Origin of the sequence: Moorena sp. SIO1G6 (assembly GCF_010672795.1) — a bacterium.
Lineage (GTDB): Bacteria > Cyanobacteriota > Cyanobacteriia > Cyanobacteriales > Coleofasciculaceae > Moorena > Moorena producens.
In genome coordinates, this window is the sequence record NZ_JAAHFZ010000051.1 from 1 (window position 1) to 43,059 (window position 43,059).

Annotated in this window: 24 protein-coding genes; 18 read left to right on the top strand and 6 right to left on the bottom strand. The window is 44.5% G+C overall.

Translation table 11 applies throughout. The features are described 5' to 3' along the window. Positions 1-1,064 precede the first annotated feature (1,064 nt). The 7 genes from F6K63_RS29055 to F6K63_RS29085 all read left to right on the top strand — a co-directional run bounded on the left by F6K63_RS29055 (position 1,065) and on the right by F6K63_RS29085 (position 17,042). Positions 1,065-10,565, top strand: a complete 9,501-nt coding sequence (locus tag F6K63_RS29055; RefSeq protein WP_287313867.1) for a non-ribosomal peptide synthetase/type I polyketide synthase — start codon at positions 1,065-1,067, stop codon at positions 10,563-10,565. 103 nt (positions 10,566-10,668) lie between these two features. Next, positions 10,669-11,436, top strand: coding sequence for a CmcI family methyltransferase (locus F6K63_RS29060; protein WP_287313868.1), 768 nt, complete (start codon positions 10,669-10,671; stop codon positions 11,434-11,436). Between the two features lie 257 nt (positions 11,437-11,693). Beyond that, a complete protein-coding gene (locus F6K63_RS29065) occupies positions 11,694-12,320 on the top strand; it encodes a class I SAM-dependent DNA methyltransferase (protein ID WP_287257426.1) in 627 nt (208 codons plus the stop codon). A 35-nt stretch (positions 12,321-12,355) separates the two neighbouring features. Beyond that, the gene (locus F6K63_RS29070) at positions 12,356-13,477 is read left to right on the top strand and encodes a TauD/TfdA family dioxygenase (RefSeq protein WP_071107672.1); all 1,122 of its coding nucleotides are present in this window, start codon (positions 12,356-12,358) and stop codon (positions 13,475-13,477) included. 58 nt (positions 13,478-13,535) lie between these two features. Beyond that, positions 13,536-14,282, top strand: coding sequence for a CmcI family methyltransferase (locus tag F6K63_RS29075; RefSeq protein WP_287313869.1), 747 nt, complete (start codon positions 13,536-13,538; stop codon positions 14,280-14,282). Positions 14,283-14,595: 313 nt separating this feature from the next. After that, complete coding sequence (gene hemB / locus F6K63_RS29080) at positions 14,596-15,618, top strand: porphobilinogen synthase (protein ID WP_287266181.1); 1,023 nt, start codon at positions 14,596-14,598, stop codon at positions 15,616-15,618. Between the two features lie 371 nt (positions 15,619-15,989). Next, positions 15,990-17,042 carry a pentapeptide repeat-containing protein gene (locus tag F6K63_RS29085; protein WP_287313870.1) on the top strand — a complete coding sequence of 351 codons (1,053 nt, stop codon included), beginning with the start codon at positions 15,990-15,992 and terminating at the stop codon, positions 17,040-17,042. A gap of 58 nt (positions 17,043-17,100) precedes the next feature. Here the strand turns inward: F6K63_RS29085 and F6K63_RS29090 are convergent, their stop codons facing one another. Continuing rightward, positions 17,101-17,343: a hypothetical protein gene (locus F6K63_RS29090; RefSeq protein ID WP_044492433.1), complete on the bottom strand. Its 243-nt coding sequence runs from the start codon at positions 17,341-17,343 to the stop codon at positions 17,101-17,103. Between the two features lie 402 nt (positions 17,344-17,745). Between F6K63_RS29090 and F6K63_RS29095 the strand changes: the two genes are divergently transcribed. The 4 genes from F6K63_RS29095 to F6K63_RS29110 all read left to right on the top strand — a co-directional run bounded on the left by F6K63_RS29095 (position 17,746) and on the right by F6K63_RS29110 (position 25,123). Next, the gene (locus F6K63_RS29095; protein WP_008180706.1) at positions 17,746-20,871 is read left to right on the top strand and encodes a DUF1574 family protein; all 3,126 of its coding nucleotides are present in this window, start codon (positions 17,746-17,748) and stop codon (positions 20,869-20,871) included. 290 nt (positions 20,872-21,161) lie between these two features. Then, on the top strand, positions 21,162-22,700 hold the full coding sequence (locus F6K63_RS29100; protein WP_287313871.1) for an MBOAT family O-acyltransferase: 1,539 nt from the start codon (positions 21,162-21,164) through the stop codon (positions 22,698-22,700). 140 nt (positions 22,701-22,840) lie between these two features. Then, a complete protein-coding gene (gene ccsB, locus F6K63_RS29105) occupies positions 22,841-23,935 on the top strand; it encodes a c-type cytochrome biogenesis protein CcsB (RefSeq protein WP_287313873.1) in 1,095 nt (364 codons plus the stop codon). Between the two features lie 201 nt (positions 23,936-24,136). After that, complete coding sequence (locus tag F6K63_RS29110; protein ID WP_287313875.1) at positions 24,137-25,123, top strand: KGK domain-containing protein; 987 nt, start codon at positions 24,137-24,139, stop codon at positions 25,121-25,123. 238 nt (positions 25,124-25,361) lie between these two features. Here F6K63_RS29110 and F6K63_RS29115 read toward each other — a convergent pair whose 3' ends face one another. Beyond that, positions 25,362-25,772, bottom strand: coding sequence for an RNA-guided endonuclease InsQ/TnpB family protein (locus tag F6K63_RS29115; RefSeq protein WP_502708375.1), 411 nt, complete (start codon positions 25,770-25,772; stop codon positions 25,362-25,364). After that, on the bottom strand, positions 25,738-26,598 hold the full coding sequence (locus F6K63_RS29120; protein WP_287313877.1) for an RNA-guided endonuclease InsQ/TnpB family protein: 861 nt from the start codon (positions 26,596-26,598) through the stop codon (positions 25,738-25,740). The genes F6K63_RS29115 and F6K63_RS29120 overlap by 35 nt, the downstream gene beginning before the upstream one ends. Positions 26,599-26,713: 115 nt before the next feature. On the opposite strand from F6K63_RS29120, the gene tilS reads away from it, so the two are divergent. Further along, positions 26,714-27,727: a tRNA lysidine(34) synthetase TilS gene (gene tilS, locus F6K63_RS29125; protein WP_287313878.1), complete on the top strand. Its 1,014-nt coding sequence runs from the start codon at positions 26,714-26,716 to the stop codon at positions 27,725-27,727. A 160-nt stretch (positions 27,728-27,887) separates the two neighbouring features. Here the strand turns inward: tilS and hmpF are convergent, their stop codons facing one another. Further along, entirely contained in the window at positions 27,888-29,651 is a 1,764-nt protein-coding gene (gene hmpF / locus F6K63_RS29130; protein ID WP_287313880.1) for a pilus motility taxis protein HmpF, read from the bottom strand. A gap of 1,219 nt (positions 29,652-30,870) precedes the next feature. On the opposite strand from hmpF, the gene F6K63_RS29135 reads away from it, so the two are divergent. The 6 genes from F6K63_RS29135 (at position 30,871) to F6K63_RS29160 (ending at position 40,108) form a co-directional block, all read left to right on the top strand. Then, positions 30,871-32,079, top strand: a complete 1,209-nt coding sequence (locus tag F6K63_RS29135; RefSeq protein ID WP_008180687.1) for a response regulator — start codon at positions 30,871-30,873, stop codon at positions 32,077-32,079. A 298-nt stretch (positions 32,080-32,377) separates the two neighbouring features. Further along, positions 32,378-32,743, top strand: a complete 366-nt coding sequence (locus F6K63_RS29140) for a response regulator transcription factor (protein ID WP_008180685.1) — start codon at positions 32,378-32,380, stop codon at positions 32,741-32,743. Positions 32,744-32,764: 21 nt separating this feature from the next. Beyond that, complete coding sequence (locus tag F6K63_RS29145) at positions 32,765-33,295, top strand: chemotaxis protein CheW (RefSeq protein WP_008180683.1); 531 nt, start codon at positions 32,765-32,767, stop codon at positions 33,293-33,295. Positions 33,296-33,380: 85 nt separating this feature from the next. After that, positions 33,381-36,440 (top strand): methyl-accepting chemotaxis protein, encoded by a 3,060-nt coding sequence (locus F6K63_RS29150; protein ID WP_287313881.1) that lies wholly within the window; start codon positions 33,381-33,383, stop codon positions 36,438-36,440. Positions 36,441-36,447: 7 nt separating this feature from the next. Beyond that, positions 36,448-37,230, top strand: a complete 783-nt coding sequence (locus F6K63_RS29155; RefSeq protein ID WP_044492430.1) for an MlaE family lipid ABC transporter permease subunit — start codon at positions 36,448-36,450, stop codon at positions 37,228-37,230. A 259-nt stretch (positions 37,231-37,489) separates the two neighbouring features. Continuing rightward, positions 37,490-40,108 (top strand): M1 family metallopeptidase, encoded by a 2,619-nt coding sequence (locus F6K63_RS29160; RefSeq protein WP_008180678.1) that lies wholly within the window; start codon positions 37,490-37,492, stop codon positions 40,106-40,108. Positions 40,109-40,260: 152 nt separating this feature from the next. On the opposite strand, the gene F6K63_RS29165 is transcribed toward F6K63_RS29160, so the two are convergent. Continuing rightward, positions 40,261-41,334, bottom strand: a complete 1,074-nt coding sequence (locus F6K63_RS29165; RefSeq protein ID WP_287313883.1) for an ATP-binding response regulator — start codon at positions 41,332-41,334, stop codon at positions 40,261-40,263. Between the two features lie 169 nt (positions 41,335-41,503). Further along, entirely contained in the window at positions 41,504-42,967 is a 1,464-nt protein-coding gene (locus F6K63_RS29170; protein ID WP_287313885.1) for a response regulator, read from the bottom strand. Positions 42,968-43,059: the final 92 nt, after the last annotated feature.

A 43,059-nucleotide genomic window follows, 5' to 3' on the forward strand; every position in this document is an offset into this window, starting at 1 on the left:
TTGTACAAAGATGGCCTTCCTTTGATGAAACGACTAATTCAAGCTCGTTGCTCTATTACTGCTCCTCCTACTCTTCCGATACCTCTCTAAACCTGACCAAACGTCTTTCCAAAAGAGCCACACCCAAAGGATTTTGTGGTTCGTAAGTTGTTTCTTCTCAAGCAAATACTCTTGAGTCCACATTCCGCAGCATAAAACAGCAAAAGATAGGAAGAAGAACCAGTAACAGAGGTATGAGCTGCAAGATGCTTATGAAAAGCTTGTTTTAATTCACTTACACCAGCATGTATCATACTCGGATTTTATCTAATAGCTTACGGTAGAACAGGAACTTTAATAGTTTAACTCGTCTAGTAAGTTCGAAACAAGGGAATTGATTGACTGTGGGATAATCCTTGGCAGGGTTGATGGCAATAAGCCCTCTCTCCCTTATTACTGGGGTAAAGTTTAAGGTGAGCTAAGGCGCACAGGCTTGCGCGAAGGTCAAAATTATCGGTCGGTATAGCGCTACGCGCAAGGCAAGAGGCAACAGGCAAGAGGCAAAAGTTGACGTGCATTAGCTTAGGTGCGCTTTCCGCATTAAGAATTTAATTCGCCACGGGTCGCACTTTGTCAGCTTTGATCAATGTCAAACACCTTAATGCGTAGTGCTATACTATCCGAGCAGCACTGTTTTACCCCTCTTAGAAACGATTAGGACAGATTTATTGACCAGAAATTAGCCTTCGCTTCGCAGCTCCTACAGAGCATCCCAAAATTCCTGTTCACCGTTGATAACAGGGTCAAAGGGAAAAAGTAAAAGTTTTTAATTATAACTAATTATCGACCAAACAGCCAGCTAAACTAGAAACTATTCCCGGTTTGGCTTCAACCTAATGAGTAATATCATGTCCCGATAATTCCCCTTAATAACAATCGCCCCATCTCCCCATCTATCTTGGACGAGCAATGTCACAGCCCTACTATCAGTTAAGGAGTTGAGAGTAGTTTTCAGCAGCTCACCCTTGATTTATCTCTGATTATCGTTTAAGGTATCTAGTGTTTGAAAAACTTGGGATTGTGTAATGGTTACAGGGACAACGATTGAACCAAAAATCAATCTAACCGAACAAAGAACCTACTGGCAGCAAAGGCTCTCAGGGGATTTACCAGTGTTAGAAATCCCAATAGATTATCCACGTTTATCGGTGTCATCGGTAAAGGTAGCAACAGAAGTCACCAAGCTGGATAGAGAGTTTTACCAAGACCTAAAAACCCTAAGCGATCGCTTCAAGGTCAGCCCATTTACCGTCCTCCTGACCGCCTTGAAAATTATGTTGCTCCGTTATACGGGCATCGAAGATATCATCATCGGGTCTGTGGCAACTAGTGTAAAAGAAACCAGGGGATTGAAGAGCTCCCAGTCAGGGGAACACAAGAGTGGAGTTAGGATTAATCCGATTGCCTTGCGGACAGATCTAAGCAGTGATGAAAGCAGTGATATCAGTGGGAAAGAAGTTTTAAAGCGGGTTAGCCAAACCGTTGAAGAAGCGGCCTTATATCGAGATTACCCATTTGAGGAAGTCCTCAAGGGGATTAACAGCAATCAAGAATTAGCAGAAGAATTAGCAAAAGCCCCGATTTTTCAAGTGATGTTGGTGTGGTGCGATCAACCATTCCCTCTGTCACAGACAGGAATTAGTGAAGCAGAACTCAAAGAAATCTCAGCCTACACCAGCCAGTGCGATTTAGTGGTGGTAGCTAAAGAAACAGAAGGAAAATTAAGATTAAGCTGGGAATACAACACAGAGTTATTTAAATCCGACTCAATTAGGCGAATGTTGGGGCATTGGCTTTCCTTGCTAGAGGGAATGATTGCCAATCCGGAGCAGTCAATTTCTACCTTGCCCCTATTAACTGAAGCCGAACGGCAGCAACTGCTGGTGGAGTGGAACGATACCTCAGCAGACTATCCCCAGGACAAGTGTATCCATCAGTTGTTTGAAGAGCAAGCTGAACGCACCCCAGATGCAGTAGCTGTAGTATTTGAACAAGAACAACTAAGTTACCGAGAACTTAACCAACGAGCCAATCAACTGGCCCACTATTTGCAAGAACTGGGTGTAGGGCCAGAAGTATTAGTGGGTATTTGTGTAGAGCGAAGCTCCTTCAGAGCCGCTTCGCGAACGCATTTAATGCTGGTGGGACTATTGGCAATCCTTAAAGCAGGTGGGGCTTATGTGCCCTTAGATCCAGCCTATCCCCAAGAGCGCTTGGCCTATATGTTAGAAGATGCCCAAGCACCAGTATTATTGACTCATTCGTCCTTAGTTACCAATCAAGAGTCATTAGTTGCCGACAAAGAAAAATTAACAATAGTTTGCTTAGATACTGATTGGGAACTAATTTCTCAACAAAGCCAGGGAAACACCGATAGTGGCGTAAAGCCGGAAAACTTAGCTTATACGATCTACACCTCTGGTTCCACAGGCAAACCTAAGGGAGTGCAAATTCCTCATCAATCCGTAGTCAACTTTTTAACTTCGATGGCCCAACGGCCTGGATTAAGGTCACGGGATACTCTGGTAGCAGTTACCACCATATCCTTTGATATTGCCGGACTAGAACTTTACCTGCCCCTTAGTGTTGGAGCCAAGATCGTTTTGGTCAGCCGTGAAGTAGCTTCTTCCGGGCAGTTGTTGGGGAAACTGATCAAAGATTGTGACGCTACGGTGATGCAAGCCACTCCAGCCACCTGGTATTTGCTTTTAGCATCCGGTTGGGAAGGTATCCCAGGGTTAAAAATCCTTTGTGGTGGCGAAGCGTTACCCTCAGAACTGGCGGATCAGCTCCTCTCGAGGAAAGCTTCCCTGTGGAATATGTACGGTCCGACAGAAGCCACTATCTGGTCAACTGTCCATGAAGTAGCTAAAGGCAGGCAATCCCAACCAGGATTAGATGCTCCAGAATCAATCGGCCAACCCATTGCCAATACGCAAATCTATATCCTCGATGCCCATCTTATGCCAGTTCCGGTTGGAGTCGCTGGCGAACTACACATTGGTGGAGCCGGGCTGGCTAGAGGTTATCGTAATCGTCCAGATTTAACCAAAGAAAAATTTATTACCAATCCCTTTGATCAATCAAAATCAGAACGCCTCTACAAAACTGGAGATTTAGCCCGTTACTTGCCCGATGGCAAGATCGAGTTTCTCGGTCGTATCGATCATCAAGTAAAAGTTCGCGGCTTCCGCATTGAACTTGGAGAAATCGAATCAGTGCTGAACCGACATGCTGGGGTAAATCAAAGTGTCGTTGTTGCCCAGGAAAACCAAGGCAATGGTGTTTCAGGAGGGGATAAACGCCTGGTAGCTTATATTGTTCCCAATCCCAACTACCAAGGTAGTGAAGATACAGACGAAAGCGAAGCCCAAGCTATCCAAGAGCAATGGCAAGAGTTGTGGAACCTGGCTTATAGCCAAGAAGCAACTGAAGCCGATCCCACCTTCAACATCAGTGGTTGGAACGACAGCTATACCGGTGCGCCTATCCCAGCCGCCCACATGCGCGAATGGGTAGAGGGGACAGTTGAGAGGATTCTCTCCTGTAAACCCAACCGCGTACTAGAAATTGGTTGCGGTACTGGGATGTTGTTATTTCGTGTTGCTCCCCACTGTTCCTCTTACTGCGGTGTAGATATTGCTCCCCAAGCCCTGCGCTATATCCAGGAACAGATGGATAAATTGGAGGGCAGTTGGTCTCATGTAGAGCTGCGCCAGGGTTATGCTGACAAAGCGTTTGAGGAAATTGAGGTCGGAGAATTTGACACCTTAATCATTAACTCAGTGGTGCAACTTTTCCCCGGTATTGATTACTTAGTAGACGTGATTGAAACCGCAGCGAAGTTGCTAAAACCTGGGGGAAGCATTTTCATCGGAGATGTACGTAGTTTGCCCTTGTTAGAAGCTTTCCACGCCTCTGTGCAACTGCAGCAAGCTCCCACCTCCTTGACCAAAAAGCAATTGCTGCAGCGAGTGCGCAAAGCCATAGTCCAAGAGGGGCAAATGGCCATCGACCCGGGCTTTTTCACCGCCTTGGGGGCACATCTTCCCCAAATTAGTGACGTCCAAATACAGCTCAGGCGGGGGCGTTACCAGAATGAAATGAGCAAATTCCGCTATGATGCGATTCTTCATGTCGGTAAAGATATTTCTCCTACAGCAGAGCCAAGCTGGTTAAACTGGGAAGAGGCGAAAGCTAATGGTAATGATAACCAATTGAGTGGTATCCAGGAACTACTGGTGGCAGAAGAGCCAGAGGTCCTAGGTGTATTGGGAGTACCTAATGGCCGTTTGTCTGAAGAAATTCAGCTTCTGGAACTGCTGCACAATGGAGAAACTGCCACAGTAGGTCAACTAAGGGAAAACCTCCAACAGTTAAAGCTTGATGCCATAGAACCAGAAGATTGGTGGGAATTGAGCGATCAACTGCCTTATACCATTGCTATTAACTGGTCTGACTCCCAAACTAAGGGTTGCTATGATGTTTTATTTCAAAAAGGCACATTTGCACCCAAGTTCCCCATGAAGTCATCTGGTCATCTGCCCTGGACAGCCTATGCTAATAATCCCTTACAAGGACAAGTAGCCAGCCAATTGGAACCAGAATTACGCCGTTATTTGCACAAAAATCTACCGGACTACATGGTTCCGGCTGGCTTTGTGACCCTAGAGGAAATGCCTCTGACCCCCAATGGCAAGGTAAATCGCCGGGCACTGCCTGCCCCAGACCGGTCTCGTCCCGATTTGGCAACAGCTCTAGTGAGACCCCAGTCAGAAACAGAGCAAGTTATCGCTAAGGTATGGCAGGAAGTTCTGCAGTTAGAGGTAGTGGGGATTAAGGATAATTTCTTTGAACTAGGTGGTAATTCTTTACTTCTGACCCAGGTTTATAACAAATTAACAGGAACTTTTGGCTCCCAACTATCCATTGTCAAGCTGTTTCAATACCCAACCATACAGAGTTTGGCTCAAAATTTAAGTAAGGTACAAAAAGAAGAACTAGCTCTGAGTGACCGTAAACCAAAGAAAAGGCGTACCATTACTGGAACGGAAATAGCCATCATTGGCATGTCTGGTCGTTTCCCAGGTGCTAATAATATTGATGAATTTTGGCAAAATCTGCGAAATGGGATTGAATCCATTTCCTTTTTTGGTGAGCAGGAATTGGAATTAGAGGACACCACCTTATTCAACGATCCTAACTACGTCAAGGCGGGAGCCGTTTTACCTGGTGTTGAGGAGTTTGATGCTTCTTTCTTTGGCTACAGCGCCAAGGAAGCAGAAATTATGGATCCCCAACAGCGAATTTTCTTAGAATGCGCTTGGGAAGCTCTAGAAACGTCTGGCTACAATCCTCAAACCTATTCCGGATCAGTAGGGGTTTATGCTGGTTCTGGCATGAATACTTACTTAATCAACAATGTTCATCCTAACCGTAGTTTTTCCCCCCAACGCACCTTTTTAGGTTCAGCCTTCGATCTTCAGGTAAGGTTAGCTAATGGTAAGGATTTTCTGCCCACAAGGGTTTCTTACAAGTTGAATTTAACTGGGCCGAGCGTTAACGTACAAACCGCTTGTTCTACTTCCCTAGTGGCAGTACATATGGCTTGCCAAAGTCTGCAAAGCGGCGAATGTGACATAGCTCTGGCAGGAGGTGTTGCGGTGACAGTTCCCCAGAAGACGGGCTATCTCTATCAAGAGGATATGATTTTTTCTGACGATGGTCACTGCCGAGCTTTTGATGCTGAAGCGAAGGGAACTGTGTTTGGGAATGGAGTTGGCATTGTTATCCTCAAATTACTCAGCAAAGCCATTGAAGATGGGGATAATATCCAAGCAGTGATTAAAGGTTCTGCAGTTAATAATGATGGAGCCTTGAAGGTGGGCTATACAGCTCCCAGCGTGGAAGGTCAACTAGAGGTAATTTCATCGGCTATGGCAGAAGCTGAGGTCGATGCTAGTACGGTAACTTATGTAGAAACCCACGGCACAGGAACAGCTTTGGGAGACCCGATTGAAATAGGAGCCCTAAGCCAAGCATTTGCCAAGAGTAGTGATAAAAAAGGCGGTCTTGCCGAGCGTTCCCTTGCGCCTTTCGGCGGCGCGGGGTCTCGGCGCTTTTGTGCCATTGGCTCAGTAAAAACTAACATTGGACATTTGATTGAAGCAGCAGGAATTGCTGGACTGATTAAGACAGTCTTGGCCTTAAAAAACAAGCAAATACCGCCAACGCTCCACTTTAAACAATCTAATCCCAACATTGATTTTGAAAATAGCCCTTTCTACGTTAATACAAAACTTTCTGAATGGGAAAGAAATGGAACTCCCCGCCGTGCTGGGGTAAGTTCTTTTGGTATGGGAGGTACCAATGCCCATATTATTTTGGAAGAAGCACCGGAACAATTCAAAATTAAAAATGCAAAATTAAAAAATGAGCGTTCTTGGCATGTTTTAACACTATCGGCGAAAACAGATCAGGCTTTACGAGAGTTGGCAGAGCGTTATGTCAATTATCTTGATGGTGATCAAGATGCAGAGTTGGCAAATATTTGTTTTACGGCTAATACAGGACGCAAAGACTTTAACCATCGTTTAGCCGTTGTAGCTGAATCTAAACAGCAGCTACAGGAACAATTGGCAGCTTTTCAGCCACCGATGGTTGGTGTAGTAAATACTCAGCAAAAACCAAAAGCGATCGCTTTTCTGTTTACTGGGCAAGGTTCCCAGTATGTGGGCATGGGTCGTCAACTCTACGAAACCCAACCTACTTTCCGAGAAGCCCTAGATCGCTGCGACGAAATCCTGCGCTCTTATCTAGACCAATCTTTACTAGAAGTACTTTATCCCGACTCTGACCAGTCACTAGCCACTGATAACTGGTCACTGAATCAGACGGCTTATACCCAACCGGCTTTATTTGCCATCGAATATGCCCTGTTCCAGTTGTGGAAATCTTGGGGCATAGAACCCGATGTAGTTATGGGTCATAGTGTTGGGGAATATGTCGCTGCTTGTGTGGCTGGAGTGTTTAGTCTAGAAGATGGCCTGAAACTGATTGCCGAACGGGGAAGGCTTATGCAGGCTTTACCTCAAGATGGGGAGATGGTATCTTTATTGGCTTCATTAGAAGATGCGATCGCAGTCATTAAACCCTATGAAAAAGATGTTTCTATTGCTGCTATTAATGGGCCTGAAAGTATAGTCATTTCTGGAAAACGCGAAGCCATTAATGCAGTTATTACCACTTTGGAAGCTAAGGGAATCAAAACTAAGAAATTAACCGTATCCCATGCTTTCCACTCGCCATTGATGGAGCCAATGCTGGAAGAGTTTGAGCAAGTGGCTCGACAAATCAGCTTTTCTTCACCACAGATTAAGTTGATTTCCAATGTTACTGGTAAAGTAGCAACGGAAGAGATAGCAACCCCAGGTTATTGGTGTCGTCATATTCTCCAGCCAGTCCAATTTGCTGCTAGTATAAACAGTTTAGAACAGCAGGGTGTGGAAGTATTGCTAGAGATTGGTCCGAAACCAATCCTCTTGGGAATGGGTCGCGACTGTTTACCGGAACATCAGGGATTGTGGCTGCCTAGTTTGCGTCCTCAACAAGATGATTGGCAACAGCTCCTGACCAGTTTGGGTCAACTCTATGTCCAGGGAATATCGGTAGATTGGTTTGGTTTTGATATTGACTATGGGCGCTGTCGGGAACAACTACCCACTTATCCCTTCCAGCGACAGCACTATTGGATAGAAGCTCCGGATTGGTATCGCCAGGGAGTACTTACTCACCCGAATAGTAATGGTAATGGTAATGGTAACGGTAACGGTAAAACAAGCCACCACGAAGCATTGACCAAAACCCCCGAGAAGTCTCTAGAGAATTGCCTTTATCAGGTAGAGTGGCGTATCAAAGAGCGTCAGAGTTCTGCACTACTCAAGCCGAAGAACTGGCTGATATTTACTGATGCTCAAGGAGTTGGCCAGCAGTTAGTTGCCCTACTCCAGTCCCAAGACCAGGGATGTACAGTTGTCTTCCCTGGTAAGGAGTACGAACAGATAGCTGAGCACAAGTTCAGGATAGACCCTGCTAACCCTCAACACTATCAGCAGCTCTGGGAGAAAATCTCCAACATTGATGGGGTAGTACATCTATGGAGCTTAGATTCCTCCCTTGACCTAGAGTTAGCCTCAAGGATTAGCTGTGGCAGTACTTTATATCTAATCCAAACTCTCCTGAAGCAAGATGGTAAACCTCCTCGTTTGTGGTTTGCTACCCGAGGAGCGCAAGCAGTGGGAGCAAATCCTGCTGTACCTGGAGTAGCTCAATCTCCCTTATGGGGCATGGGAAAAGTTATTGGTTTAGAATACCCAGAATTCAACTCCGTCCTGGTGGATTTAGACCCCAACCCAGCAGTGGATGAGATACAAACCCTATGGGAAGAAATCCAGTCAGAGGATAAAGAAGACCAAGTAGCATTTCGCAAGCAAGCTCGTTATGTAGCTAGGCTAGTATCTCGATCCCCTGTTGTTGAAATAAACAAGCCTCTGGTGTTTGACAACGATCGCAGCTATCTAATTACTGGTGGCTTAGGAGATTTAGGTTTACTGGTAGCCCAGTGGATGGTAGCACAAGGGGCAAAAAACCTGGTGCTAGTAGGACGAAGTAGTCCTAAACCAGCGATCGACCATAAGTTAAGAAAGCTAGAAGACTTAGGTGCTCGGGTGGTAGTAGCCCAAGCAGATGTGTCTAATGCAGGGCAAGTTACCGAGTTACTAACTAAGATAGAGCAATCCTCGCTTCCTCTAGGGGGTATAGTTCACTGCGCTGGAGTTGTTGAGTTCAGCGGACTGTCGCAGCAAGATTGGCAGCGCTTTGCCCAAGTTCTGGCTGCCAAAGTGCAGGGAACGTGGAATCTACATGCTCTTACCCAAAACCAGCCTTTGGATTTCTTTGTCTGTTTCTCCTCCATTTCCTCCTTGTTAGGTTCTCACGGTCTAGGGAGCTATGGGGCAGCTAATGCCTTTCTCGATTCCATAGCAGCTCATCGTCAAGCCTTGGGATTACCTGCTTTAACCGTTAATTGGGGACCTTGGGGTGAGATAGGAATGGGGGCAAAACTGAGTACTGACCATCAGGGGCGCATAGCTGCTTGGGGGCTGGCAAACGTAGCTCCAAAGCAGGGATTGTTTGCACTGGAACAACTGCTTCAACAAGATCTAGCACAAGTAGGTGTAATGTCAGTGGATTGGGACAAGTGGCTACAGCAATTCCACAGTCTGCCACCTTTCTATGAAGATGTTGCGCCAAATATTACTGTAAATACTACTGTCAGGGAAACAAATCTTGATTTTAAGACAGAATTAGAGGCAGTTCCTGCTAACCAACGTCGGGATTTGTTAGTAGAGCGCGTTCGTACCCAAATTGCTAAAACCTTAGGATTAAGTTCTCCAGATCAAATAGAACTGGGGCAAAGGTTAATTGATTTGGGTCTAGATTCTCTGATGGCAGTGGAGTTGAGGAATCATCTCCAATCTAGCGTGGGCTGCTCTCTACGTTCAACTCTAGTATTTGACTATCCAACCATAGAGGCAATGGTTGATTATTTATCCCAAGAAGTTTTTGCTGATCTCGATTCGCCAAGCCTACCAAGCCAAAATAACTCCACTGGTAACGACTCCTTCATTTCTACCTTAGTGCCCATTCAGTCCCAGGGTTCCAAGCCTCCTTTATTCTTGGTTTCTGGAATTCTTGGCAATGTCTTTGAGTTCCAGCAGTTGGCACGTCATCTAGGTTCGGAACAACCGTTATATGGTTTGCGTACCCTCGGTCTTGAGGAGGACTTCCAACCTTATACTTGCATGGCAGATATAGCTGCCCACCATATTAAAGCTGTACAAACAGTTCAACCCAACGGACCCTATCTACTAGGTGGTCATTCTTTCGGGGGAAAAGTCGCATTTGAGATGGCTCAACAATTACGGAATCAAGGACAGGAAGTGTCAATGCTGGCCATTATGGATATTCAGGTAGAGGTTCCGGCTCCAGAAAAGGATGCAGCTCAATGGGATAATACCAAGTGCATAACCAACCTAGCCAGTATTTATGAAAGTATTTTGGGTCAAAACCTCAAGATTTCGCCAACAATACTTCAGTCTCTAGATGGGGATGAACAACTGAGCTATCTCCTGGAACAATTGCAAAAGTCTGGACAAATGTTGAGCCAAACTGAGTTGAAGCGAATTCTGGCAGTTTACAAGGCTAATACTCAAGCCAGTGCGAGCTATCTACCCCAGAAGATTGATTCAATTCCGATTAACTTCTTCCGAGCCAGTGAGGTTGGTGCTTTAGGGGATTATTTACCTAATCAGGAAATGACTCAAGAAGATCCAACTTGGGGCTGGGGTCAGCTTTCTACCCAACCCGTTAAATTGCATGTTTTTCTAGGTAACCATTTCACTATGATTATGGAGCCTCACGTTCGGATTTTAGCTGAACAGCTCAAAGCTGAGCGGGATAAGTAAACTAAGAACGGAAGTTCCCCCAAGCAGAATGAATATTATCCCAATGTAGCCGGAATTGATATAATTTGTGATCACGTTCGGTCAAAAAAACAGGAGAAAAAGAATGTCAAAAGCACAGGATATATTTGGCTATCAAAGCTTAAGCCAAGAAAAACCTCATAAAAAAGAGTTATCTAGGGTAGATCGGTTTGCGAGTATTGAGATTCGCCAAGAGCGCGGGGATATTCCCACACCAGTTTGGGAAACTCTCCTCAAAAGCAGCTACAAACAGCATTGGAAAGATTTACATATTCAGAAAAGCGCCATGGAAATGGTTATTTATCCGATGCTAATGTACGAACTACGACCAAAAACAATTATCGAAATTGGTGCATTTAACGGTGGAAGTGCAGTTTGGCTAGCAGACAATTTGCAGTTGTTTGGGATTGAAGGTCAGATCTACTCGGTTGATATAAATCTATCTTTTTTAGATGAAAAAGCAAAAAAAGACGAGCGCATTCATTTTTTAGAAGGAGATTCCTACAAAATTGATGAAGTATTTCCTGCCGAGATGCTTTCTGGACTTCCCCACCCTTGGTTGGTAATAGAAGATGCTCACTTCAATATAGTTGGAATCCTTGAATATTTTCACCAAAAAGGTTTACAGACAGGAGATTACTTGATCGTTGAGGATACTAACTTATACTGTTGGGAATATTGGAATGAAAGTTTTAATGATGAAGATAATGGAGAGGCAAAACAAGAAAAAAATAATTGTGTTAAATATTTTTTGCTAAAGTATACAAACGATTATCGAATTGATACTTACTATCAATATTTATTTGGTTACAATGGTTCAAAGTGTTGGAATTCAATTATGAAAAGAGTCTAAACAGCATGATAAAAAGCCAGAGCTATCCTGGTTTTATGAGGGGGGATAGTATAACTAATTCATGACTAAAAACCCAATTTGCTAGTTATATACCTAATCTTTTGAGATCCCCCGTTGGTCCCCCTATAGCCCTTCGGGCATAAGCCAAGGGCTTAGAACAAGGGGGGCTAGGGGTGTTCTTAACACTTAACATTTGTAACTAGCAACTTACGTTAAAACCTCTCTTAAGAATGTAGAAAATAGTGTTCATTAAAAGTATGAGCAAAAAAACAGATACGGTACATTGGGTATACAGTTCTCAAAACAATCAAGAATTAGCCGAAAGGTATGATGTATGGGCTAAGGAGTATGAGCAAGATTTGTTGCCTGAAAACTATACCGGACCCGAACCCGCCGTCGAGGTTTTGGTCAAGTATCTTTCTAAAGAAGCCAAGATATTAGATGCTGGGGCGGGAACTGGGCTAGTCGGGCAAGTTCTTCATCAGCGCGGATATGGCAATCTAGAGGCAATGGATATTTCAGCAGGGATGCTGGAAGAAGCGAGAAAAAAGAACGTTTACAGCGCACTTCACCAAGGAATATTGGGCGAACCTTTAGCGTTGGCAACGGACACCTTTGATGGGATTCTTAGCGTCGGAACGTTCACATTAGGCCATGCTCCCAGCAGTGGTTTTGATGAACTAATTCGTATTACTAAGCCAGGGGGATATATCATTTTTACTATTCGTCCCGATTATTACCAGAATAGTGATTTTAAAGACAAGCAAGCAGCCCTAGAAGCTTCTGGTAAGTGGAAGTTAGTTGAAAAAGGAGAGCCATTTGCCAACCTACCGGAAGCTGAACCAGATATTTATTTACAAGTCTGGGCATATAAAGTTTGCTAGTTCTTGGTATCAAACTAGAAGGAACATAAAAACAAATGTTGAAATTAGACTATAAAGAGTTAATTCAAAGCGATCGCTTCCTAACCCTTGGCGGGAAGCGGTTTCATTACATCTGGTTATATGACCATTGTTTGTGTCCTCGGTGTTATCATCCTAGTTCGTTTCAGAAAATTAACGATCTCAGCGATCGCCTAGAACTGCCAAAACCCAAATCCGTGCAGTTCCAAGATGAAAAACTCATCATTGACTGGGATGAAGACCCTCCCCACCGCAGTATTTTTCCCCGATCTTGGCTCCTGAGTCGTGCCTACGACCCCAAACCGGAACCCAGTTTATCTCCTAGGGAAAAGCAACTTTGGGACAAAGCTTGGTTAGATGCCAATCCACCAGAGTGGTGTGAATATGGTAATTGTTCTTTTGAATTCTGGATGAATCAACTTTCTACCCTAGGGTTTACCCTATTGCGAAAAATGCCTTGGGAGAAGTTAGAGACTTTCGTCTCTTCCATTGGACCAATTTACTATCTAGCTCAATACGGACGCTACTCCACAGTTAAGGCTATCCCAAATGGTCAAGACTTGTCTCTCTCAGCAGCGGGTAATGCCTTATCACCCCATACCGATATCACCTTCTTGCCTACCCCACCCATTGTCCAACTACTCTATTGTGTAGAAAATCAAGCTTCTGGAGGTGAATCAACCGTAGTAGACGGTTTTCGTGTGGCTCACGATTTTCGTCAAGATCATCCCCAGTACTTTGAAATTTTAACTCAAACCCCTGTCACGTTTTGGCAACTGTACCAGGACTGGGATTATTATGTTTCCCAGACAAAGCCAATTATCAAACTAAACGACAGTGAGGAAGTAACTAACATCTTCTTCAGCCACAAAAATTTGGGATTAGATTTACCATTCGAGCAGATGGAAAGCTTTTATGAAGCTTACTATGGATTCTTTCGCTACCTAAAAAAACCGGCTTACGAATACTGTTTTCGGATGCAAGCTGGAGACTGCTTGTTAGTGCATAATTTCCGAATTATGCACGGACGTAAAGCTTTTGACGCCAGTTCTGGCTCTAGACACCTGGAAACAGCATATATGGATTGGAACTACTTTGCAGGACGACAGGATTTTTACCAGGTTAAGGAAATGTTTTAAAAATCCAAAAGCCACCCAAATTAAATGAGAGACAAAAAACATCATTTTGTTAAGTAAAATGAACTACCAAACCATTATCCAACAAGCCCAGCACCAGCAAGAACCGTTAAAAGCTGATCGGTTTGTCAAAATTAGCGATCGCAAAGATGAATGCGATATTCCCACCGATGCTTGGAAACCTCTGTTAGAAAATAGCTATTTACAGACCTGGAAGGGAATCGTACTGCCCAAAGGGATAACGGAAATGGCACTTTATCCAATGCTGCTGTACGAACTGCAACCGAAAACAATTATCGAAATTGGTGCATTCAATGGTGGAGGGGCTATTTGGCTGGCCGATTGTTTGGATGTATTCGGGATAGAAGGTCGGGTTCACTCTGTGGATATAGATTTATCCCTGCTCGACGAAAAAGCTAAAGCTGACTCTCGGATTAATTTTATCCAGGGAGATTGTAACAATATTAGTGCAGCTTTTCCTTCGGAATTACTCTGTGCACTCCCTCATCCTTGGTTGATTATAGAAGATGCCCATATTAATCTAGCGGGAATTTTGGAATATTTTCACGCCTCAGGTCTCAGGAGCGGAGATTACCTGATTGTTGAAGATACCAACAAAGTCCACTGGGGATTATGGCAGGATAGTTGGGATGACCGCGACGAGATGGAGCAAGGAGCTAACAAAATGGATGACTTGAGGGATTGGTTGCAAAACCACGAAGACGAGTATCTGATAGATACCTACTATCAGGATATGTACGGCTACAACGGGTCAAAAAACTGGAATTCTATTCTCAAAAGAGTTTGAATTCAAAGGTGTCAGTCCAGTAGGGTGAATTAATAACATACCCTACTAGTTATAACGTTTCCAGTCCAGCTTGGCGGAAGTCCTGCCAGTAAATCTAGCAGCTGATCTGCCCCCAGAGCGATCACCCTATTATCCCTTACTCCCGTTAAGTAACCACTACCTTAATTGCTGATAAGCCACCGTCACTAGTCAAGTAAACCGGCAAAATCAAAGTTTTATTGCGCAGAATAATTTTTGAAACCAAAATGCTTGATAATGAACTTCACGAATTTAACAGACTTAACTCAAGTTCACATCTACTACCGGATTCACTATGTCCTTACCCAACTTGATCGACAAGTCAATAGCTTCTGACCAACTCCAATTAACCCATCGGCCTCGACGTCTGCGCCGTACAGCAGCCTTTCGTCGGATGGTCCAAGAGACTCAACTGACGGTTAATGACCTGATTTATCCAGTATTTGTGATGGAAGGTCAGGGTCTAAAACCAGAGGTTAAGTCCATGCCAGGGTGTTACCGCTATTCTCTGGACTTATTGCTCAAAGAAGTAACCGAGGCATTTGAACTGGGGATTAATGCGATCGCACTTTTCCCCCTCATTCCCCAGGACTTGAAAGATGCTACCGGTACTGAAAGCTACAACCCTGATGGATTAATCCAACGCACCATCAGAGCAATTAAGCAAGAAGTTCCAGAGCTGATGGTAATTACCGATGTTGCCCTTGATCCCTTTTCCAGTGATGGTCATGATGGCATTGTCACCGAAGATGGCACTATCCTAAATGACGCCACCGTGGAAGTGTTGATAAAAATGGCCCTATCTCAAGCTGCAGCTGGGGCAGATATGGTTGCACCTTCCGACATGATGGATGGACGCATTGGTGCAATTCGTAAAGCTCTAGATGGTGAGGGCTACACTGATGTCGGAATTCTGGCCTATTCCGCTAAATACGCCTCCGCTTATTATGGTCCATTCCGGGATGCCCTAGATTCAGCTCCTAAATTTGGTGACAAAAAGACTTACCAAATGGATCCCGCTAACGCCCTTGAAGCCCTCAAAGAAATTGACTTGGATATCTCAGAAGGGGCAGATATGGTCATGGTTAAGCCAGCGTTAGCCTATATGGATGTTATCCACCGGGTTAGACAGCATACTAATTTACCCGTTGCTGCATACAATGTTAGTGGTGAGTACGCCATGATTAAAGCAGCCGGTCAGAATGGTTGGATTGATGAGAAAAAAGTCATGATGGAAACCCTGACTAGCATGAAGCGGGCTGGTGCTGACTTAATTTTGACCTATTTTGCCAAAGAAGTAGCTACAATCCTGCAGTAAGGCATTGAACCGTAGTTAGCGGTCAGCGGTCAGTTATCAGCGGTCAGTTATCAGCGGTCAGTTATCAGCAGTCAGCAGTCAGCAGTCAGCGGTCAGCCGTTGGCCTTTGGTTGATAGCTGATAGCTGTTCGCACCTCAAGCAGCGTGGCCTTTGGCCAAGCGTGCGCGTAGCGCATTAGCTGATGGCTGATAGCTTGTAACTGAATGCTGATAGCTGAATGCTGATAGCTGAATGCTGATAGCTGAATGCTGATAGCTGAATGCTTACCTAGGCTGTAGTCTTTAGACTATAGGGAACAACACAAGCAAGCCTATAGTTGATAGTCTAGAGTCGAGAAAGGAAAAGTCGCTAGGTTACACATAATATGGTGGTGAAGCAAAATGAGCTAGAGCAATGCTATAGAGTTCTTGAACTGGAGCCTGGAGCATCACCGGAAGAAGTGAACCAGGCTTACAAGGATTTGGCATTTATTTGGCATCCCGATCGTGTGCCTGAGGATAATCCTCGCCTCAAGCAAAAAGCTGAAGAAAAACTTAAGTTACTCAATCAGGCACGAGAAAAATTGCGATCGCATCATAAATCACCCACTGCTTCACAAACACAAGCTAGGGGCAGAACACCGTATCGGAATTATCGTAATTCAAATCCCAGACCAAAACCACCACCATCAGCCCAGCCAAACCCACCAAACTATTACAAATACAAACAACCAGAACGATCTAGAGCCCAACCATCGACGACCGCTCAACCTCGGACTCCCAAGACCCCTACTAACGCTAGAGCCCAACCATACACTCCCGCCCAACCTCGGACTACTCAAGCCCAAGCTCGGACTGCCCAGCCCCCTGCTGACTCTAGAGCCCAACCATCGACGACCGCTCAACCTCGGACTACTCAAGCCCAAGCTCGGACTGCCCAGCCCCCTAGTAACTCTGGAGCCCAACCATCGACGACCGCTCAACCCCGGACTACTCAAGCCCAAGCTCGGACTGCCCAGCCCCCTGGTAACTCTAGAACCCAGCCATCCACGACCGCTCAATCTCGGGCTCCCAAAGCCCCTCCTGACTTGAGTGGTGCTGATTTTAGGGGAGCAGACCTCAAAGAAAGAGACTTCTCAAATCGGAATCTCCAATCCGCTAACTTAAGTCAAGCTAACCTAAAAGATGCCTTTCTCCATCGGGTTAATCTTGCCGGGGCTAACCTCGAAGGTGCTAATCTCTTTAGAGCCAATTTATTTCAAGCTAACCTCAGTAATGCTAACTTACGAGAGGCTAATCTGATTGGAGCTGACATGAGTGGAGCTGATTTGAGTGGAGCTGATTTGAGTGGAGCTAAAGTGGGTTCTAATGGTAAGCTTTTGGTGAAACTGACAGGGGCAAACCTAAGGGGGGCAGTTTTGCCCGATGGCAGTATCCACGACTAGGAGCAACTTTGTAGTACATCCATAGCAAAAACAACAGCAAATTTGAAGTCAATTTAAACTATTGATCATCTTGATCATCCCTTTCCAAATCTGGGAAAGGGAGAACAGGCAATCTCTGCCCTCGAAACACTTCCTCACTACTAATACCTGTAGCTTCTAACCATGAACCCATAGCTTGTATTGAGAGTATACCTAAAAGCATTGGAGCAGTCCCTAGACTTACGAAGAATTTTGTGGGCATTTCTAAATTAAACAGGTCTGCTGACCTGATTTCTGGTATTTCTGGTTGAGAAGAAGACATCTGGGTTATTTTTAGTACAAATGAACTAAACAAAGCCAAAAATTTCACATCGGGGCACAAGAGCCAGACTTCCACAGTAACTCGATTTTTATCTATTTGTAGGGTCTCCCTCCTGAGACTACTAGATAAGGGCGTTTCCCAGTTTGGCGTAAGTCCTGTTGACTCCAATATTACCTGGGATTTACCTACTGAGTCTCAAAGCTGCTTTTGTCAGCGTTCATTTGTGTAGCCCCCCTGTTTTAGAGTCTGGGCTGCTGAGGATTTCAACCTCTATTGTCAGCTAAATGAATTTTATTTGCCCAACAAATAAGTAGTCTTCAGAAAATTGTGCTTAAATCAAGGCGAGCATCTAAGATATGAAGAAATCATTCCTCCGTTACCAGTCCAGTTAATCAATTTGTGATGTTGGATGTCGATCAGAGTCTCCCAAAAGCTCCTCCGCCCTCCCTTGCCAAGTGGGCTTATTGTGCCATTAGGCAACCTGGGTTATCCATACGAATCCGTTTGCGAGGGAACAATTTGCACATTCTGTGTGAACACCCTCAGGGAGTAGAAGCCAATAAGTTAGTCAACCGCCTTATCAAAGCCCTGAAACTGCAACAGGGAGAAGTTCAGTTTCCCCTAGACTTAGCAAACCCGATCTATCAAATAATTGTTTATGGGCGTCGAGTGGGGCAGAAGCGTCCAGACTGGATTAAGCAAATCGCTATCAAACTACCGACCGATGATGCCACTAATGCTTCTAACCAATCTTCCCAGACGTCTTTCGACGCCATAACCACTGATACTGATGCGGACTTAACTGTCTCAAACGAAAGTCTTGCCCGTTCTGGTTCTCCAGATGCGATCGCTCGTTATCTCAGTGAATCCCTCAGTTACCTAGGTGTCAGTGTTAAAGTCCGGATCCAACACCAAGATTCCAAAGCTAGAAGATTTTCCGGGGCAAGTTCTAACCTTAAACAAACTAACCTTCACCCTTCACCCCCTAACCGACGGCTCTGGATAATTTGTAATTCTAACTACAGCCCCGATCCCTCCTTACTATCTGAGCCCATCATCGACCGGTTACATTCCTTGCAACTCAAAGGGTTTCGAGATGCCCTGATTTGCTTTCAGGTAAGTGGCGAAGCCACTCCTGATTGGAAGCTGCGAGTAGATTTGACCCCTCCAGAAGAAGTCCTCAAGGAATGGGCTCGTTGGGGAGATGTAGAAGCAATCCAGCGGTTATTAAATCAGGGGTTAGCAGCGGTAGGAATAACCGTTAGAGCCATTCTTAAAGAAACCACCCTACATGTATTTTCTAGCTTCATCCACCGCCGAAAAACTATTGCCCCAGAAAAAGAAACCTTAGTCAGTACCATTGCCTCAATACTCGATTTAATCGCTCCTCAAGGTATCCAGGGTGCCACTATTTATGGTGTAGAGTCAAGTCAGTTCCCTAGTCAAACCTTACTGTCTCAGGAAGCTGACTCTCTCCAACCCCCCTTGGGAAAGAATGGTCAAGCTGCCAACAATTCCTTACTGCCAGAAACCGAATCCCCAGCCTGGATTCACTGGCTCAACTTACCAGCAGCAGACCACCAGAGTTTAGGAGAATCCACCTATTCCTTAGCCCAAACAGGGCATCACGATGCCTTGACCTTTTTGTTGGAACGCTTACTTAATCCCGACATTGACCAACGATTGGTAACAGGTGGAGTAAGGGTTAAAATTCGCCGTAAACAAGACTTGTTGCACATCATGAGCGAGGCAACGGTCTGTCCTCGAAAATCTAAGGTCACTCGAAAAATTACCCGCTTCCTAGAGCAGCTGGCTATGTCGGAAATTACTGGGTTGCGGCTCTATGGACGTCGCGCTGGTGCTACCTCCCCCTCCTGGAACTATGGAGTTGATTTTGTTCATCGACAGCGTCTAGTCCCAGAAGCTACCCCAGAGTTTGCTGCCTCAGATGCCTACCTGAGTGATTTGGTTACTCCCAGTGGGGAACCAGTACTGCGTCGTGATCTAACCCACGACGATCTCAACCAGGGTTTCAAAGGAGCAGTTGATGGTTTAGTTTACATACTCCAGCGTTTGCTATGCTACTCTCAGCTATTTGTACCAACTGTAGAAAACCAAGACATGGCAGCCTTCTCAGACAAGAGACAGGCTAGGGGAAAATTGTCTATCCAAGGCGTAGCAGTAGGCATGGTATGGGGCGTAGCAGGATTACTACTAACACTGATCACAGATTGGCGCTTTAGTGAGCTGCTACAGTCTCAAGCCTCACCATCAGCAGAAGTAAAGGCAGTGACGAACTCATCACCCAAACCCATTGCTTTGCCCCAAATATCTTTGCAAAAAGGGGCGGGTCTCGGGACTGAAAACTTCAATACCTCTGGGTTTACTGCTCCTGGGGATACCATGGTGATTGTGAATGAAAACGGCAATGCTACCATGGCAGCCATGCTGGCCGCAGCGCGATCGCCCAATCCTTCATTCAATAACCAGATGTTAGATGAAAAGCTAGCTCTGTACCAACAACGCCTGCTTCAGAGTGGTATCCCTGATGTACTGATTATGGGCAGTTCCAGAGCCATGCGGGGAATCGATCCCATTGCCCTCCAAAATGCCTTGGAAGAACAGGGCTATCCTGGCATTGACGTGTTTAACTTTGGGGTTAATGGTGCCACAGCTCAGGTAGTAGACTTCATGGTTCGGCGCGTCTTAACTCCGGAGCAACTGCCTAAATTGATTATTTGGGCTGATGGGGTCAGAGCCTTTAACAATGGTCGAGTTGATGCTACCTACAACTCGATTATCGCATCACCAGGCTACCAAGCTCTAATGGCAGGAGTTTTTCCGAACCGCACTAAACAACCACTATTACCGACAGATGCCACAGACCAACCTCTAGAGGTTTTTAATGATAGTTATCAGTTAATCAGTGACTGGCTAAATCAGTCAATAGCCAAAATTTCCTTAACTTATCCTCACCGAAGCCAGCTCAAATCTCTGTTACGGGAAAAGTTGGTTGACCTAGAAAAGTTCCTCCAACTAGACACAACCGAGACTGCCAAAAAGCCTCAAAAGACATTATCCCCAACCTGGAAAATTGACTTTGATGGCTTCCTTCCCCTGTCAACTCGTTTTAACACCGCTACCTACTACCAGAAACATCCTAAAGTTCCCGGTATTTATGATGGTGATTACCGGTATTTTCAGCTAGGAGGTCAGCAAGACAAAGCCCTAAGAAATTTGCTGGAATTTGCCCAGAAGCATGACCTTAGTATCGTTATGGTCAACCTACCCCTGACTAAAGAATATTTAGATCCAGTGCGGAGCAAATATGATAAACAATTTCAGCGATACATGTACAACTTTGATCTAGAAGGGGGATTGATTTTCCGAGATTTCAATAAGATGTTGCTAACTAAACATGACTACTTTTCCGACCCCAGCCATCTCAACCGCTATGGTGCTTACCAAGTTTCTAAGCAGTTGGCTAAAGATCCAATGATGCCTTGGTCATTAGTCATTAGTGATTAATAATTAATTATTAATCAGTTTTAAATTAACGAACAACCAATAATTATATAGCGGTTTGCAACCCGCGCTAATTACAATAACAACAAGTAGTCAGTAGTCAGTAGTCAGTAGTCAGTAGTCAGTAGTCAGTAGTCAAGATTCGTAATTATACTTAACCTACACGCAAACCGCTATAACTATTCAAACGGAAACGATATGTAAGCATATGCGCTACGGGCATATGCTGATGGCTGATAGCTGAATGCTTACACACTATCAGGCAAACATCCTTCACCCTTGATCTTTAAAAAATGTCATTTATTTCGATTACCTACAGCTGTTTCTTGCTAGCAGTTTTGGGAATCTACTGGTTGGTGCAATCTTCTACAGCTGCCACAGGTTCTCCCAAACTAAAACTTTTGGTTTTATTAAGTAGCAGTCTAATATTTTATGCTTCACTACAAATCCAATACATTCCCCTGTTGGTGTTGATTACCCTAATTAATTTTTACTTTGGACAAGCACTTGGAACGAATACAGTTTCTGGTTCCCATGCTACGAATTATCATCTCTCCAATGAAGAATGGCTATTGGCTGATAGTTTTTGGAATAACCGACGGTCAAGACTACTGTGGCTAGGTATTTTCCTAAATGTTATCTTTTTGCTCGGCTTCAAGTATATTCCTTTTATCTTGTCAAATTTGGCAGTAATCATCAACTTTACCATTGCCCAAGATGGGGCGAATTGGATTAGGGATAACTTAATTGTTCCTCTAGGAATATCGTTTTTTATATTTGAGGGCATTGCTTATCTCATTGATGTCTATCGTGGGGCTCCAGCAACTCGTAATCTCCTCCAGTTTGCTGCTTATAAGTTGTTTTTTCCTAAACTTATTTCTGGTCCAATTACTCGTTATCATCCGTTTGCCCTTGAACTTAAAACCTTACAATTTCCAAGTCTTGATCGAGCAACAGAAGGACTTTGGTTGATTACATCTGGTGCGATTAAAAAGGCACTGTTAGCCGACCACATTGGGATTTTTGTTGATTTGTGTTTTGGCAATATAGAACGGGCTGGTAGTGGAGATTTATGGTTAGCTATCTTTGCCTACGGTTTACAACTCTATTTCGATTTCAGCGGCTATGTAGACATTGCCCGTGGTAGTGCAGTGTTACTGGGCATTAATCTTCCAGAAAACTTTGATTTTCCCTATTTCAGTATCAGCATTGCGGATTTCTGGCGTCGCTGGCACATCACTCTAGGGGATTGGATCCGTAACTATCTCTACTTTCCCTTGGGCGGTTCCCGTAAAGGGGTTGCTCGTACCTGCGTTAACCTATTCATCGTAATGGTCATTATTGGTATCTGGCATGGAGCAGCTTGGGGATTTGTAGCCTGGGGTGGCTTGCATGGTCTAGCCTTAGTCCTTCATCGCTTGACCGAAGCTTTCTGTGAAAATAGAGATGGGATAAAACGTTGGTGGCAAAGTTGGTCAGGGGTCTTGGTAAGCTGGTTTTTGACCCAATTTATGGTGTTTACTGCCTGGATTTTTTTCCGCATCCCCAATCTCAAACAAGCCAGTTTAGTCATCCAGAATCTCTGGGGTCACCCAGCTGACATCCAATTTGGTCAAAAAGTCTACTTAACCGCTATTGGTATGGAACGCTTCTGGGTGCTTCTCCTGTTAGTTAGCTTAGCAGCCTCAATGGCTGGGGTTTACAGTATCCGAAGGGGTCTGAAATTACAACTCAACTGGCCGGTGAAGTTGTTGTTGGTACCAGTAGGTCTCTACGTAGTTTGGTTGTTTGCTCCTCAGAGTGGTCTGCCTTACATTTATTTCGATTTTTGAACTTAAACTATTTCTGCCCTAAAGACGAACTCACACACTAACCCACTAGCACTCTATCAAAAGGGGCACATCGAACCGATAGGATAGTAGTAATGCTGCAATAATATAAGCTTTATACAAGACTTGAGAGAGAACGCTTTATGGATCTGGTTACACTCCAGAACAAATTAGATAATATTTCCTTTTTCGTCCTGTTTGTGACGATGTTAATTTACTGGGTAGGAGCCGCTTTTCCTAAAATTCCTTATTTGTCACCCTTAGGAATATCAGGGATGGCAACCGCCAACCTTTGCACTGCTACCTTACTCGGAGCAAGATGGCTAGAGGCAGGCTACTTCCCGATCAGTAATCTCTATGAATCCCTGTTTTTCCTGACCTGGGGAATTACCACAGTTCACCTAATTGCTGAAAACATGAGTCGCAGCCGATTGGTAGGGGTGGCTACTGCACCAGTCGCCATGGGAATTACCGCGTTTGCCGCTCTATCCCTACCACCAGACATGCAGGAAAGCGCTCCATTGGTACCTGCTCTGAAATCCAATTGGTTAATGATGCATGTTAGTATCATGATGCTTAGTTACGCTACCCTGATGGTAGGTGCCCTGGTAGCGATCGCATTTTTAGTGATTACCCGTGGTCAGAACGTGGAACTGCGAGGAAGTTCTGTCGGTACTGGTGGCTATCGCAGCAAGAATAACTTACCGAATAACTTACCAGGGAATTCCAATTTTCAACTACAGCGCAACGGTAATGATCCAATTTCTCAGGCTGTAGTTACCTCTGATACCTCATCCCCTTTAGCTGAACTGGGACAGAGTAATGCAGCTAGTACTACAGCAGTGCTCGATTTAGTAACTACCCCCGACTCACCCCTACCATCGGTATCCACAGCACCCACCCTCTCACCCCAGAGGCTTAGTATTGCCGACACTCTCGATAATATCAGCTATCGTATTATTGGGCTGGGGTTTCCTCTGCTCACCATTGGGATTATTGCCGGTGCCGTTTGGGCAAACGAGGCTTGGGGTTCATACTGGAGTTGGGACCCAAAAGAAACCTGGGCATTAATTACCTGGCTAGTGTTTGCTGCCTATCTCCATGCCCGCATTACCCGTGGCTGGCAAGGACGCCGACCAGCAATTTTGGCAGGGACAGGACTTCTAGTTGTTTGGGTTTGCTATCTGGGAGTCAATCTATTGGGTAAAGGCTTACATTCCTACGGCTGGTTCTTCTAAGAACTATATATTTCCGTGATTGAGTGCATGCCCTAAATTGCTTCTACTGAAAACCCGCTTTAATGCCTAGAGGCATCGGGGAATTAACCCTAGGAAACCGACCTTTGCCTCAAAGGAATAGTTAGTTCAATGGTTGGGCAATGAAACTCCTGCCCTCTAGGCATGGAAGCTTATCGAAAAGTTTGATCGGGGAAAATAGTCGTGGATAATCAGTTCAAGCCACTCGCTGTTGGTGAAGTACTATCAGTGGATGAATCTGCTCAAATCTTTATTGGTAACCGTACCTTTAGGGTCGGTGAATTCTTAGTTGCTATCAAAAAGAAATTGGTAGAAGTCTTAGGGGATGAATGGACTCCAGAACAGGAAAGTTGGTTTAGCGAATCGGGTATTCCTTGTGAAGTGTTGCAATTTGCTGCTAATGACTGGCAGCAAGGCAAGGTAAGACTTAATCTAGAATTTTGCCTTGTCGAGACTCAGGATAAAGTTGATGATATATCAGCTATTGGTGGTGAAACATTGCAAAGCACATCAACCCAGGTAGCAGAACAGCCAGACCTCCCAGAGCCACAAACTAGCAATGATTCTGGATTGGAGCTTGGAGTTGGAGCAGCCACAGCCGCTGTGACTGCTACTGGAATATCAGTAGCTGAAGCACTGGAGGAAGATGCCTCAACTGCTATCTCCGATGAGATGAAACTTCAACCAACACTTGATGCAGATGAAGACATTGCTATCGATCAAACCCCAACCAGTACTGAAGATGACTTTGATTTAGGAGACTTTTCCGATAGTCAGGAAGATATTGCTATCGATCAAACCCCAACCAGTACTGAAGATGACTTTGATTTAGGAGACTTTTCCGATAGTGAGTCGGAAAGTGAGGAAGATATTGGTTTTGAACAAACCCCAACTAGTCAAGAAGATGATTTTGATTTAGGAGACTTTTCCGATAGTGTTGACGAAGATATAGAGTTCGTAGAATCACCGACAGCAGCGGAAGAAGATTTGCTGGATTTGTCAGCAGTATCAACAGACAGTAGTAATGATTTTGATCTCGGTGAAATGTCTGATGATAGTGATGAAGATATGTTTCAACTGGACGATATTTCCTTTGATGAGGAATCAGAAAACGGTGATGATAATTCCCTAATGGATGATGTCTGGCAAGAAATGAATGAGCTTAAATAATAGTCTAGTTGACATGGGAGCATCGTAGTGAACAGACTGATTTCAAGGCTTTCAAAAACCTTGAGCGTTTAGAATTTATAGGATTCTAGGGTATCCATGACCTACAAAATTCAAAATTTGACACTCCCCGGCCTAGAAGGACGGGGATTCTTTGCTCAACGACCCGTCTTGCTCAACCAGACCGGAGTCAGGAAGAGTAGAGGACAGATCTCCCAAAGCGTATCGGCTTTCGCCGACGCTACGCGAACAGATCTAGGATCCGAGTTCCGGTGTGCCCCACCGTACTTAAGGCTCTCTTAAGAATGTTGATGGCTGCATTGTGGTCTCTGTCTAATTGACAACCACATTTGCAGGTATGAGTTCGAGTTGACAAAGATTTTTTGACAACTTCACCACACTGGGAACAATTCTGGCTGGTTAAAGCCGGATTAACTGCAACAGTTATCCGACCAAACTTAGTACCAAAATGTTCCAACCATTTTCTGAATTGATACCAACCTGCATCATTAATAGACTTGGCGAGACAGTGATTTTTAACCAAATTCCTAACTCTTAGATCTTCGTAGGCGACCAGGTCGTTAGACCTGATTACGCAACGTGCCGGAGACGAAACCTTAGAAGAGTGCAGCCTTACAACAAAACCTGCCACCTTTGATGCATAGCCTACCAACTATAAAGGCTGCACTCTTCTTGCGGTAACTTCTAACCAGTCTTTTGGCATGTTCTTCACGTTGTCTACTTATTCTAAGATGCTGCCTACCTAGTCTATCAATGGCTTTCTTTCGGTTAGCAGAGCCTTTCTTTTTACGAGAAACTCGGCGTTGATAAAATTTCAACCGTTTCTCGCCCTTACGATAAAATCTTGGATTTGGTTCTGTGTTTCCCTTTGAATCGGTGTAGAATTCTTTTAAACCCACATCAAGTCCCACATTGGTATGGGACGGATCTAGAGATTCTTTAATCTCAACTTTTACACAAAATTGAACATAATAGCCATCTGCGCGACGAACCAATCTAACTCGTTTAATCAAATTTTGGTCGTAACGCCATAACTCCCAGGTTCCCTTAAGCAATAGTAACCCGATACCTTTTTTGTCTAAGAATTTTAGAGACTTGGTATCAGCTGAAAGTTTCCAGCCTGATGTTTTATACTCAACTGACCGAGAAAACTTTTTAAACTTGGGATAACCCTTTTTGCCAGGGACTTGTTTTTTACACTTATCGTAAAACCTAGAAATTGAACTATAAGCTCTTTCCACCGAAGCTTGACAGGCATGAGAGTTTAAGTCTGTGACAAAAGGATATTCAGATCTCAGCCACGTGTTATAGCGATACAGGTCTTTTTGTCCTATCCCTTTGTTGTCCATCCAGTAACGGATGCACTTATTTCGTACAAACTGACCAGTGCGTATCGCCTCATCAATGGCAGCATATTGAGTTTTATTCCCTTTGACCTTAAATTCTAAGACGATCATTTTGACGTGGGATAACCCTACGTAATATTATAGCACAAAAGCCGTCGGACGAAGGACGGGGCTTGAGACCCAAATTTTTGGTCAAAGTTTTGGATAACTATTCATAACCACTCTAATGTCTGAGATACCGAGTTGGACACCTCTTCATGCACGGCTACATAGAACCCTGCGGCAAAAGAAGCTACTACCAAAGAATCAGCAGGTTTTAGTAGCCGTATCCGGTGGGCAAGATTCCCTTTGCCTAAGCAAACTACTGCTAGATTTACAGCCCAAGTGGAAATGGCAGCTAGGAATCGCCCACTGTGACCACCGTTGGACCTATGATGAGGGAATTTCCCTTCATGTACAGCAAATTGCTCAAAGTTGGGGGCTTCCATTTCATCTACGAATTGCCCCTGAAGTGAAAAAGAGCGAATCAGCAGCGCGGCAGTGGCGTTATCAAGCCCTGATTGACATTGCCCAAACTCAAGGTTACGCCACTGTTGTCACAGGTCACACAAAAAGCGATCGCGCTGAAACAGTCCTCTATAACCTGATCAGAGGTTCAGGGACTGATGGCTTGCAAGCTCTGACCTGGGAACGACCTCTCGCTCCTGGAGTAAGTCTGGTGCGTCCCCTACTTGACATATCCCGTAGCGAAACTCTCCAGTTTTGCGAGCAGCAGCAACTGTCCATTTGGGTAGATGCTTACAATCAAGACCTTAACTATGCCCGTAACCGCATCCGCCAAGAGCTAATACCCTATATAAAAACCCATTTCAACCCACAAGTTGAGACAGCCTTGTCCCAAATTGCTGAAATCTTGCGAGCAGACGTGGAATATCTGGAAAACACTGCTGAGCAAATCCAGAAGCAAGCCATGGCAGTACCTAGTTTAGAGGAAGATCCTGGTAGCAATAGCCCTCCACGATTAAATCGTCTGGTATTACAGCAAGCTCCCCTAGCTCTGCAACGTCGTGTGATTCGGAAGTTCCTTCAGGAAAACCAAACCAAAGCCCTCAGCTTTGAGCAAATCGAAGCCGTGACTGGTTTAATTGCTGCTCCCAACCGCTCTCGAACGTCATCCTTTCCTGGTGGAGTAACAGCCTTGGTAGAAGAGGAATGGATTATTCTTAATACTGAAGTATGAAGTATGAAGTATTAACTATAAAGATTAACTATAAAGTATGAACTATGAAACAGTTCTATCTCTTAGTTTCTGATAAATTTTTATTCTTCAACCTACCCTACAACGAATCGCCTTGGGGGAGCAACATTCAACCGTCAACATTCAATATTAAACCTTAAACCTAAGAAGCTGCAAACTCTGGAGATTGGCTTAAGCTACTGATGATTTGGGATATTTGAGCGATCGCTTGTTGTTGAGAATCACCTGTTTCCTGGATTTGATTCAGAGCATTTGCGATCGCCTCCAGCTTCTGTCGAAGTTCATTGAGAGCATCTTGCAATGGCTGTAGGGTTTCTTCATAGATATGGACTTTCCCCCAAAGTTGAGCTACCTTCACCTGATTGGATAGCCAACTTTCCTCCCAATTTTTTACCTGAGCCAGCTTAGCATCCTTTTCTTGGGTTTGTTGATTCATCAATTCTTCAGCTTCGCTAACCCTAAGGCGCATCTGTTCAATTTCTCGTTCTAGTTGTTGCAATTGATCTGAGTGTTGTTTGCACTGTGCTTCTAGTTCGAGCAAAATTGGTCCTAAGTCAATTTTCTGGTTTTGTTGACCATTACTATCCACAATTCCTTGCCGCAGTCGCAACACTCGTAGGTGCTGATTTAGAATTTCTTCTCGTTCCCATAGAGTCCGGCGTTGACCCACCAAGGTTCTGTCCAGCATCTGGTAACGGTCTTGCTCATCTGCTAACTGGGTTTCTAGACTAATACGATCATACTCACTAGCGACCCTAATCTGTTCTTGTAGTTCTTCAATCCCTTGGTGTTGGAGTGTTAGTTCTTCTTCTTGGTCATTGACGAAGCGTACAACTTTTTCCAAATCCTGCTGCAAATTCTGAACTATATCCTGTAACTCACCCAAGGGCATTTTTTCTAGTGCTGCAATATCCACCATTTGGCTAATCTTGACATCCCCTGATGTTGCTGCCATTCGAGCCAGTTCTTGGTATAACTGTTGCTGAGTTTGGAGTTGCAGACTCACCATCCTAGCTGATTCGAGCTTGATCTCTAGATTGGTTTGCTGCACTTGCATTTCGCGGTTTGCCTGTTCACAGGATGCTTGTAATTGTTGTAACTTTTGGGTTTGATGTTGGACTTCCTCCCCGTGACCCTCAACGTCTGCTTCCAATTTTTGAGCTAATAGACGCTGTTCATTTAACTGCTGCCAGTGAGTATCCAACACCGAATGCTGATGCTTGACTACTTCCAAGGCTTGATTCAGTGGTTCCCAGACAGATTGTGTTGATTCTAATCCTCCTGATAAGCGATTGAGCAATTGCTGAATCACACCAGCCTGCTGAGCATCTAAACCAACAGAGTATTGACCCTCTGAAACTTGCTCTTCTAAGCGTAGCTGCTGTCCCCGGAGTTGTTCCCAAGCACCTTCAAGCTCCTTACTTTTACGCTCCAATTCTTGTCTGAGTTTAGCAGTTTCTGCCTGAGTACTTTCCAGTTCTTGGCGTTGTTGCTCTATTCTGGAAAAATCCTCCTCCATCGTTTGCATCTGCTCAAGCCGCGCTTCCATTTCCATCTCGCGACGGTTGAGTTCTTGACTTTGATAGGTCAAAGATTGCTTCCACTGCTCAATTTCTTCTTCCTGGTTTTTTGACTTTTCTAGCAAGCGAGAGAAATTTTGCAACAGATTGACTAACCTTCCCCCCGCTGCCTCGATTGTTCCCTGTATTTGTCGATTCCCACTCAGGTTAACAATCACCAACGCACCATCACCAAAGTTATTGGCTTGTTCTGTCGGAAGCACTTCCTCCCCAGACACCTTATTCCAACTCTGGTCAGTCCGCTGAAAAGCCAGCAGTTTAAGTTCGGCCTGAGCTCTACCCATAAACCCAGTTTTCTGCTTTCTTACCTCTGCGAGATACAGCACACTGATCGTCCTCTTTTACTTTTATTGTGCCCAATTCTTGATTAACACATTTGAACGCTTAACCCCTTTGGGGTTGCAGGATGGTAATTTTCGGAGATTATTGGTCAACCGACCTAGTTTTGATCCTTAAGGCTATTAATCCTTTAAAGGATGACGGCAGTCAGTATATTTAGACACTTAACCTATTTTAAGGTATTGCCCAGACCTGATTTACCAGTCAATAAAGGTGAGCAGAATAGAAATAGATTGATGAGGATAGTCTTAGGAATCTTCCCACAGGGGGAGTCTAGTTTCCCCAACCGGTCTAGTTTCCCCAACCATAGATTTTATCCACCCAGAGGGTCGAATTTTCTAGATTGAACATAACATCTTACCCCATCACTTTTTTCCCTTGTGCCTAATCCCTACTGAATGCTTCCCCCACCTGCGTTCGCGAGGTGGGGGTATCCGTCTTGATTACAAGGTTTTATCCCTCGCGACAGGCGGCATCCTCGCCGAACATCCAGGACTTTTGCTGGCATGTTCCCCCTCGTTTCCGCTATGGGGCTTATTCAATGAAGCTTTTACCTGAGAGTCTGACGTTTATGAACCGACTACAAAGGATTTATAGGTTAATTTTCCCAATCGTAGAGAGGTCGTGCCTCAGGGTTGCTCAGAATCTTTTCTCTCCTTTGCCGTACCGCTCAAGATGATGCGATTATATCACATTTTGGAGCTCCTAACCCCCACCTGAACGAGGTGAAAGAAGTTACCGTAAGACAGTTGAGCGATAGGCGCGACAGCCTGTGAGTCATAAGTTTAAGTTATATGAAATAAGGCGAGCCTGTCTAAGGTTTCGTCTCCGGGGAATGCGTCGCTCATTTTTTTTCAAATAAATATACTTAATTTATATGCTTATATGCTATCCAATGGTGTTTAAAGTCCTAACCTATAACCTTAGACATCTTAGCTTAATTTTCCAGTAACCGTCAAAATCCCACTCTTACCGCTAATCAGGTACTTCGCTCATGCTTAGCTGTCTCCAGCCATGGTAAGCTTCGACCAGTTGGCTTACAGAAGTCATTCCTTACCAACTCATTTTTGGGGATATTTTCAGTGTACAGTTAAGCCATTTCTTGAGCAAAGATAGATCAGTACCAGTGTATGGGCATCCTTTAACTCAATGACAGGTCATAATCTCAGATACATCAACAGGTTGTTAGGAGCACATTGTCTTTAAATGCAGGGAACTTTGAGTGAAATTGATATCCGTAGCATCCTGCAACTGATCGAGCTAGGTCAGCGAACCGGGGAACTCTTAGTCGAGGCATACAGCCCTCACCCTAGTAGCAAGGCTAGCAATAGTGGCAGCAATCGTTTTACCTCAGCTAGACTTTACCAGCAGCCAAAACTACCAAGTCCGCGTCCGTATTGGTTTGTATTCTTCCTGAATGGCCAGATTGCCTATGCTGCTGACAGCGATGGGAGCTTGACGCGCCTGCATGATTATCTACGCCGCTATAAAGCCAATGATGCTCTCGATAAATTGGAAAGTCTGTCGATTGCGGCTACCAATGCTCTAGAGTATGGTTACCTTTGGGCTTTGTTAGAAAAGCATGTGATCACACCAAACCAAGGGCGAAGCATCATTCAAAGCATGGTTAATGAAACCCTTTTTGATTTGCTGAGCCTTCACCATGGCTACTTTGTATTTGAAATTGGTCCGGCATTAGCACCGCAACTTACTACCTTAGAAATAGAACCATTGGTCAGAGAGATGATGAAGCAGGTGCAGGAGTGGAAGCAATTGTGCCCTCATATCCAATCTCCCCATCAGTGTCCAATGATTACTGCCCATGACCAGTTACAGGCTACACTGCCGGAAAAATCCTTTAGACTCATAAGCAGTTGGGTAGATGGCAAAACTTCTCTACGCCAGTTGTCCCGTTATCTCCATCGCGACCTAATCACCGTAGCTCGGGCTATTCATCCCTATGTACAACAGGGGTCAATCCAAATGGTGACCCCCAAAGAAGCAGATACGCCAGCCATTGAAGAGCAATGGGAGTTCAAGAAAGTTACACGATCTGTTGTCTGTGTTGATGATGATCTCGCAGTTGGAAAAGCTGTGGAATATACCCTAGAAGCCAAAGGTTATAAAGTCACAGCAATACAGAAGCCCCTAAAGGCTCTGAGTCAGGTTTTCCAACTCCAACCCGATCTCATCCTCTGTGACCTAGTAATGCCCGACCTAGATGGTTATGAGCTTTGTGGCATGTTACGCCAATCCACAGCATTTCGGCAAACCCCCATCATCATGCTCACAGGCAAAGATGGCTTTATTGATCGGGTCAGAGCGCGAATGGTAGGTGCAACTGACTACTTAACCAAGCCCTTCGGAGATCATGAGTTATTGATGCTTTTGGAGAAATACATTTGGTCGAGGTGATCTAGAACAATACCAAGGTAGTAATGCCCTGAGCAAAGAATTAGATCAAGGGGAGAATATTGCTCTGTCAGCCTTTGAGTTATTAATAGAGGCGTCTAACCTATCAGTTAATTAACCAACACTATCCTAATTAAACCCACTGGTCAAGCTAGGAGCTTCCACAAATTCAAGAAAAATATAGTCTTTCTTGCTATCACCACCGATAGATGAGGGATACTGTAATCATGATTTAATTTATAGACCCAAATCGGGCTGTGGTTTAATTTCACGACCTTTCCCGAGGGTCGAGCTAGGAGTTATGAGTAAAGTTTTAGTTGTAGAAGACAGCCTTGCTCAACGGCAGATGATCTCAGACCTCCTTAAAGGTAGTGGTTTGAAGGTGGATGTTGCCAGTGATGGTGTTGAGGCTTTAGAACATATTTTAGAGTCTTGTCCAGATGTAGTTGTCTTGGATATAGTGATGCCACGCATGAATGGCTATGAGGTCTGTCGGCGTCTTAAGGCTGACCCCAAAACTCAGAATGTGCCAGTGGTGATGTGTTCTTCAAAAGGTGAAGAATTTGACCGCTATTGGGGCATGAGGCAAGGTGCAGATGCATACATTGCGAAGCCTTTTCAGCCAACGGAGTTGATTGGAACAGTTAGACAGCTACTCAGAAGATAAATATATTGGTATTTGACGGGAATGGTTGCTAATTCGGACTTTGTAACTGACTCGGCTCTTGAACAAGCCCCAGAATTGCAGGAATTGGAAAGTCCTGAAGGCGAACTATACCTGCGATTTTATCTGCCATCTGGTGATGAATTTGCTCTGCCGGCTACTGGTATCAAAGAGGTAATTGACCCCTCCCCTGAACAAATTACTCCTATTCCTAATGCTTCCCCTTTATTGTTGGGGACCTTCAATCGACGTGGACGGGTAATTTGGGTCTCAGATCTGGGTCAGTTTCTGGGGGATAAAACGGTTTTAAATACAGACCGTATAGAAATCCCCGTTATTGCTATTGAAGATCAAGACACTATGCTGGGGTTGGCAGTTCAACAAATTGTCTGTACAGACTGGCTGGATGTGGAAAAGTTACATATGCCTACCAATGTTGCCGATAGTATGACTCCTTTCTTACGCGGTGAGTGGTTGCTAGACATTGAGTCTAATCAGGTTCTGCGACTACTTGATCATGTGGCGATTATACGCTCAGCAAGGTGGGCAGCCTAAAAATAATTATTAAAAATTGAACATTAAAAATTAGTTGGATTAATTATTATTAAATATTAATTTTTAATGCTTCGGGAGGAGGTAAATGGCATCCAGTATAAATTACCCCCAGCTGTATGGGGAAGCCGAAAAAGCCTATATGCAGGGCAAATACCAAGAAGCGGCAACACTCGTTGATCGTTTGATTGAGGATTTCCCCAATGAACCCAGTGCGCTGCTACTGCGGGGTCATATTTACTGCTATGGTCTACAGCAGTACGATTTGGCTCGGCAACAGTATGAATCAGTACTCAATCTGACCTCTGAGCCGGATTTTGTTAATTATGCCAATAACGGTCTAGAGTACGCCCAGCAATCCACAAATGGTCATCAAGATCCTGGGTTATCACCTGATGATGTCAATACATCACAGGTGAAACTAGATGAGACTGAGGAGTTGAGTGCAGAACCCACAGAAGGAAATTGGCAAGACTTCGCTGATTTTAATGATATCAGTGAATTTGACCCGGAAAGCTTAAGTTTTGATAATACAGGGGTTGATGATTTTGCTTCAGAATCCACCTCACCCTTTAAGGAGTCTTTTCAAGATTCCACTAGTGATAGTTATGAAGGAGCCATAGAGTTACAGTCTGCTGATAATCTAGACCCTTTTAGTATGGTCAGTGACTTAGAAGAAGACAGTGAGGATTTAGAGAGTTGGGAAATTGGCTCTGATTTAGAACTCGATGTTAATGCTGTCAGTAGTCAGACTTCTTACAATGGCACAGAAGGACACTTTCCTGAACTCTCTCAAGAGGAGGGTCTACAAACATTTATGGTGTCTCCTGAGGAGAATTTAGACGAAGAGCTCTCTTATGGTTCAGAACAGTTAACTAGTGAATCTAGCACAGTTGAGTTTAACGTCCTGGCTGAAGAAGAATTAGAGTCTCTGGCAGATTACGAGTTTAGTGATCTCGAGGAGCAATCAAAGAATTCCTTTGTTGAAGCCGCAACCCTGTTAATGAATTCACCAGAGCTTGAGGGGAATTTTTACCCGACTCCAAGTTCTGATCCTACCCCGACTACCGAAGAAAATTATTCCAGGACCGAGCAGTCTTTGGAAACAGAGAAACCAACTTCTGGGGATACTCAAGCCTATGCTGACAATCAAGAGGACTTAGAATATCTCAATCAGGCTCCTGACTCTACTGAACCCTATTTATCGGGAAACTATGGCTCGGATGAGCAACTTTTGGACTCAGCTTATGAACACAATGGGTTAAACTCTCCAAGCCCAGACCAAATTAATTTGGAATCCTTTGATGATGATTCTTGGACAATGGATGATGTAACGGAATCAGAAGAGGAAATCTTGTCAGGAATTGAAGCACATCAAGGGGTAAAAGAGGGTTTTTTAGATGAGTTTGACCTATTTGATGATGATTTAGATTCAATCCCTGATTTCTCTGTTGATGATCAGCAACCACTGTCCAATGAGAGTGATGACAATAGTGATTTTGATGTATTAAGCACTACTGGCTCAACACTGGGAAGTACTGGGTCAATGGAGATGAACACCAGTGGTGTTAGTGCTGTACCCAGTCATGATTATCCGTCAGCCACTGGGAATGAGGAGCTATTTAGCCTTAGTAGTGCCACCGAGCCAATCCCTATTTATAATCCCACTAAAGACATTGACAAAGAGCTGGTTGTTAGTATTGACCAAGGTCGACTAGCTCCCATAGAAAACGCTCCTGTCAACCAGAAGAATTGGATGACTGCCTTGATTACTGGCGCGGTCTCAATGGTGGTGGTAGCGGGGGTGAGTGCTGGAGCACAATACATGGTTAGAGATAATCCATCCTTCAAAAACCACGTGCGAAATACTAGTATTATGATGACCCTAGCCGCTGGTGTTGCCAGTTTTGGTACTACTCTGGCTGTGGGAAATATTACAGCTAGGCAGATTAGACGTAGTACCGAAAACCTGAAAACCCAGTTTGAAGGAGTCTCTCAGGGTAATCTCAATGCCCATGCTACGATCTATTCCCAGGACGAATTGGGTCAGTTAGCCCATAGTTTCAACCAAATGGCTAGAGTCATCTTGACAACGATGACGGAAGCACAACGAAAGGCAGAAGAGCAAGAACAGGCAAAAGAAGACCTCCAACGCCAGGTAATTCGATTGCTTGATGATGTGGAAGGGGCAGCACGGGGGGATTTAACGGTACAAGCAGAGGTAACTGCGGATGTGTTGGGGGCAGTTGCTGATTCCTTCAACCTGACCATTCAAAACCTACGGGAAATTGTACAACAAGTCAAGCAGGCAGTCCGTCAGGTGACCAAATGTTCCACCGATAGTGAGTCCTTTGCCCGTAGCTTGTCTTCTGATGCTTTACGGCAAGCTGAGGAACTGGCGGTGACCCTGAACTCTGTACAGGTGATGACCGATGCTATTCAGCGGGTGGCAGAGAGTGCAAGAGAAGCTGAGGAAGTTGCCCGCTCAGCCTCGGCTACTGCTCTCAAAGGTGGTGAGGCTGTGGAGCGCACTGTGGCAGGAATTTTGCAAATTCGTGAAACTGTAGCAGAAACGACTCGTAAAGTCAAGCGTTTGGCAGAATCTTCCCAGGAAATTTCTAAAATTGTTACATCGATTTCTACCATTGCCTCCCGAACGAATTTGTTAGCACTCAATGCTAGTATTGAGGCGGCAAGAGCTGGAGAAGCTGGTCGAGGCTTTGCTGTTGTTGCGGATGAGGTACGACAGCTCGCTGATAAGTCAGCCAAGGCACTCAAGGATATTGAACATATTGTCTTGCAAATCCAGAGTGAAACCGGTTCAGTTATGACAGCTATGGAAGAAGGCACCCAACAGGTGATTGAAGGTACTAAACGAGCAGAACAAGCCAAGCGATCGCTAGAAGATATTGTGCAAGTGGCAAACCGGATCGATGCTTTAGTACGTGCCATCACTGCGGATACTATCGAGCAAACTGAAACATCCCGTGCTGTTGCCCAAGTGATGCAATCCGTTGAGTTAACTGCTCAAGAAACCTCCCAAGAAGCCCAAAGGGTTTCTGGAGCTTTGCAAAACTTGGTGGGTGTGGCGGGAGAGTTGCGGACATTTGTTGAGCGTTTCCGTGTGGAAGCGAATGATGGGAAATGATCGACTAATGGCTAAAACTACCAGCCTCGGGTTATGGAGTCAGCGTTTACTGGCGGCGATTTTCTTAGCTGGGCAAGTGATACTTCATCTACTGACTGGGAAGATTCACCGCCGCAATACTATCGAGCAAATGGTAACCGTTGGACCAGAGTCTCTGATAATTGCTTTGCTCACTGCTACTGTAATCGGTATGGTGTTTACCATTCAGGTAACACGAGAGTTCATTAATTTTGGTGCCACGAATGCCATTGGGGGAGTCTTGGCTCTAGCTTTGGCTAGGGAATTGGCTCCGGTGTTGACTGCTGTGGTTTTGGCAGGACGAGTTGGTTCGGCATTTGCTGCAGAAATTGGTACGATGCGCGTTTCAGAGCAAATTGATGCTTTGTATATGCTCAAGACTGACCCGATTGATTACTTAGTGATTCCTCGGGTTATTGCTTGTTGTCTGATGCTGCCAGTGTTGACCATTCTCGCAATTGTGACTGGTATGGTAGGAGGAGTGGTACTGGCTCAAAATCTTTATGGTATTCCCCAGTCTGTGTTTCTTGATTCCGCTCGTAACTTCCTAGGAATTTGGGACTTGTTCTCTGCTGCTATTAAATCTTTAGTGTTTGGGCTGTTGATTGCTGTGATTGGTTGTAGCTGGGGGTTAACCACTACAGGAGGGGCTAAGGGTGTGGGTCAATCTACCACCACTGCTGTGGTTACTGCTTTGCTAGCAATTTTTATTAGCAACTTTTTATTATCATGGTTGATGTTCCAAGGGATGGGTAGTGCGGTGATCAGCTGAATAGCTTGTTGATCGTTCATTGTTAATTGCCCAAAAGCAATCCGTTAACAGACACTCACAAACCAGTAATCTTCCCTCAAGGTCTGTAGCTGTTCAAAATTCCCTAAAACCTGACCTGATCAGGATTAATCGACAGATCAGTTAATTTAGAATAGATCAATCGCACTTTGTGTAGCGGTCGATTCCTTTTCCTTTCGGAAACTTCCAAGAGCTCCACTTAACCCTATTGTCCACACTGTTCAGTTTTACAACTTCACTAATGTCCCAGTCGTATTTTGATACCGAAAGCAAAACTCACAAGTCGTTTGAATTACCTGGTGCTAGACCCCAATACAATCCTGACCGCCCAGGACAAGTGGAGCATATTTTCCTGGATTTAACTCTGGATATCCCCCTCCAAAGGGTTAGCGGTACCTGCACCATCACCCTCAAACCAATACGCAATGGCATTAAACAGCTAGTACTTGATGCGGTCAACTTGACTATCGCCTCAGTGCAGGTTGACCAAATCCCCCAGCCCTTTGACTATGACGGGGAACAACTACAGATCCACCTACTTAACCCCGCTGTTGTTGGAAAAGCGATTAAGATTGCGATCGCATACAGTGTAGACAACCCCCAGCGGGGTATTTACTTCATTCATCCAAACCAGCACTACCCCAACAAACCTACCCAAGTTTGGACCCAAGGAGAAGATGAAGACTCTCGCTTCTGGTTCCCTTGTTTCGATTATCCTGGTCAACTTGCTACCTCCGAAATCCGCGTTAGATTGCCAAAACCCCTGATTGCTATCTCCAACGGGGAACTAATTGCTACAGAAGAAGACGGCAATGAAACGATATACCACTGGCGGCAGCAAGAAGTTCATCCCACTTACCTGATGACTCTAGCCGTAGGGGACTTTGCGGAAATTCGGGATGAATGGCAGGGCAAACCAGTAAACTACTACGTGGAGAAGGGGCGAGAGGAGGATGCTCGCCGCAGCATGGGCAAAACTCCTGGAATGATAGAGTTCTTGAGTGAAACCTTTGCCTATCCCTACCCCTATCCGAAATACGCCCAAGTCTGTGTAGATGACTTCATCTTTGGTGGCATGGAAAACACCTCCACCACTCTGTTAACAGACCGTTGCTTGGTCGATGAACGAGCAGCTATCGATAACCAACGGACTGAAAGCCTTGTGGTTCACGAACTTGCTCATCAGTGGTTTGGGGACTTAGTGGTGATTAAACACTGGTCCCATGCCTGGATTAAGGAAGGCATGGCATCCTACACAGAAGTGTTTTGGACCGAAAATGAGTATGGTAAAGATGATGCTGCCTACTACCTACTCAATGAAGCACGCAGTTATATATCAGAAGATAGTTCCCGTTACCGCCGCCCCATGGTTACCCATGTCTATCGAGAAGCTATTGAACTCTACGATAGGCACCTTTATGAAAAAGGTGCTTGCGTCTATCATATGATTCGGGCAGAGTTAGGGGAAGACTTGTTCTGGAAAGCAATCCAAACCTTTGTTCAAGATAATGCTCACAAAACCGTAGAAACCATTGACCTGCTAAGGGCGATTGAAAAAGCTACCGGTCGTAATCTGTTATTCCTATTTGACCAGTACGTCTTCCGGGGGGGTCATCCTGATTACAAAGTTGCCTATTCCTGGGATGGGGATAGCCAGTTGGCTAAACTGACAGTAACCCAAACTCAGGCAAAAGATAGTAAAACGGGTAGCGATAGTGAGCTATTTGACCTGAAAATCCCGATTGCCTTTGGTTACACCCAGCTCGAAGACGATTCTCCTGTGAAAACCTCTAATGAAACCTGTCTACAGAAATTTACGGTCAGGGTTCATGAACGGGAACAAAGTTTCTATTTCCCACTGGCGAAAAAACCTAACTTAATTAGCTTCGACCACGGGAATAATTACCTGAAAACCGTTTCCCTAGAATACCCAATAGCCGAACTCAAAGCCCAGCTGAAATTTGACCCAGACCCCATCTCCCGTATCTATGCAGGGAAAGCCTTGGCGAAAAAGGGAGGATTAGAAGCAGTACAAGCATTGTCTGATGCCCTTACTAGTGACTCATTCTGGGGTGTTCGTTTAGAAATAGCCAAACAATTAGCTAAGGTAAAACTAGATCAAGCTGAAGCCGCCTTAATTGCTGGCTTGTCCGCTCAAAATCCCCGTGTGCGTCGTGCCGTTGTCCAAGCCTTGGGTGACGTGAAGACTCCAGAAAGCTACAATGCTCTCAAGCAATTACTAGAAAAAGGGGATGCCAGCTACTACGTAGAAGCTTCAGCAGCCAGGTCACTTGGGGGAATGGTTTCGGCAAGCCTTAAGGATAGAGAAGATGAAGTAATCCAATTGCTCACAAAAGTACTTCAAGAACGGAGTGGTTGGAATGAAGTAGTACGTAGCGGTGCCATTGGTGGCTTAAGTCAAATTAAATCTTCACCTATTGCCTTAGACGTAATTTTAGAATATACCACTCCTGGCATACCTCAACCCCTTCGTATAACAGCGATTCGAGCTTTAGGAGAGATTTCTACAGGTCAGACTCCCAATAAAATAGAGTCGATCCTGGAGCAATTAGAAGAACTGTCCCGTGAAACCTTCTATTTGACTCAAGTGACCATAGTTGGTGCCCTAGGAAAAATGGAAACTCCGAAAGCCATGGATATTTTGCGATCGCTTTTAGAGCATACTCCTGATGGGCGAATTCGTCGCATTGCAGAAGAAGCCATTCAGAAAGTCCAGAAAACCATTGGCTCTGACAAAGCCATTAAACAGCTACGGGACGAACTTGACAAACTTAAAAAAGATAATCAGGAACTCAAAAGCCGCCTGGAAAACTTGGAAGCCAAATCTAATCAAGCATGAAGTCTTTCTTTTACAGCTTCTAATTAAATTTCGTAAGCATTCAGCTCTCAGCATTCAGCTCTCAGCTCTCAGCCAAAGGCCAAGGCTGACGGCTGACGGCACCTCAAGTAGCGTGAGCTTTTAGCTCACGGCTGAATGCTTACAATTTCTACTTAAATTTCTACAGTAAACACTGACCCTGATGGTTGATTATTTTCTACAAATATTCTACCACCATGGGCTTCAACTGCCATTTTACAGAACGTTAATCCCAGACCAGTTTGATAAATTCCAGTCATTAAATTTCCCACATCGTACTTATCAAAAATACGTTTTCGCAATTCTTCATTAATCCCAGGTCCAGAATCAGAAATGCGAATTATAGCTTGGGGTTCGGGATCTACTGGATAATCTACTTGCAGTATAATTTTACTTTGTGAAGGAGAAAATTTGATGGCATTTGAGAGCAAGTTATCTAAGACACGCCGGATTAAATTAGCATCAATTAAAAGAGTATTACTGGATTCTGGTATATCGCTAACTAGCTGAATGTTTTTCTCGTGAGCAATGGCTTGGAAATCTAAGACTACCTCTTGTTCGAGTGCATTGAAATCCACCAAGTCTCGATGAAGGGTAAGTTTTCCCGATTGTAACTTCGCCATCATCAATAAGTTATCCGTCATTGAGCGCAGCTGGAGAGCTGATTTCAAGATTTGTTCAGTCTTTCTTTGCTGTTTTTCTTTGAGTTCAGTTTGCTGCAAAATCTCACAAGATATGATAATATTAGCCAAAGGATGTCTCAAATCATGCACGATCATATGAGACATATCTTCCCTCAGCTGTAGAGTAGCAGCTAGTTCATCATGTTGTTTTTTAATCCGCAACATCGAACGCACTCTAGATCGCAGTTCGATTCCACTAACAGGTTTACCTAGGAAATCATCGGCTCCTGCATCCAGGCATCGGGCAAGATCTTCCTTAGAATTGAGAGCCGTTACGATAATAATCGGGATATGGTGCCACTTTGGGTGAGACTTAATCCGATGGCAAACCTCTATACCATCAAGTTCTGGCATCATTACGTCCAATAAGATTACGTCCGGTTGAATTTTTTCTAGACCGTTTAATGCCTCTTGACCACAAGAGGCATAGCTCAAGTTGTAACCTTCCTTGAATAGCAGAGCCTCAATGACATCAAACCCACAGGGTTCATCATCAACTACTAGTATAGAGTTTTGACTATCCATCAATAACACCCTTTATGCGCTTGAATAGTTCACCATATTAAATATAGATATCTGGGATTGATTTTGGCTAATATAAATTATTATACCATTAATTTATATACGATTGATTAGTATGTTTAAACCTACTTGGGACTGATAAATAATGACTAATCACGCTAATCACGAATAACTAATTACTAACTAATTGCAAATCCTTAACCTCTACATGAACATACTTTTGAATAGTACTGACCAAGTTTTTCAGACTCACTGGTTTAGAGATGTATTCGTCCGCGCCAGCTCCTAGACATTTCTCCTTATCCCCTGGCATCGCCAGTGCTGTTACGGCAATAATGGGAATTTTGCTAGTTTCCTGATTGTCTCGAATTCGCTTAATCGCTTCAATACCGTCCATATCTGGCATCTGAATATCCATCATAATCAGCTGTGGGTGGTACTCTTTAGCCTGGCTAATCGCTTCCCAGCCATTCTTGGCTAATATCAACCGATAGCCTTTGCTGAGCAAGTAATCCCAAATCGTCTTAATGTTAGTTTCATTATCCTCTGCAATTAAGATTAACGGTGACTCTGGAGCTGTTGGAGGCATAACGACCAGAGCACTTTCGGCATGGTTGGGTGACTCTGGTGTTTCTAAACGACCCAAAATTTTGCTAATTGTTGAGCGCAAGAGTTTACGGGAGACCGGTTTAACCAGATATTCAGACGCACCCATCTCCAAAGCTTGCGATCGCTCATCCACTACAGAAAGAATCATCACTGGGATGTGTTGGGTTTGGGGATGAGCTTTTAGCTGAGCCAAAACCTTCCAGCCAGACACCTTCGGCAATTGCAAATCTAGGATAATCACCCCTGGGTTGACCTGTATAACCTGCTCGAGAGCACCTTCTCCTTCAGGGTAAGTCAAGGTTTGTAGCCCTATTTCCCTGATATAGCGAGAAATGACTTCAGCTGCAGTAATAGAGTCTTCGATGATCAGCACTTGGGGATTGGAGATGCCAGATTGAGTAAATTGGCTTAGGTCTCCCAAATCACTCTGGTATTCTCCGTTTGCCTCACCGCTTTGTTTAATCGGCAGAGTTACTCTGAAGCAACTACCTTTACCCACTTCACTCTCGACATCTACCCTACCCCCGTGAATTTCTATGGTTCGTTGCACCAAAGCCAAACCCAAACCTGTACCGGCGTAGCGACGGGACAGACGGCTGTCAATTTGGACGAAGGATTGAAATAGCTTAGGCATATTTTCTTTAGCAATGCCAATACCAGTATCAATGACACTAAAACAAATAGTGTTTCTTAATAAGTCTTCCTCAGCTTTTAAAATAACCCTTCCTCCGGTTGGGGTAAACTTCACAGCATTGCTGAGCAAATTGATCAAGACTTGTCGGATACGTCGCTCATCCACTTCTATTTCCCATAGTCTCTCAGTTACCTGAGAAGTCAGCTTAATATTTTTGTGATGGGCTTGGTTTCTAACAAACATCAAGCTGGAATTGCAGAGTTTTTGGAGGGAAACAGCACCGATGTGGAGTTCCATCTTCCCAGATTCAATTTTGGCAAGGTCAAGCAGATCATTGATTAGTTCTAGCAAATGTTGACCATTAGAGTCGATGCCTGGTATTACCCAGGGCACCTCTCCTTCAAATCCGGACGTGAAAGTTTCCCCTCATCCGGCTCCTAGATATTCTAGTCTTTCGACTTGCCCCCATGAATATGTTGGTGACA

Bases quoted from the DNA above. Each gene is read 5' to 3' on its own strand.
- F6K63_RS29055 (WP_287313867.1), top strand. From the start codon at position 1,065: ATGGTTACAGGGACAACGATTGAACCAAAAATCAATCTAACCGAACAA.
- F6K63_RS29060 (WP_287313868.1), top strand. From the start codon at position 10,669: ATGTCAAAAGCACAGGATATATTTGGCTATCAAAGCTTAAGCCAAGAA.
- F6K63_RS29065 (WP_287257426.1), top strand. From the start codon at position 11,694: ATGAGCAAAAAAACAGATACGGTACATTGGGTATACAGTTCTCAAAAC.
- F6K63_RS29070 (WP_071107672.1), top strand. From the start codon at position 12,356: ATGTTGAAATTAGACTATAAAGAGTTAATTCAAAGCGATCGCTTCCTA.
- F6K63_RS29075 (WP_287313869.1), top strand. From the start codon at position 13,536: ATGAACTACCAAACCATTATCCAACAAGCCCAGCACCAGCAAGAACCG.
- hemB (WP_287266181.1), top strand. From the start codon at position 14,596: ATGTCCTTACCCAACTTGATCGACAAGTCAATAGCTTCTGACCAACTC.
- F6K63_RS29090 (WP_044492433.1), bottom strand. From the start codon at position 17,343: ATGTCTTCTTCTCAACCAGAAATACCAGAAATCAGGTCAGCAGACCTG.
- F6K63_RS29095 (WP_008180706.1), top strand. From the start codon at position 17,746: ATGTTGGATGTCGATCAGAGTCTCCCAAAAGCTCCTCCGCCCTCCCTT.
- F6K63_RS29100 (WP_287313871.1), top strand. From the start codon at position 21,162: ATGTCATTTATTTCGATTACCTACAGCTGTTTCTTGCTAGCAGTTTTG.
- ccsB (WP_287313873.1), top strand. From the start codon at position 22,841: ATGGATCTGGTTACACTCCAGAACAAATTAGATAATATTTCCTTTTTC.
- F6K63_RS29120 (WP_287313877.1), bottom strand. From the start codon at position 26,598: ATGATCGTCTTAGAATTTAAGGTCAAAGGGAATAAAACTCAATATGCT.
- tilS (WP_287313878.1), top strand. From the start codon at position 26,714: ATGTCTGAGATACCGAGTTGGACACCTCTTCATGCACGGCTACATAGA.
- F6K63_RS29135 (WP_008180687.1), top strand. From the start codon at position 30,871: ATGCAGGGAACTTTGAGTGAAATTGATATCCGTAGCATCCTGCAACTG.
- F6K63_RS29140 (WP_008180685.1), top strand. From the start codon at position 32,378: ATGAGTAAAGTTTTAGTTGTAGAAGACAGCCTTGCTCAACGGCAGATG.
- F6K63_RS29145 (WP_008180683.1), top strand. From the start codon at position 32,765: ATGGTTGCTAATTCGGACTTTGTAACTGACTCGGCTCTTGAACAAGCC.
- F6K63_RS29150 (WP_287313881.1), top strand. From the start codon at position 33,381: ATGGCATCCAGTATAAATTACCCCCAGCTGTATGGGGAAGCCGAAAAA.
- F6K63_RS29155 (WP_044492430.1), top strand. From the start codon at position 36,448: ATGGCTAAAACTACCAGCCTCGGGTTATGGAGTCAGCGTTTACTGGCG.
- F6K63_RS29160 (WP_008180678.1), top strand. From the start codon at position 37,490: ATGTCCCAGTCGTATTTTGATACCGAAAGCAAAACTCACAAGTCGTTT.
- F6K63_RS29165 (WP_287313883.1), bottom strand. From the start codon at position 41,334: ATGGATAGTCAAAACTCTATACTAGTAGTTGATGATGAACCCTGTGGG.